Annotated in this window: 48 protein-coding genes and 1 riboswitch (1 of these 49 cut by a window edge); of the genes, 30 read left to right on the forward strand and 18 right to left on the reverse strand. The window is 74.9% G+C overall.

Annotation, left to right across the window (positions count from 1 at the left end; all coding sequences use genetic code 11):
* Positions 1-127: 127 nt before the first annotated feature.
* From ACFV6D_RS04940 to ACFV6D_RS04950, 3 genes are all read right to left on the reverse strand, one after another.
* A complete protein-coding gene (locus ACFV6D_RS04940) occupies positions 128-1,201 on the reverse strand; it encodes a serine hydrolase domain-containing protein (RefSeq protein WP_380558520.1) in 1,074 nt (357 codons plus the stop codon).
* 425 nt (positions 1,202-1,626) lie between these two features.
* Positions 1,627-2,571: a hypothetical protein gene (locus ACFV6D_RS04945; RefSeq protein WP_380558431.1), complete on the reverse strand. Its 945-nt coding sequence runs from the start codon at positions 2,569-2,571 to the stop codon at positions 1,627-1,629.
* Positions 2,568-3,101, reverse strand: coding sequence for a SigE family RNA polymerase sigma factor (locus ACFV6D_RS04950; protein WP_063349820.1), 534 nt, complete (start codon positions 3,099-3,101; stop codon positions 2,568-2,570). The genes ACFV6D_RS04945 and ACFV6D_RS04950 overlap by 4 nt, the downstream gene beginning before the upstream one ends.
* A gap of 105 nt (positions 3,102-3,206) precedes the next feature.
* Here ACFV6D_RS04950 and ACFV6D_RS04955 point away from each other — a divergent pair, with 105 nt between their 5' ends.
* Entirely contained in the window at positions 3,207-3,968 is a 762-nt protein-coding gene (locus ACFV6D_RS04955; protein WP_380423765.1) for an alpha/beta fold hydrolase, read from the forward strand.
* Between the two features lie 20 nt (positions 3,969-3,988).
* On the opposite strand, the gene ACFV6D_RS04960 is transcribed toward ACFV6D_RS04955, so the two are convergent.
* Both ACFV6D_RS04960 and ACFV6D_RS04965 read right to left on the reverse strand, forming a co-directional pair.
* Entirely contained in the window at positions 3,989-4,609 is a 621-nt protein-coding gene (locus ACFV6D_RS04960; protein WP_380423764.1) for a MarR family winged helix-turn-helix transcriptional regulator, read from the reverse strand.
* Entirely contained in the window at positions 4,606-6,414 is a 1,809-nt protein-coding gene (locus ACFV6D_RS04965) for an MFS transporter (protein ID WP_380423763.1), read from the reverse strand. Before ACFV6D_RS04965 ends, ACFV6D_RS04960 begins: the two co-directional genes overlap by 4 nt.
* A 616-nt stretch (positions 6,415-7,030) precedes the next feature.
* Between ACFV6D_RS04965 and ACFV6D_RS04970 the strand changes: the two genes are divergently transcribed.
* From ACFV6D_RS04970 to ACFV6D_RS05015, 10 genes are all read left to right on the forward strand, one after another.
* Positions 7,031-8,002, forward strand: a complete 972-nt coding sequence (locus ACFV6D_RS04970) for an urea transporter (protein WP_380423762.1) — start codon at positions 7,031-7,033, stop codon at positions 8,000-8,002.
* 90 nt (positions 8,003-8,092) lie between these two features.
* Complete coding sequence (locus tag ACFV6D_RS04975) at positions 8,093-8,398, forward strand: urease subunit gamma (protein ID WP_063349823.1); 306 nt, start codon at positions 8,093-8,095, stop codon at positions 8,396-8,398.
* 3 nt (positions 8,399-8,401) lie between these two features.
* Positions 8,402-9,316, forward strand: a complete 915-nt coding sequence (locus ACFV6D_RS04980; RefSeq protein ID WP_380423761.1) for a sirohydrochlorin chelatase — start codon at positions 8,402-8,404, stop codon at positions 9,314-9,316.
* A gap of 24 nt (positions 9,317-9,340) precedes the next feature.
* Complete coding sequence (locus ACFV6D_RS04985) at positions 9,341-9,739, forward strand: urease subunit beta (RefSeq protein WP_063349825.1); 399 nt, start codon at positions 9,341-9,343, stop codon at positions 9,737-9,739.
* Entirely contained in the window at positions 9,739-11,463 is a 1,725-nt protein-coding gene (gene ureC, locus ACFV6D_RS04990) for an urease subunit alpha (protein WP_063349826.1), read from the forward strand. Before ACFV6D_RS04985 ends, ureC begins: the two co-directional genes overlap by 1 nt.
* Positions 11,460-12,230 carry an urease accessory protein UreF gene (locus tag ACFV6D_RS04995; protein ID WP_380423760.1) on the forward strand — a complete coding sequence of 257 codons (771 nt, stop codon included), beginning with the start codon at positions 11,460-11,462 and terminating at the stop codon, positions 12,228-12,230. Before ureC ends, ACFV6D_RS04995 begins: the two co-directional genes overlap by 4 nt.
* 97 nt (positions 12,231-12,327) lie before the next feature.
* Positions 12,328-12,948, forward strand: a complete 621-nt coding sequence (ureG, locus tag ACFV6D_RS05000; RefSeq protein WP_063349828.1) for an urease accessory protein UreG — start codon at positions 12,328-12,330, stop codon at positions 12,946-12,948.
* The gene (locus ACFV6D_RS05005; RefSeq protein ID WP_380423759.1) at positions 12,945-13,928 is read left to right on the forward strand and encodes an urease accessory protein UreD; all 984 of its coding nucleotides are present in this window, start codon (positions 12,945-12,947) and stop codon (positions 13,926-13,928) included. Before ureG ends, ACFV6D_RS05005 begins: the two co-directional genes overlap by 4 nt.
* Before the next feature lie 147 nt (positions 13,929-14,075).
* Positions 14,076-14,810, forward strand: a complete 735-nt coding sequence (locus ACFV6D_RS05010) for a hypothetical protein (protein ID WP_380558434.1) — start codon at positions 14,076-14,078, stop codon at positions 14,808-14,810.
* A gap of 165 nt (positions 14,811-14,975) precedes the next feature.
* The gene (locus ACFV6D_RS05015) at positions 14,976-15,881 is read left to right on the forward strand and encodes a class I SAM-dependent methyltransferase (RefSeq protein ID WP_380423757.1); all 906 of its coding nucleotides are present in this window, start codon (positions 14,976-14,978) and stop codon (positions 15,879-15,881) included.
* A 21-nt stretch (positions 15,882-15,902) separates the two neighbouring features.
* Here ACFV6D_RS05015 and ACFV6D_RS05020 read toward each other — a convergent pair whose 3' ends face one another.
* The 5 genes from ACFV6D_RS05020 to ACFV6D_RS05040 all read right to left on the reverse strand — a co-directional run bounded on the left by ACFV6D_RS05020 (position 15,903) and on the right by ACFV6D_RS05040 (position 21,385).
* Entirely contained in the window at positions 15,903-17,042 is a 1,140-nt protein-coding gene (locus ACFV6D_RS05020) for an alcohol dehydrogenase catalytic domain-containing protein (RefSeq protein WP_380423756.1), read from the reverse strand.
* A gap of 20 nt (positions 17,043-17,062) precedes the next feature.
* The gene (locus ACFV6D_RS05025) at positions 17,063-18,466 is read right to left on the reverse strand and encodes an aldehyde dehydrogenase family protein (protein WP_380558437.1); all 1,404 of its coding nucleotides are present in this window, start codon (positions 18,464-18,466) and stop codon (positions 17,063-17,065) included.
* A gap of 8 nt (positions 18,467-18,474) precedes the next feature.
* Positions 18,475-19,230 (reverse strand): (5-formylfuran-3-yl)methyl phosphate synthase, encoded by a 756-nt coding sequence (locus tag ACFV6D_RS05030; protein ID WP_063349831.1) that lies wholly within the window; start codon positions 19,228-19,230, stop codon positions 18,475-18,477.
* 252 nt (positions 19,231-19,482) lie between these two features.
* Positions 19,483-19,956, reverse strand: coding sequence for a protein-tyrosine phosphatase family protein (locus tag ACFV6D_RS05035; RefSeq protein WP_380335948.1), 474 nt, complete (start codon positions 19,954-19,956; stop codon positions 19,483-19,485).
* 13 nt (positions 19,957-19,969) lie between these two features.
* Positions 19,970-21,385: a LuxR C-terminal-related transcriptional regulator gene (locus ACFV6D_RS05040; protein WP_380558440.1), complete on the reverse strand. Its 1,416-nt coding sequence runs from the start codon at positions 21,383-21,385 to the stop codon at positions 19,970-19,972.
* 166 nt (positions 21,386-21,551) lie between these two features.
* On the opposite strand from ACFV6D_RS05040, the gene ACFV6D_RS05045 reads away from it, so the two are divergent.
* Together ACFV6D_RS05045 and ACFV6D_RS05050 are read left to right on the forward strand one after the other, a co-directional pair.
* On the forward strand, positions 21,552-22,481 hold the full coding sequence (locus ACFV6D_RS05045; RefSeq protein WP_380558443.1) for an NADP-dependent oxidoreductase: 930 nt from the start codon (positions 21,552-21,554) through the stop codon (positions 22,479-22,481).
* A 115-nt stretch (positions 22,482-22,596) separates the two neighbouring features.
* A complete protein-coding gene (locus ACFV6D_RS05050) occupies positions 22,597-23,385 on the forward strand; it encodes an SDR family oxidoreductase (RefSeq protein ID WP_363366819.1) in 789 nt (262 codons plus the stop codon).
* Positions 23,386-23,388: 3 nt separating this feature from the next.
* Here ACFV6D_RS05050 and ACFV6D_RS05055 read toward each other — a convergent pair whose 3' ends face one another.
* Positions 23,389-24,351, reverse strand: coding sequence for an NAD(P)-binding domain-containing protein (locus tag ACFV6D_RS05055; RefSeq protein WP_380558446.1), 963 nt, complete (start codon positions 24,349-24,351; stop codon positions 23,389-23,391).
* A gap of 124 nt (positions 24,352-24,475) precedes the next feature.
* On the opposite strand from ACFV6D_RS05055, the gene ACFV6D_RS05060 reads away from it, so the two are divergent.
* A complete protein-coding gene (locus tag ACFV6D_RS05060) occupies positions 24,476-24,895 on the forward strand; it encodes a MerR family transcriptional regulator (RefSeq protein WP_380489744.1) in 420 nt (139 codons plus the stop codon).
* A 96-nt stretch (positions 24,896-24,991) separates the two neighbouring features.
* A complete protein-coding gene (locus ACFV6D_RS05065; protein WP_380558449.1) occupies positions 24,992-25,825 on the forward strand; it encodes a GNAT family N-acetyltransferase in 834 nt (277 codons plus the stop codon).
* Here ACFV6D_RS05065 and ACFV6D_RS05070 read toward each other — a convergent pair.
* From ACFV6D_RS05070 to ACFV6D_RS05080, 3 genes are all read right to left on the reverse strand, one after another.
* The gene (locus tag ACFV6D_RS05070; RefSeq protein WP_079136350.1) at positions 25,822-27,006 is read right to left on the reverse strand and encodes a PP2C family protein-serine/threonine phosphatase; all 1,185 of its coding nucleotides are present in this window, start codon (positions 27,004-27,006) and stop codon (positions 25,822-25,824) included. The two genes, ACFV6D_RS05065 and ACFV6D_RS05070, sit on opposite strands and share 4 nt — an antisense overlap.
* Positions 27,007-27,115: 109 nt before the next feature.
* The gene (locus ACFV6D_RS05075; protein ID WP_063349838.1) at positions 27,116-27,538 is read right to left on the reverse strand and encodes a MarR family winged helix-turn-helix transcriptional regulator; all 423 of its coding nucleotides are present in this window, start codon (positions 27,536-27,538) and stop codon (positions 27,116-27,118) included.
* 31 nt (positions 27,539-27,569) lie between these two features.
* Complete coding sequence (locus tag ACFV6D_RS05080) at positions 27,570-28,802, reverse strand: M48 family metalloprotease (protein ID WP_063349839.1); 1,233 nt, start codon at positions 28,800-28,802, stop codon at positions 27,570-27,572.
* Positions 28,803-29,065: 263 nt separating this feature from the next.
* Between ACFV6D_RS05080 and ACFV6D_RS05085 the strand changes: the two genes are divergently transcribed.
* The 7 genes from ACFV6D_RS05085 (at position 29,066) to ACFV6D_RS05115 (ending at position 36,089) form a co-directional block, all read left to right on the forward strand.
* Positions 29,066-30,244 (forward strand): CapA family protein, encoded by a 1,179-nt coding sequence (locus ACFV6D_RS05085; protein WP_063349840.1) that lies wholly within the window; start codon positions 29,066-29,068, stop codon positions 30,242-30,244.
* A 286-nt stretch (positions 30,245-30,530) separates the two neighbouring features.
* Positions 30,531-31,316: a 2,3-dihydro-2,3-dihydroxybenzoate dehydrogenase gene (locus ACFV6D_RS05090; protein ID WP_063349841.1), complete on the forward strand. Its 786-nt coding sequence runs from the start codon at positions 30,531-30,533 to the stop codon at positions 31,314-31,316.
* A 263-nt stretch (positions 31,317-31,579) separates the two neighbouring features.
* Positions 31,580-32,731 (forward strand): isochorismate synthase DhbC, encoded by a 1,152-nt coding sequence (gene dhbC / locus ACFV6D_RS05095; protein WP_063351503.1) that lies wholly within the window; start codon positions 31,580-31,582, stop codon positions 32,729-32,731.
* A 20-nt stretch (positions 32,732-32,751) separates the two neighbouring features.
* On the forward strand, positions 32,752-34,443 hold the full coding sequence (locus tag ACFV6D_RS05100; RefSeq protein ID WP_380558523.1) for a (2,3-dihydroxybenzoyl)adenylate synthase: 1,692 nt from the start codon (positions 32,752-32,754) through the stop codon (positions 34,441-34,443).
* A 13-nt stretch (positions 34,444-34,456) separates the two neighbouring features.
* Positions 34,457-35,098 carry an isochorismatase family protein gene (locus ACFV6D_RS05105; RefSeq protein WP_363366835.1) on the forward strand — a complete coding sequence of 214 codons (642 nt, stop codon included), beginning with the start codon at positions 34,457-34,459 and terminating at the stop codon, positions 35,096-35,098.
* A gap of 5 nt (positions 35,099-35,103) precedes the next feature.
* Positions 35,104-35,328, forward strand: coding sequence for a phosphopantetheine-binding protein (locus ACFV6D_RS05110; RefSeq protein ID WP_063349844.1), 225 nt, complete (start codon positions 35,104-35,106; stop codon positions 35,326-35,328).
* Positions 35,328-36,089, forward strand: coding sequence for an AMP-binding protein (locus tag ACFV6D_RS05115; RefSeq protein WP_380558452.1), 762 nt, complete (start codon positions 35,328-35,330; stop codon positions 36,087-36,089). The genes ACFV6D_RS05110 and ACFV6D_RS05115 overlap by 1 nt, the downstream gene beginning before the upstream one ends.
* Positions 36,090-36,263: 174 nt before the next feature.
* Here the strand turns inward: ACFV6D_RS05115 and ACFV6D_RS05120 are convergent, their stop codons facing one another.
* A complete protein-coding gene (locus ACFV6D_RS05120) occupies positions 36,264-37,388 on the reverse strand; it encodes an amidohydrolase (RefSeq protein ID WP_380368954.1) in 1,125 nt (374 codons plus the stop codon).
* A 124-nt stretch (positions 37,389-37,512) separates the two neighbouring features.
* Here ACFV6D_RS05120 and ACFV6D_RS05125 point away from each other — a divergent pair, with 124 nt between their 5' ends.
* From ACFV6D_RS05125 to ACFV6D_RS05140, 4 genes are read left to right on the forward strand one after another with little or no spacing between them, the layout of a single operon-like run.
* Positions 37,513-44,880: an amino acid adenylation domain-containing protein gene (locus ACFV6D_RS05125; RefSeq protein ID WP_380558455.1), complete on the forward strand. Its 7,368-nt coding sequence runs from the start codon at positions 37,513-37,515 to the stop codon at positions 44,878-44,880.
* Complete coding sequence (locus ACFV6D_RS05130) at positions 44,873-45,058, forward strand: MbtH family protein (protein ID WP_063349847.1); 186 nt, start codon at positions 44,873-44,875, stop codon at positions 45,056-45,058. The genes ACFV6D_RS05125 and ACFV6D_RS05130 overlap by 8 nt, the downstream gene beginning before the upstream one ends.
* A complete protein-coding gene (locus ACFV6D_RS05135) occupies positions 45,055-46,443 on the forward strand; it encodes a DHA2 family efflux MFS transporter permease subunit (RefSeq protein ID WP_063349848.1) in 1,389 nt (462 codons plus the stop codon). The genes ACFV6D_RS05130 and ACFV6D_RS05135 overlap by 4 nt, the downstream gene beginning before the upstream one ends.
* A 47-nt stretch (positions 46,444-46,490) precedes the next feature.
* On the forward strand, positions 46,491-47,042 hold the full coding sequence (locus tag ACFV6D_RS05140; protein WP_380335984.1) for a Uma2 family endonuclease: 552 nt from the start codon (positions 46,491-46,493) through the stop codon (positions 47,040-47,042).
* 24 nt (positions 47,043-47,066) lie between these two features.
* Here ACFV6D_RS05140 and ACFV6D_RS05145 read toward each other — a convergent pair whose 3' ends face one another.
* From ACFV6D_RS05145 to fhuB, 3 genes are all read right to left on the reverse strand, one after another.
* Entirely contained in the window at positions 47,067-47,921 is an 855-nt protein-coding gene (locus tag ACFV6D_RS05145; RefSeq protein ID WP_380558458.1) for an MBL fold metallo-hydrolase, read from the reverse strand.
* Positions 47,922-47,933: 12 nt separating this feature from the next.
* A riboswitch (guanidine-III (ykkC-III) riboswitch) is annotated at positions 47,934-48,001 on the reverse strand.
* Positions 48,002-48,074: 73 nt separating this feature from the next.
* Positions 48,075-49,190 (reverse strand): enterochelin esterase, encoded by a 1,116-nt coding sequence (fes, locus tag ACFV6D_RS05150; RefSeq protein ID WP_380489718.1) that lies wholly within the window; start codon positions 49,188-49,190, stop codon positions 48,075-48,077.
* Positions 49,191-49,211: 21 nt separating this feature from the next.
* Positions 49,212-51,377 (reverse strand): Fe(3+)-hydroxamate ABC transporter permease FhuB, encoded by a 2,166-nt coding sequence (gene fhuB / locus ACFV6D_RS05155; RefSeq protein WP_380558461.1) that lies wholly within the window; start codon positions 51,375-51,377, stop codon positions 49,212-49,214.
* A gap of 105 nt (positions 51,378-51,482) precedes the next feature.
* On the opposite strand from fhuB, the gene ACFV6D_RS05160 reads away from it, so the two are divergent.
* The 4 genes from ACFV6D_RS05160 to ACFV6D_RS05175 all read left to right on the forward strand — a co-directional run.
* Entirely contained in the window at positions 51,483-52,508 is a 1,026-nt protein-coding gene (locus tag ACFV6D_RS05160; protein WP_063351505.1) for an iron-siderophore ABC transporter substrate-binding protein, read from the forward strand.
* A 121-nt stretch (positions 52,509-52,629) separates the two neighbouring features.
* Positions 52,630-53,415 carry an ABC transporter ATP-binding protein gene (locus ACFV6D_RS05165; RefSeq protein ID WP_380489714.1) on the forward strand — a complete coding sequence of 262 codons (786 nt, stop codon included), beginning with the start codon at positions 52,630-52,632 and terminating at the stop codon, positions 53,413-53,415.
* A 192-nt stretch (positions 53,416-53,607) separates the two neighbouring features.
* Entirely contained in the window at positions 53,608-54,465 is an 858-nt protein-coding gene (locus ACFV6D_RS05170; RefSeq protein ID WP_380558463.1) for a DUF4132 domain-containing protein, read from the forward strand.
* A protein-coding gene (locus ACFV6D_RS05175; protein WP_380558466.1) for a hypothetical protein crosses the window boundary here: on the forward strand, positions 54,462-56,905 show its 5' end (the start). 2,710 nt of this gene lie beyond the right edge of the window; only the first 2,444 of its 5,154 coding nucleotides appear in the window; the start codon lies at positions 54,462-54,464; its stop codon lies off the right edge, out of view. The genes ACFV6D_RS05170 and ACFV6D_RS05175 overlap by 4 nt, the downstream gene beginning before the upstream one ends.

Genomic DNA, 56,905 nt, shown 5'->3' on the forward strand with positions numbered 1-56,905 from the left:
CAGATATATACTGTTTTTGTGTGGTGGGGCGCGTGTTTTTTTTATACGACACCCCCCCCTGGGGGTTGTGCAACCGCGGTGTGTTACTGCCCCCCCCCCGACACCCCACTCCCTCACCGGACTTCGGTCAGCGGCACAGGGCCGTGTCCACGACGTTCTCGACGTGCTCCGAGCCGGCGGCGTCCGGCGGGACGGTGGTCACCGCGATGTTGACGGCGCGGCCGTCGTCCGTCGCCCCGCCCCGGGTCTCGTAGCCGGGGATGTCGCCGCCGTGGCCCCAGTAGACGCCGCCGCAGGACAGCGGCCGGCTGATGAGCCCCAGGCCGTAGGCGGCGCCGCTGTCGCCGATGGGGACGGTGGTGCGCATCTGGGCGAGCTGGGCCGGTTGCAGGAGGCGGCCGCCGAGGAGGGCGGTGAAGAACTGGTTGACGTCGGAGTTGGTGGAGATCATCTGGCCCGCCGCCCCGCCCGCGGAGGGGTCCAGCTCGGTGAAGTCGATCAGGTGCCCGTCGGCCGCGTCCTTGCGGTAGCCCTGGGGGTGGGCCTCGCGGATGGTCCGGTCGCCCTGGGCGGGGTAGTAGGTGTGTCGCAGGCCGAGGGGCTTGATGATGCGCTGGTCGATCTGCTCGGCGATGGGGCGGCCGGTGACCTTCTGGACGACCAGGCCGGCGAGCACGTAGTTGGTGCTGCTGTACTTGAAGCTCGCCCCCGGGGCGAAGTCGGCCTTGTGCTGGAAGGCGATGTCCAGCAGGTCGCGCGGCTCGAAGTACCGGTGCTGGAGGGAGGGTTCGTCGAGGTATCCCTCGTAGTCCGGGAGTCCGCTGGTGTGCTGGAGGAGCTGACGGACCGTGGTGTGGCGCCCGTCGATGCCGTCGCCGCGGACCAGGCCGGGGAGGTAGGTCTCGACGGGCTCGTCGAGGCCGATCTTCCCCTCGCCGACCAGCTGCAGCACGACCACCGCCGTGAACGTCTTGGTGTTGCTGCCGATCCGCACCTGGCCGTCGACCGGCACCTTCGCGCGGGTGGTGACGTCGCCGACCCCCGCGGTGTAGGTGCGGGTGCGGCCGTCACGGCCCTGGACGCTGGCCAGCGCGGCGGGCAGGCCGTCGTCGCGGACCAGCGCGTTCAGCCCCTGCTGGACGCTGTCCGGGCGGGGGGCGGCGGCGGCCGTGGACGGCGCCAGGGCGGTGCCCGCGGTCATGACGCCGACGGCCACCGCGGCCGCCGCCGCCACGACGACCCCGCGCCGACCGGCCTGCGGGCGCCGGGAGGAAGGCCCGGAGGAAAGCCGGGACGAACGCCAGGAGGAAGGTCGGGAGGAAAGCGGCTGCCACATCTGCTCACGCACGAGTCAACTCCGGTGCAATCAAGGGGAGGCCGGGAAGTCCTCCCCGGCTGTGATCGCCAGTCTGCTCGGGCGGCCCGCCGATGACCTCCCTCGACCGGGGGAGCACTTTCTCCCACGTTTCCGCGATGCGCACCGACCGCCCCGCACGCCGATCCCCCCGCGCACCGACCGTCCCGTACGCCGACGAGGGGCCGGCCCGCCGGGGGAGCGGGCCGGCCCCTCGGGCCTGGTCGGGCGGTCGTGGCCGCCCGGTCGTGTTCAGCCGGTCGCGCCGACCGTTACTCGGTCAGCATCTTCTCGCCGGCGTCCGGCAGCTTGGCGCCGTTCTTGTCGAAGAACTGCCACGACGTCACCTTCTTGCCCGGCTGCTCGGGGACCACCAGCCGCTGGTACGGGGAGTCCCCGACGGCCTTCAGCCACGGCTCCATGACCGTGCCGTCCGACCAGGTCACCAGGACCTTGCCGACGTCCGGGCCGAGGGCCATCACGGCGAGCTTGATCGGGAGCGGACCGGGCGTGCCGGACTTGTCCCGGGCGCCCATCAGGCCGCCGCTGAACGTGTCGGCCATCCGCGGGTCGAGGTGGCCCGGCGCCGGGTAGCTGCCCGCGTTGTCGTGCGGCTGGCGCACCCCGTCCAGGGTGACGTAGTCGTTCACGACGTCCTCGTTGGGCTGCCAGTACTGCTGGACGTACGCCTCCGTCGGCTTGTCGAGCGAGGGGTCGACGGCGTGGCGCTCCTCCCAGACGGCCACCGCCTGCTCGTACGCCCGCTCCTTCGGGGCGACCGGCCAGAGCGCCGTCCAGAGCTTCCACGTCTTGCCGTCGGGGGTGTTGCCCTGGGCGAGCGTCACCCGGACCGGGGTGAACGGGTCCCGCTCGGCCGTCGCCGTGCCGGACGGCTGGGCGGCCGGGCCGCCCCCGGTGCCGCCGCCGGGACCGCCGTTGGCCGGGACGAGCGCCTGGGCGCCGCTGCTCGCGGGGGAGCTGTGCAGACCCGCCATCGTCCCGCCGCCCAGCACCACCACCGAGGCCAGCGCGAGCGCGCCGACCACCGACCGGCGACGGCGCCGGATCCGGCGGCCGCCCGCCATGATGTCCGCCATCGGCGCCGGGCTGATCGTGGCCCCGGCCGCCACGTCCGCCAGGCCGAGTCCGACCCACACGTCGCTGTCGTCGCCCGCCGCGCCCATGCCGACCGTCCCGCCGTTGCCGCCCGCGCTCATACCGCACCTCCGATGCTCGTCATGCCCTTGATTTCCTTCAGCGCTGCGGCCCCCCGCAGTCTCGCGATCCCCTTGGCCGCGTGGCTGCGCACGGCGCCCGTCGAGCAGCCCATCGCCTCGGCGGCCTGACTGTCGCTCAGGTCCTCCCAGTAGCGCAGCACCACGGCCTCGCGCTGGCGGGCCGGCAGGGCGGCCAGCGCCGTCATCAGCGCGCCGCGCTGGTCGGAGCGGGCGTAGCAGTCCTCCGCTCCGGCCTCGTCCGGCACGGCGTACACCAGCAGCTCCGGCGCGCGGCGGCGCCAGCGGCGGGCGTGTTCGTTCACCAGGATCCGCCGCACGTAGCTGTGCGGATCGCCGGCCCGTCGCACCTTCGCCCAGGCCGCGCAGGCCTTCTCCGCCGCGGACTGCACCAGGTCCTCGGCCGCGTACTGCTCCCCGGCCAACAGGTACGCCGTTCGCAGCAGCCGTGGCCAGGCCCCGACGATGAACGCCTGGAACTCCTCGTCCCGGTCGGTCTTCGTGCCTCCCATGAGCACCTCCTCACCCACCTAGAGCCCGGAAGCGGCCCAAAGCGCTTACTCCCTCCGATCACCAAACCGGTTGGCGTCCCCCAGAGGCGTCGATACGATCCGCGGATGATCCTCTCCCATGACGTATCTCATGACCTGCCGGGCGACCGCCCCACCGTGGTGCTGCTGCACTCGTCCGTGTGCGATCGGAGGATGTGGGACCCGCAGTGGCAGGGGCTGGTCGACGCGGGCTACCGGGTGATCCGGGGCGACTTCCGGGCCTTCGGCGACACACCGCCGGCCGACGCCCCGTACAGCGACGCGCAGGACGTGCTGGCGCTCCTCGACCACCTGGGCGTCGAGAGCACCGCGCTGATCGGCGCCTCGTACGGGGGGAAGGTCGCCATGGACGTGGCGGCGCTGCGCCCCGGGGCCGTCACCGCGCTGGCCCTGCTCTGCTCCGGGGCGGCCGAGCACGTCGCCGGCGACGCCCTGATGGCCTTCGCCGCGCGGGAGCGGGAACTCCTCGCGACCGGGGACGTCGAGGGCGCCGTCGAGCTCAACGTCGAGACCTGGCTCGGCCCGGAGGCGGGCGACGAAGCCCGCGAACTCGTCCGCCGGATGCAGCGGCGCGCCTTCGAGGTGCAGGCGGACGCCGAGATCGGCCCCACCGACGACGAAGCGGACCTCTCCCGGATCACGGCGCCCTGCCTGGTCGTGACCGGCGGCCACGACGTGGACGACTTCCGGCAGATCGCCGACTCCTTGGCGACCCGGATCCCCGGCGCCCGCCGGCTCGAACTGTCCTGGGCCGGCCACTTCCCCGGCCTCGAACGGCCCGAGGAGACCTTCGAGTTGCTCACCGGATTCCTCCGCGAGACGGCGTAGGCGCTCCGAGAAGCGCTGCCTCAGCCGACGGAGTCGCGCCGGTCGGGGCAGGGCGGGTCGGGGCAGGGCGGGTCGGGGCAGGGCGGGTCAGGGCAGGGCGGGTCAGGGTAGGACGGATCGGGGCAGGCTTGGCCGGGGAAGGCCGCGTCGGGATCGTCCAGCAGCAACTCCAACAGCGGTACGGCCGACTCCAGTTGGCGGCACTGCTGCGGGGTGAGCCGCGCGCTGCGGCGGGCCAGCAGGGCGGAGCGCTCCCGGCGGATCCGGGTGATCGCCGCCAGGCCGGCCGGGGTGAGTTCGAGCAGCTGGGAGCGGCCGTCCAGCGGGTCGGGGGTCTTGGCGATCAGGCCGTCGGCGGTCAGCGGGGCGATCGTGCGGAGCACGGACGGCACGGCCACCCCCTCCCGCGCGGCGAGTTCGCCGAGCCGCAGCGGGCCGTGCACCTCCACCCGGGCCAGGGCGGAGAGTTGGGCGACGGTGAGGTCCTGGCCGCCGGAGGCGCGGGCCATCTGCCGGTTGAGTCGGCCGATCGCCAGGCGCAGCCGGACGACGGCCTCGGCGGAGAGACCGGCCCCGGCCCCGGCCTCGGCCTCGGCGTCGGTCGCGGTGTCGGCGCCGGTCGCGGCATCGTGCCCGGTCATGGCCTGCGGGCCTTTCCGCGCGGTGCGGGCCGGCCTACACCGGGCCGTTCAGCGGGCCCGCCCGCGCCCGGCCGGGCGCGGCGGGTGTGGCGCGGCCCGGTCCGCTCGCGGACCAGCGAGGCCGCCGCGGCGACCAGCGACATGGCGATCGCCAGCCAGAACACCACGACCAGGCCGTCGTGGAAGGGGCCCGAGATCAGTTGCGGGAAGAACTCCCGGCCGGTCAGCGTCCGGGCGTTGGCCGCCGGCAGCATGCCGAGCACGTGCGGGCCCAGCAGCTGCTGGATCGGGTTGTACCCGAGGAACGCGGCGAAGAGCGTGCCGACCGGTGGCAGCGAGGCGATGGTGTGCGCGTCGGCGGCGGGCACGCCCTGCGCGGTCAGTCCGGCGGTGAGGGTGTGTGGCAGCGAGCCGGCCAGGCCGGCCACCATCAGCGAGAAGAAGACGCCGATCGAGAGCACCATGCCGGCGTTCTGGAAGGTGGCCCGCATGCCGGAGGCGGCGCCGCGGGCCTCGGCCGGCACGCTCGACATGATCAGCGAGGTGTTGGGGGCCGCGAACAGGCCGCCGCCCAAGCCGTTGAGGAACACCAGGACGGCGAACCACGGGTAGCCGAAGTCGGTGGGCAGGAGCAGCAGTCCGGCGAAGGACAGGGCCATCACCACCAGTCCACCGGAGGCGAACAGCCGGGCCCCGGCCCGGTCGGAGAGGTAGCCCGAGACCGGCCCGGCGGCCAGGAAGCCGACGGTCAGCGGGACGAGGTAGATGCCCGCCCACAGGGGGGTGTCGGCGTAGTCGTAGCCGTGCAGCGGCAGCCAGATGCCCTGCAGCCAGATGATCAGCATGAACTGGAGGCCGCCGCGGGCGATCGAGCCCAGCAGGGTGGCCGCGTTGCCGCCGGCGAAGACCGGGTCGCGGAACAGCGCCAGCGGGAACATCGGCTCGGCGACCCTGGACTCGACCAGGCAGAAGGCGATCAGCAGCGCCACGCCGCCGAACAGCCCGCCCATCACCCAGGGGCTGGTCCAGCCCATGGTGTGGCCGCCGTAGGGCTGGATGCCGTAGGTGATCGCGGCGAGCAGGGCGGTCAGGCCGACGGCGAAGGTGACGTTGCCCCACCAGTCGATCCGGGCGGGCCGCCGTACGCCGGTCTCGCGCAGCGACCGGTAGGCCCAGACCGTGCCGAGGATGCCGATCGGCATGTTGACCCAGAAGATCGACCGCCAGTTCCACTCGGCCAGCAGCCCGCCCAGCACCAGGCCGATGAAGGAGCCGGCGATGCCCGCGACGATGTTCACCCCCAGCGCCATGCCGCGCCGGTGGGCCGGGAACGCGTCGGTGATGATCGCGGCCGAGTTGGCCATCAGCATCGAGCCGCCGATCGCCTGCACCACCCGCCAGCCGATCAGCCACAGCGCGCCCGGCCCGCCGTGCAGCGGGTCGAGGGAGAGGGCCACCGAGGTGAGGGTGAAGATCAGGAAGCCGGCGTTGTAGATCCGGACCCGGCCGTGGATGTCGCCCAGTCTGCCGAGGGTGACCACCAGGACGGCGGTGACCAGCATGTAGCCCATCAGCATCCACAACAGGTAGCTGACGTTGCCGGGTTGGAGCGGGTCGAGGCCGATGCCGTTGAAGATCGCGGGGAGGGAGATCAGGACGATCGAGGCGTTGACGGTGGCGATCAGGGTGCCGAGCGTGGTGTTGGAGAGGGCGACCCACTTGTACCGGGGATGGTCCGCCGCCACGGCTCCGCGGACCGCGCGGACGGGCCGGCGCCTGCCGTTGTTCGGGATCTTCGTCGCCACCGCTGCCCCCAGGTGAGTGGCAGACCGGGGCCGCCAGTCGGAGAGTACTTCGATAGCTTTCGCTAACTAACGATAGTCCGACCACCCCACTGCCGGTAGCCCGCAGGCGTCCCGGAGGCCGCCACCGGCCGCTGGCCGCCGGCCATCGGTCCGCTCCCGCGCTGCCGGGAGCCCGGCGGCCGGTTCGTGCTCGCGGGCCCGCGTTCGCCGACCCGGCTGCTTTCCGACGCGTCGCATGCACATTTCCGCCACATTCCCGCAGTGCTGCGCCGCCTTTCGCGGCGCCGGATGTCCGAATTGCCTGACCGGGGCGGCTTCGTGTCGAATTCCTTGACATGACCACCTTCTCGTTTTCGTCTGTCGCAAGTAAAACTTCGCAAAGAATGGCTCTCCACAGGGGGGTCGCTGACCTGCGCAATCAACATATTGTTGCAGCTCAGAGGCCTGATGATCACCCTTCGCCATACGGGTGTAACCGGTCGTGTCCGCGCCGACCGGCATTCCGCAGGAGTACGGTTCCGGAGGAATCGCCGGGCGTGCTCGCGAGTAAAGCCGAGCAGCCTTGCGGGACTATTCGCCATGCCGTGAAAAGCCGTACCGGGAATTGGTGCGAAGTATGGGTCAGAAAAAGGGTGAGCCGGGGGCCTCGGGGGCCGCCCGCCCGATATCCCTCAAGTTAGCCGTCGAAGTCCTGCGCGGCGTCGCGCAGGTGGACTTCATGCCGTCCGCCGTCTGCGGCCTGTTCTTCGTGGCCGCACTTTTCGCGGCCGGCTGGCGCTACGGCGTCTACGGCCTGCTCGGCAGCGCCGTCGGAACCGCCGTCGCGTACGGCCTGCGGCTGGCGCGCGACGCCGTCGAGGCCGGGCTGCACGGCTACAACGGCTGCCTGGTGGCGCTGGGGTGCGCGGTGTTCCTCGGCCCCGACCACCCCGCCACCGTCGCGGCGGCCGTCCTCGGCGCCGTCGTCGCCGTGGTGGTCACCGCGGGCCTCGGCGCGGTGCTCGACAGCTGGAAACTGCCCGCGCTCACCGCGCCGTTCTGCCTGGTCGCCACCGCGACGACGGCCGCGGCGCCCGGCTTCCGCCACCTGTGGCACGGCACCGGCGCCCCGACCGCCCTGGCCGGGCCGGCCGCCGGCCCGACCGGGCTGACCTGGGACCAGCTGTGGCACGGGTTCTTCGCCAACATCGGCCAGATCTTCTTCATGCCCCAGTGGTACGTCGGCCTGCTGTTCCTGGCCGGCATCTTCGCGGCCAGCCGCCCGGCCGGCCTGCTGGCCTGCGCGGGCAGCGCGACCGGGCTGCTCACCGCCTGGGCGCTCGGCGCGCCCGCCGACGCCGTCGGCCAGGGGCTGCTCGGGTACAGCGGGGTGCTCGTCGCGATGGCGCTGTGCGGCGTGTTCGTCGCCCCCGGCGGGTGGAGCGCGGCCTACGCCGTCCTCGGCGCGGCCGCCGCGACCGTCCTGACCCCGGCGCTGGCCGCCGCCACCGCGCCGTTCGGCGGCCACGCCTTCACCTGGCCGTTCGTCCTGACCACCATGCTGTTCCTGGCGGCGGTGCCGGCCATTCCCCGGCTGCGCAGAGTCTGACCGGGTTTCGGTAGCCCGAATTCCCGCCCGTGACAGGCGTGTTCATTCGGAGTTCCTGCGGAGTTCCCTCGGAAAGGAAGAGTGATTCCCGTGAATCTCGCCCCGCGTGAGATGGACAAGCTGTACATCTACGTCGTGGCCGATCTGGCCCGCAAACGCCGCGACCGCGGTGTGAAACTGAACTACAGCGAGGCCTGCGCGCTGATCAGCGAGGCGATCATGGAGGGCGCCCGGGACGGGCGCACCGTCGCCGAGTGCATGGAGATCGGCAAGCAGGTCGTCAGCGGCGAGGACGTCATGCCCGGCGTCCGCGAGATGCTGCCGCTGCTCCAGGTCGAGGCCGCGTTCCTGGACGGCACCAAGCTGGTCTCCTGCCACGACCCGGTGGGTGCCTGAGCCATGACGGTACGTCAGGCGGAAGCGGCGACCGGTCCGGCGCCCGCGCCGACCTCGGCCCCGACGCCCGCCGCCACGGTGGTGCTGGCCGGCGGGCACGAGAGCGACGGCGGCCGGGACCTGGCCGCCCTGGTGGAGCGCGAGCCCGCCGTCCACGCCGCGGCCGCCGCCGGCCGGGCGCTCGGCGAGGCCGTCCGCTCGGCGCTGGCCGCCACCGACGGCCCGGTGTGCGTCGTCCCGATGACGCTGGGCCGCGACCCGAAGCTGGTGGCCGACACCGCCCGGGCGCTGCGCTGGCTGGCCGCAGGGGAGGGGCGCGGACGACTCGCCCTGACCGGGGCGTTCGGCGGCAAGGACCACCTCGTCGGCTGGCTGCGGGCCGCGGCCTCCGCCGCCCCCGGGCCCGACGGCGCCGTGCTGGTCACCGCCCCGGCGGCCGGCCCCTTCGAGGACGCGGACCTGTTCCGGATCGCCCGGCTGGTCCGCCAGTACGGCCACCACCGCTGGGTCGAGGTGGCCTTCGCGGGCGGCGACCCCGACCTCGCCGAGGGCGCCGAACGCTGCCGGCTGCTCGGCGCCCGCGAAGTGACGGCCGTCCCGGCCTCGTTCGGACCGGCGCTGCGCACCGAACTGCCCGGGGTGCGGGACGGCGGACCGCTGCTGCGGCCGTCCGCGATCGCCGGCGTCGTCGCGGCCCGCACCGCGGCGGCCCTGCACCTGCTCGGCCACGGCGAGGACGGCATCCTGGCCGGCCTCGACGCCGAGCACGGGCACGGCTACGCCCACAGCCACGGCCCCGGCGGGGACCACTCGCACTCGGACTCGCATGGGCACGGGCACGGGCACACCCATGGCCACGGGCACGGCCACAGCCACGGTGCCACCGACGGACACACCCACGGCCACACACATCACTGAACCGACAGAGAGGAAGGGCCCGCCATGTCTGGTGGCGCCACGTACCTGTACGGCGACGACCCGGTGGAGATCAACGCCGGTCGCGCCCAGGTCACCATCACGGTCAGCAACACCGGCGACCGGGCGATCCAGGTCGGCTCGCACTACCACTTCTTCGAGGCCAACCGCGCCCTCGACTTCGACCGCAACGCCGCCTACGGCAAGCACCTGGACATCCCGGCCGGCACCGCCGTCCGCTTCGAGCCGGGCGACACCAAGGACGTCACGCTCGCCGAGTTCGGCGGCCACGGCCGCCTGATCGGCTTCAGCAACCTCGTCGACGGCGGCATCAGGTCGGCCGACACCCGCGCCCGGGCGATCGACCGGGCGATCGCCCTCGGGTTCAAGGGCACCAACCTCGACCACAAGGAAGGCGACCGCTGATGGCCACGCTGTCCCGCAAGCAGTACACCGATCTCTTCGGGCCCACCGTCGGCGACCGCTTCCACCTCGCCGACACCAACCTCGTCGTCGAGATCGAGAAGGACTTCAACCAGGGCCACTACGGCGACGAGGCCGTCTACGGCGGCGGCAAGGGCATCCGCGACGGCATGGCCCAGGACCCGGCCGCCACCTCCGCCCAGGGCGCGCTGGACCTGGTGATCACCAACGTCGTCGTGATGGACGCCGTCCTCGGCGTGGTCAAGGGCGACATCGGCGTCAAGGACGGCTTCATCACCGCCGTCGGCAAGGCCGGCAACCCGCACACCCAGAGCGGCGTGCACCCCCGGCTGGTCATCGGCCCCGGCACCGAGGTGATCTCCGGCGAGCACCTGATCGCCACCGCCGGCGGCATCGACACCCACATCCACTTCATCGCCCCGCAGCAGGTGCAGGAGGCGCTGAGCAACGGCATCACCACCCTCATCGGTGGCGGCACCGGCCCCTCCGACGGCACCAACGGCACCACCTGCACTCCCGGCCCGTGGAACATCCACCGGATGTACCAGGCGGTCGAGGACCTCCCGGTCAACGTCGGCCTCCTCGGCAAGGGCAACGGCTCGCTGCCCGGCGCCCTGCGCGAGCAGGTCGAGGCCGGCGTCTGCGGCCTCAAGGTGCACGAGGACTGGGGCAGCACCCCCGCCGCCATCGACAGCGCGCTCGGCGTCGCCGACGAGTACGACGTCCAGGTGGCCATCCACACGGACACCCTCAACGAGGGCGGCTTCTTCGAGGACACCCTCTCCGCCATCGACGGCCGCACCATCCACACCTTCCACACCGAGGGCGCGGGCGGCGGCCACGCCCCCGACATCATGCGGATCGCCGGAGAGCCCAACGTCCTGCCGTCCTCCACCAACCCCACGCTGCCCTACACCGTCAACTCGGTCGACGAACTGCTGGACATGGTGATGGTCTGCCACCACCTCAGCCACGACATCCCCGAGGACGTCTCCTTCGCCGACTCCCGGGTCCGCGCCGAGACGATCGCCGCCGAGACCGTCCTGCACGACGAGGGCGTCATCTCGATCTTCTCCTCGGACTCGCAGGCGATGGGCCGGATCGGGGAGTCCTTCACCCGCGCCTTCCAGACCGCCCACCACTGCAAGGACCAGCGCGGCAAGCTCGACGGCGACACCGAGCGCAACGACAACTTCCGCGTCCTGCGCTACCTCGCCAAGCTCACCATCAACCCGGCCATCGCCTCCGGCACCGCCGACCACATCGGCTCGCTGGAGAGCGGCAAGCTCGCCGACATCGTGCTCTGGCCGATCAACTCCTTCGGCGCCAAGCCCAAGATGGTCATCAAGGGCGGCGTCATCAACTGGGCGCTGATGGGCGACCCGAACGCCTCGCTGCCCACCCCGCAGCCGGTCTACTACCGCCCGATGTACGGCGCGCTCGGCCGGGCCAAGCAGGCCACCCGGGTCTCCTTCATGTCGCAGGCCGCCATCGACCTCGGCGTCCCGGCCCAACTCGGGCTGGACAGCCGGGTCCTGCCCGTGCGGCGCTGCCGCTCGGTCGGCAAGCAGCACATGGTCCGCAACGACGCGCTGCCGAAGATCGCCGTCGACCCGGAGACCTACAAGGTCACCCTGGACGGCGAGCCGGCCACCATCGAGCCCGCCCGCGAACTCCCGCTCAACCACCTGTTCTACCTCGCGTGAGCGGCGCTTCGGGGCTCGGCTCTTCGGGGTCCGGTTCGTCGGGGTCCGGTTCGTCGGGGCCCGGCTCTCCCGGGCTCGGGGGAGGCCTCGACGCCCTGCTGGTCAGCCTCCAGCTGACCGACTCGGCCTTCCCCAGCGGCTTCTACACCCTCTCGCACGGCCTGGAGGGCTACGCCCAGGCCAAGGCCGTCACCGCGGACACCATGCCCGACCTGCTCACCGACCTGCTGCGCCACTCGGTCGGCCCCGGCGACGCCACCGCGCTCGCCCTCGCCCACGGCGCCGCCCGGGCCGGCGACTGGGGCCTGCTGGTCGAGGTGGACCAGCGGCTGCACGCCACCAAGCTCAACCGCGAGCTGCGCCTGGCCTCCACCCGGACCGGGCGCCAACTCCTCGACATCGCCCGGGAGTCGATCGGCGGCGAACCGCTGGACCGGTACGCCGAACTGGTCGCCGCCAAGCAGGCCCCCGGTTCCCAGCCGGTGGCCGCCGGAGTCGCCTACGCCTCCGCCGCCGTGCCCGTCGACCAGGCCGTCGCCAGCGACCTGTTCGCCTTCTGCACCAGCTTCGTCGGCGCCGCCCTGCGGCTGCGGCTGACCGACCACCGCAAGGCGCAGGTGGTGCTGCGGGCCACGGCGCCGGTGATCGAGGAGACCGTACGGGCCGCCCTCGCCCGGGAGTTGGACGACCTGGGCGGGTGCGTGCCGGTCGCCGACGCGATGTCCGGACGGCACGAACGGGCCGAGGCCCGGCTGTTCGCCAGCTGAACCGCGTCCGGGAGGTGCGGGCGGGCACGGGAGTGCCGCGGCTCCCGCTCCTCCCGGACGCAGAACCAACGTCACACCGCATCAGAAGGAGACAGCAATGACCGAGAACGTGCTCCGCGTGGGCATCGGCGGGCCGGTCGGCTCCGGCAAGACGGCGCTCATCGAGGCCCTCGTCCCGGTGCTGATCGCCAACGGCCACCGCCCGGCGGTCATCACCAACGACATCTACACCCAGGAGGACGCGCAGCACGTGCGTCGCACCCTGGCCGGCGTCCTCGACCCCGAGCGGGTCGTCGGCGTCGAGACCGGCGCCTGCCCGCACACCGCCGTCCGGGACGACCCGACGATGAACCTCGCGGCCGGCGCCGAGATGCTGGAGCGCTTCCCCGACGTCGACACCCTGCTGTTCGAGTCCGGCGGCGACAACCTCACGCTGACCTTCAGCCCCGTCCTGGTCGACCTCTTCCTCTTCGTCCTGGACACCGCCGAGGGCGAGAAGATGCCCCGCAAGCGCGGCCCGGGCATCACCGAGTCCGACCTGCTGGTCATCAACAAGATCGACATCGCCCAGTACGTCCGCGCGGACCTCGGCATCATGGAGTCCGACGCCCACCGCGTCCGCGAGGGCGGGCCGGTCGTGCTCACCAACTGCCTCACCGGGCACGGGCTGGACGAGATCGCCACCTTCCTGGAGACCTTCCGCAAGGTCCCGGCATGACCGTCACCGCGGCCGCGGGGGAAGCGGTTGCGGGGGAGGCCGCCGAGGCCGCCGTGCCCCGGCTCGATCCGCGGCACTACGAGCCGGCCCGCGTCCCGTACGCCGTCCGCCGGTACGCCGGGACGCCCAACACCCTGGGTGTCGGGCGCCCCGGCAAGGTCGGCCTGCTGGAGCTGGCCTTCGAACGGATCGGCGAACGCACCGAACTCACCGGCCACTACCAGAAGTCGCCGCTGCAGATCATGCGCCCGCTCTACTTCGACCCGGCCCGCCCGGACCTCGCCGTCACCTTCCTGATGTCCACCGGCGGCGGCATCCTCCAGGCCGACCGGCTCCGCACCGACCTGCGCTGCGGCGCCGACACCGCGACCCACCTCACCACCCAGGCGGCCACCAAGGTCTACCGGATGGAGTTCGACTACGCGACGCAGCTGGTCAACCTGGACGCCGGCCCCCGCGCCTACGTCGAGTACCTGCCCGAGCCCGTCATCCCCTTCGTCGACTCCCGGCTCTACCAGCGCACCGTCCTCACCGTCGACCCCACCGCCACCGTGCTGGCCGGCGAGACCGTCCTCGCCGGCCGCCTCGCCCGGGGCGAGCGCAACGCCTACCAGGTGTTCGCCTCCGACCTCGAAGTGCGGCGCCCCGACGGTCAGTTGATCGCCCTCGACACCGTCCGGCTGGAGCCCCCGGAGGCCGGTGTGACCGGCCCGGCGGTCCTGGCCGGCCACGACGTCATGGCGAGCCTCTACGTCGTCACTCCGCTCGCCCCCGCCGCGCAGGTCGCCGACACCCTGCACGAGGCCCTGGCCGGCAGCGGCCTGCTCCACGGCGTCAGCGTCCTCCCGCACGACAGCGGCGCCTGGCTCCGCCTGCTCGGCTCCGACACCCGCGCCTGCGCCGCCGCCCAGCGCACCGCCTGGGACGCCGTCCGCCGGCTCCTCATCGGCGCCCCGGCCCCGGCCCTGCGCAAGACCTGACCCCGCTCCGTATCTCCCCGCACGTCCCCGCACCTCCCCGAAGCGTCCCGGCGCCTCGGGGAGGGGGCGCGAGGGGGCGCGAGGGGCCGAGGGCGGCCCCGGATGCAGCCGGACCGGCCTGGTCGCAGCATGGAACCGGAGGTTCTCATGCACCGACCCACGTTCGGACCTTCCCCGCCCGACCCCGCATCCGACCCCGCATCCGACCCGGCATCCGGCCCGGCATCCGGCCCGGCAGCCGCCCCGGCATCCGACCCCGACCCCGCCCCCGCCCCCGGTCCCGGTCCGGGGCCGGGACGCCAGGGCCGGGGCGGTCTGCGGTCCGGTTCGGTCTTCCTCTCGTTCGTCCCGTGGATCGTCTTCGACGTCATCGCCGGGCCGAGCACCTGGAAACTGGCGGCCCTGACGGCGCTGGTCGCCGCGCTCGTCGTCGCCCTGCCGGACGCGTGCCACCATGCGCCCAAGGTGCTCACCATCGTCGGCGTGGTCTTCTTCGCCGTGCTCTGCGTACTGGGCCTGGTGCTCGACCGGCACAGCCTGGTCTGGCTGGAGACCTACGCGCAGGTGCTGTCCAGCGGCGTGCTCGCGGCGGTGGCCCTGGGATCGCTGGCGTTCACCCCGTTCACCGAGCAGTACGCCCGGGAGTCCACGCCGCCGGAGGTCTGGGGCACGCCGCGGTTCCGGCGCACCAACCGGTTGCTGACCGCGCTCTGGGGCACGGTCTTCCTGATCACGGCGCTCCTGGGGCTGGCGGCCCTGCACGTCGGCTCGGCGAAGGACTGGCTGACCTGGGTCATCCCGGTGATCCTGCTGGTGCTGGCGTTCCGGATCACCCGCTGGTACCCCGAGCACGTGCGCGAACAGGCCCGGCGCGGTCGGTGAGCAGCAGCACACCCGGGGGGCGTCCGGGCGCCGCGACGGCGGGATTCACCCGGTCGGGTGGATCCGGTGGGACCGCTCCCGGGCGGGCGAGGGCCGGCTGGATAGTGAGGAGGCAGTCGCATTCCTCGCTGTTCGCGTTCTCAACTCGCTTCAAGGGGATGACACATGGTCGGTACGGCGCACCGGAGCACCGGTGTGGAGGGGGTGGAGGGCGGCGTCGGTCTGACGGCCCTCCTGGTCGCCGCGGCACGCGCGATCGAGACCCACCGGCACGACACTTTGGCGCAGGACGTCTACGCGGAACACTTCGTGCTCGCCGCGCCGGCGTCCGCGGGCTGGCCGGTCCGGATGCACCAGGTGCCGGACGGGGACGCGAACCCGCTGTGGGGGCGGTTCGCGCGCTACTTCGGTCTGCGGACGAGGGTCCTCGACGACTTCCTGCTCCGGTCGGTGCACTCGGGCGCCCGTCAAGTGGTCCTGCTCGGCGCCGGGTTGGACACGCGGGCGTTCCGGCTCGACTGGCCTCCCGGCTGCACGGTCTTCGAGGTCGACCGGGAGGGCGTACTGGCCTTCAAGCACGGGGTGCTCGGCGGGCTGTCGGCCTCCCCGAAGGCGGCGCGCGTCCCGGTCGCCGCCGACCTGTGCACCGACTGGGCCGCAGCGCTGACCGAGGCCGGCTTCGACGCGGCCGTGCCGAGCGTCTGGCTGGCGGAGGGGCTGCTCTTCTACCTGCCCAACGGCGTGGAGACGCAACTCATCGACACGGTCGGCCGGTTGAGCGCGGGCGGCAGCGCCATGGCGTACGAGGTCAAGCTGGAGAAGAGCCTGTTGGACTACCGCGAGAGCCCGCTCTACACCTCGACGAAGCACCAGATCGGCATCGACCTGCTCGATCTGTTCGACGCAGAGCCGCGGCCCGACTCCGCGGGCGCCCTGGCCGGCAAGGGCTGGATCACCTCGGTCCACACCCCCTTCGACTTCACCCACCAGCACGGACGCGGCCCCCTGCCCGAGCCGAACGACGCGCTGGAGGGCAACCGCTGGGTGTTCGCGCACAAGCCCCGGGTGTAGGTGTGGGGAGGGCGGCCTCGCTCAGCGGGCGCTCCGCTCCGGGACCAGGACGGGTTTGACCACCCGGCCCGCGTCGCAGTCGCGTTCGGCCTCGTTGACGGCGGCGAGCGGGTACCGGCGGATCAGCTGGTCGAAGGGGAACTTCCCGGCCTGCCACAGCCGGGTCAGCCGGGGGATCAGCAGGGCCGGCACCGCGTCCCCCTCGCAGATGTGGGAGATCCGCCGGCCCCGGTCCAGTGTCCCCGGATCGAGCGGCAGCGCGGTGCGGAGCCGGGCGACCAGCCCGAGGTGGCCGGTCGGGCGCAGGGCCCGGAGCGCCTCGTTGATCAGCGGGGCGGAGGCCGTGGTGTCCAGCGCGTACCGCGCGCCGCCGTCGGTCAGCCGCTGGATCCGCTCGGCCAGTCCGGGCCGGGGGACAGGGTCGGGCCCGGAGGCGTGGTCGGCTGGTCCGGCGCGCAGCGGGATCGCGCCGAACCGCTCGGCGAGGTCGAGCCGTTCGGGGTACCGGTCGACGGCCACGGTCACCGCCCCGGCGGCCGTGGCCGCCATCACCGCGGCCAGGCCCACCGCCCCCGCGCCGAGGACCACGACGGTGTCGCCGGGGCCGGCGCCGAAGGAGTTGAACACGGCCCCGGCACCGGTCAGGAAGCCGCAGCCGAGGGGCCCGAGCAGGTCGAGGGGCAGCGAGCGGTCGACCCGGACGGCGTTGCGCGCCGGAACCATCGCGTACTCGGCGAACGAGGACTGGCCGAACCACCGGGGGGCCAGTTCGCCCCCGGCCGCGTCGGTGAACCGCGCCGCGTCCTCCTTGCGCCCGCCGAAGAGGTTGAGCGCGGCGAAGGAGTCGCAGTAGGCGGGGGCCGCACCCAGGCAGTTCCGGCAGTGTCCGCAGGAGTCGAAGCTCAGCACGACGTGGTCGCCGACGCTCAGCCCGGTGTGCGGGCCGCCGGTCTCCACCACGACCCCGGCCCCCTCGTGCCCGAGCACCGCCGGCAGCGGCGAGCGGCCCGCCGAACGCCGGACCGCGAGGTCGGTGCGGCACATCCCGCAGCCCGCGATCCGCACCAGGACCTCGCCGTCGGCCGGCCCCCCGTTCAGGACCACCTCCTCGACGGCGAACCCGCCCTCGTACGAGCGCAGTACCGCGGCGTCGAACCTCATCGTCACGCTCCTCCGGATCGTCAAGCCTCTTCCGGCCGGTGCACGACGAACGGCCTGAGGTTCCCGTAGAGCCCCCACGGCCCGCCCGCGACGCCGACACCGCTCTCCTTGATGCCCGCGAAGGGCTGGGCGAGGGACAGTTCGGCGTGGTGGTTGATCCACGCCGTCCCGCACTCCAGCCGGTCGGCCACCGCCTCGGCCCGGTCGAGGTCCGTCCCCCACACCGAGCCGCCCAGCCCGAATCCGGTGTCGTTGGCCGCTTCGACGGCCTCGTCGACGCTCCGGTACGCCAGCACCGGCAGGACCGGGCCGAACTGCTCCTCCGTCACCACCGGACTGTCGGCGGGGACGTCGGCCAGGATCGTCGGGGCGAAGAAGTAGCCCGGCCGGTCCAGTCGGTGGCCACCGGCCGCGGCCCGGGCGCCGCCTGCCAGGGCCCGGGCCGTGTAGCGCTCGACCCTGGCCAGTTGGGGGGCGTTGTTGACCGGCCCCAGCCGGGTGCCCGGGTCGAGTCCGGCGCCGACGACGACGCTCTTCGCCCGCTCCGCGAGGGCCTCGACCACCTGGGAGTGGAGCCGGGCCGGGGCGTAGACGCGCTTGACCGCCATGCAGACCTGCCCGCAGTTGCGGAACGCCGCCCAGAACAGCCGGTCCGCGATCCGGTCCACGTCCACGTCGTCCAGCAGGACGGCGGCGTCGTTGCCGCCCAGCTCCAGGGTGACCCGGGCGAGCGAGGCGGCCGCGCCCGCCGCGACGGCCCGACCGGTGGGGACCGAGCCGGTGAAGGTCACGTGGCGGATCCCCGGGTGGGAGGCGAGCCGGGCGCCGAGGGGTTCGCGGCCGGTGACGATCGTCAGGACGCCCTCGGGGAGGGCGGCGGCGAGGACGGAGCCCAGCAGCCGGGTGGCGAGGGGGGTGAACGGGGAGGGCTTGAGCACCATCGTGTTGCCTGCGGCGAGTGCGGGCGCGAACTTCGCCGCCGCGAGCTGGAGCGGGAAGTTCCACGGGACGATCGCGGCGACCGGCCCCAGCGGCCGCCAGCGGATCTCGCTGCGCACCGGGCGGCCGTCCGCGATCGGCTGGGGCGCGGGGGCCAGGTCGGCGAAGTAGCGCAGGCGGGCCGCCGTCCGGGCGACCTCGGCGGCCGACTCGGCCAGGGGTTTGCCCTGTTCCCGGGTGAGCAGCGGGGCGAGGTCGGCTCCGGCCGCCTCCACGGCGTCGGCTGCCGCGCGCAACGCGGCGGTGCGGGCGGCGGGGTCGGCCCGCCAGCCGCGCCAGGCCTCGTGGGCCCGGCCGACGACGGCGTCCAGCGTGTCCGGCTGCTGGTCGGGGGCCTCGGCGAAGGGCTCGCCCGTCGCCGGGTCGACGACGGCGAAGCGCCCGCTGTCGGGCCCGGGCGGGCGGCCGGGCCGGCTCGTCGGCATGCCGGCGGTCAACTCGCGGCGGCGACGACGGCCGCGTGCTCCCGGGCGTGCCGGTCCATCTCCGCCCGGAAGTCGGCCACCAGCTGCGGCCGGATCCTTCCGGCGGTGCGGTCGCCGCCCTCGCAGACGGCCCCGCGCACCCCCACGATGTCGGTGCCGATGCGGGTCAGCGTGCCGAGGTCCGCCGCCTTGACGCTGCCCGCGAGCGCGGCGAGCAGGTCGGCTTCGTGGGCCAGCCGGACGAACTCCGCGCAGACCTCGGGCGGAACGTGGTCGAACAGCCTGGTCCCGTCCTTGATCGCGGTGTCGAGCATGGCCGCGTCGGAGCCGGAGCGGCGGGCGATGTCGGGCAGCGCGAGCGGGTTGACGCAGCCGATCCGGTGGGCGTCGGCGTAGCCCGAGGCGACGACGAACGCGTCCGGCCGGTAGTCCTTCACGGCCCGGACGACTCCTCGCATGACGTCGACGGCCTGTTCGGGCGTCGTGCACCCGTAGAGGCCGACCTTGATGTACGTGGCGCCGGAGACGGCCGCACCGAGCGCGGCCTGGGCCACGGTGCCGGGCTTGTACGGGACGTCCCCCACGGTGGCGGACAACGGCTTGTCCGCCGGGACGGCGTCGCGGATCTCCCTGATGACCCACGGGAAGTTCGCGCCGAGCGAGCCCTCGTCCGGCTTCTTGACGTCGACGATGTCGAGGTGCTCCGCCGCCTTCGCACAGTCGAGGGCCTCCTCGACACTGTCCGGGGAGATGAGCAGCAACAACGTGGGCTCCTTCCACCGCAGGTCCACCGGCCGGGGCCGGTGTGCGGGGTCGTCTGGATCACGTGCGATCCGCTCATCATTCCTTCGGCCCGCGACCCCCGGTAGGGCGCGCGGAGCCCGAACGGGTCACTCCCGTGGCGCGGCCACCCCTCGGCGCGCCGGACACTCCAGTTCGAACCCGTCGCACGCGAGTGCGGCCGGGTCGCCGGGTCGGGATTCCCGCTCCCGGCCGCCGGGACGGCCGTTCAGGCCTCAGGCCCACCGCTCCACGAAGCGGCGCTGCCAGGGCGTCTCCACCGCGTGCTGGTCGTAGTGCTCCCGGACGTACGCGACGGCCTCGGCGGCCGGGACGCCGTCCAGGATCGCGACGCAGGCGAGGGCGGTGCCGGTGCGGCCGTGGCCGCCGACGCAGGCGAGTTCGACGCGTTCGGTCGCCGACCGCCGCCAGACCTCGCGGAAGGCGTCGGCCGCGTCCGCCCGGTCGGCGGGGAGCCGGAAGTCGGGCCAGCGCACCCAACGGCCCTGCCACGGGAGCGGCTTGGGCGGGCGGCCCAGCAGGTAGAGCCCGAAGGAGGGGTGCGGGCCGGGCGGCAGCGGGCGGCTGAGGCCGCGCCCGCGCAGCAGCCGGCCGGAGGGCAGGCGCAGCACGCCGGGGGCGGCCGGGTCCCAGGGCGTGGTCGGCCCGGTCGGCCCGGTCGGCGCGGGGGTTTCGGGGGTCTCGGTCATCTCGTGGTTCTCCTCAGGACGCGACGTGCAGGGCCGGGGTGCCCGGCATCCCGGCCCGGTGGGCCAGGGCCGCCGCCTCGCCGCGCGAGGAGACGCCGAGCTTGGCCAGGATGTTGGCGACGTGGAACTTCACCGTCGACTCGCTGATGTGCAGCGCCACGGCGATGTCCCGGTTGCGCCGGCCCTGGGCCAGCTGGTCGAGCACCTCCAACTCGCGCGGCTGGAGGCCGTCCAACGGGTCGGTGACGCGCGGGTGTTCGGGCAGGCCGAGCGGCAGGTCGACGCTCACCGTGGTGCCCCAGCCGGGGACGGCCTCGATGGCGCAGCGCCCGCCGAGGGCGGCGATCCGGTCGGCGGTGCGGTGGACGGCCAGCGCGTCGGCGGCCAGCAGGCCGGGGCCGTCGTCCCGCACCACCGCCCGCAGCGTGTCACCGGCGAACCGCCAGCTCACGTGCAGCCTGGTCACGGCGTCCTGCTCCAGCATCACGAGGACGGCCGCCCGGACGGCGTCCCGGGCGGCGTGCGCGGTGTCCGCCGGAACGGACCGGCCGGCCTCCGCCGGCGGCGCCACGTCCAGCCGCACCCGGGTGTGCCGCAGCAGCGGGCGCAGCTGCTGGTCGAGCCGGGCGAACGCGGCGTCGGCGGGCTCCTCGCTGAGCGCCCGGTCCAGGTCGGCGCCCCGGCGCAGGTCGAGCAGCGCCGTCACGGCCAGTTCGGTGGCGGCGCGGCGCGCGGTGGCGTCGTCCAGTGCGGCGGAGCGCAGCGGCGCGAGGATCGCGGTGAGCGCGGCGCCGTGGGAGCCGGTGAACTCGGCGATCGCCCGGGCCCGGGCGTTGGCGGAGGCCCGGGAGGCCGCCGCGTGGGTGGGGCCGGCGTCGGTGGCGCGGTGGTGCGAGTGGGTGGTGACCAAGTCCCACAGCTGCTGGAGGACGGCGAGCGCCCCGGCCGCCACCGGCTCGGCGCCGCCGTCCCGGACCAGCACCAGCACCGCGGTGGTGGCGTCCGACGCCGACGCCGTGACCACCACGACGGACCTCGCCCGCCCGGCCAGCTGCGCCTCGCCCTGCCAGGCCCGGCCGTCGGCCGTCGCCGAGGTGGTCGTCTCGGCCAGCTTGGCGAGCTCCAGGCCGCTGACGGCGGCGGTCAGCTCGGGCGGGCCGAAGGCGAGCGTGGGGGAGTAGGTGCAGATGCCGCTGAGCTGGGCGATCGCGACGTGCGGGACGAGGGTGGCGACCACCTCGGAGAGCCGGTCCATCAGGTGCGGCCGGGGCGTGCGCAGCACCTCGACGGCGCGCGCCAGCGCCTCTTCGGGGCGGCCCCAGTGCTGCCGCCACCTCTCGTCCACGCTGTTCCCGTCCACGCCGTCCCCGTCCACGCCGTCCACGTCCTCGCCCGTCTCGTTGCGCACGCCCTTGTCAACGCCTGTCAACGCCGATGCCGTCGCCCATGCCGGCCAGCCTAGCCCGGGGGCCGGGGTGGTGGCCTGGCCGTTCGGACAGGTGGAACCATCCGAAAGGCGGGCCTGGCGACCGCCCCGGACGATCCAGGATGGAGTCGACGGAAGAAACAACTCACCGAACCCGCAAGGACATTCCATGACCAAGGCGATCGCCTTCTCCGAGTACGGCGGCGTGGACGTGCTGCGCCCGACCGACGTCGAGCTGCCCGCCCCGGGCCCCGGCCAGGTGCGGGTCGCGGTCCGCACGGTGGGCGTCAACCCGCTGGACCACAAGGTGCGCAGCGGCTCGATGGTGGCGGCCTTCCCGGTCTCCTTCCCGCACGTCGGTGGTTACGAGCTGGCCGGTGTGGTGGAGGCCGTCGGCCCGGACGTGACCGCGTGGGCGCCCGGCGACGAGGTGTTCGGCGCCGTCATGGGCGGCGCGTACGCCGAGCAGGCGCTCGTCGACGCCGACCTGCTGGCCCGCAAGCCCGCCTCGCTGAGCTGGGAGGAGGCCGCGGCGATCCCGGTGGCGGCCGAGACCGCCGAGCGGGTGCTCGGCGTCCTGGGCGTGCGGGCCGGCGAGACGCTGCTGGTGCACGGCGCGGCCGGCGGGGTCGGCACCCTGCTGCTGCAACTGGCCCGGGCGCGCGGGATCACCGTGGTCGGTACCGCAGGCGAGGCCAACCACGCCTACCTGCGCGAGCTGGGCGCGATCCCGGTGGCCTACGGCGACGGCCTGGCGGAGCGGGTGCGGGCCGCCGCCCCGGGCGGGGTGGACCGGGCGCTGGACGCGGCGGGCAAGGGCGGGGTGCTGCCGCTCTCCATCGAGCTGACCGGCTCCGCGGACCGGGTGGTGACGATCGTCGACTTCGCGGGCTCCGCCGAGTACGGCGTCCGCTTCAGCGGTGGGGCGGAGGGCGTCGAGTCCTACCACCAGCGCGCCTATGCCGGCGTGCTGGCGCTGCACGAGGCGGGCACCCTGCGGCTGCCGCTGCACCAGGTGCTGCCGCTGGCGGAGGCGGCCGAGGCGCACCGGCTCAGCGAGCACGGGCACCTGCGCGGCAAGATCGTGCTCACGGTCTGAGGCCATGGGCGCCGGGGGTGCCGGAGGTCGTCGAGGTTCGGCGACCGGCCCGGTGCATTGATCAACTGGTCGATGCACCGGGCTTCCTGACGTGGAATCGGTAGAGTCCGGTGGCATGGTGACTGAGAACACATCAGGGGTGTCGGCGGGCCGCCTGGCCGGGCGGTCCTGCGTGGTGACGGGCGCGGCCAACGGCATCGGCCGGGCCGTCGCCGAACGCTTCGTGCGCGAGGGCGCGTCGGTGGTCGGCACCGACATCGACGCCGAGGGCCTGCGCCGGCTGGCCGACCGGTTCCCGCACGCCGTCAGCACGGTGGTCGGCGACGTGGCCAGCGACGAGGACGCCCGCCGGATGGTCGACGCCGCCGTCGAACGGTACGGACGCCTCGACGTCCTGGTGGCCAACGCCGGGGTGATCCCGCTCATGGAGGTCACCGAGGCCACCGCCGAGGAGTGGGACCAGGTCATGGCCGTCGACGGCCGCGGCATGTTCCTCACCTGCAAGTACGGCATCCAGGCGATGGCCGCCCAGGAACGGCCCGGTGGGGCGATCGTCTGCGTCTCCTCCATCTCCGGCGAGGCCGGCCAGCGCGGCCAGGCGGTCTACGGGCCCGCCAAGTTCGTCGCCTCCGGCCTCACCCGGCACCTCGCCGTCGAATGGGCCGACCGCGGCATCCGGATCAACGCCGTCGCCCCCGGCACCATCGCCACCGACCGCGTCGCCCGCCTGTACGACGAGCCCGGCGGGACGGAGTACCTCGCCGCGATCGAGAAGCGCCACCCCATGGGCCGCCTCGGGGCCCCGGCGGAGGTCGCGGCGGCCGTCCTGTTCCTCGCCTCCGACGACGCCTCCTTCATCACCGGCGCGGTGCTGCCCGTCGACGGCGGCTACCTCGCGCAGTAGCCGTCAGCCCTCGGCGTTCCCGACGCCACCGGCGGTCGCGGCGGCCCCGGCGGCCCCGACGGTCTTGATGGTCCCGACGGTCTCGACCAGGGCGGACACCCCGTCCGGGCCGTGACCGGCCGCGACCGCCCGCCGGGTGACGGCCAGTGCCGCGTCCAGCACGGTGGTGTCCAGGCCGCGCGCCCGGGCGGTGTGGGTGACGTGCGCCAGACCGGCCTCCGCCGAGGCCACGCTGCTGCGGTCGCCCGGGTGGCTGCCCTGGTCCGCCCGTTGCGCGAACTCGTCGATCAGGGCCGGCAGCAGCCGGGGCAGGCCCTGTGCGTACGAGGCGAGTTCGGCGCCGCCGATGCCCTCGGCGCGGGCCAGCGCCAGCGCGTGCAGGTAGCCGTGCACGGTGGTCCAGAACAGGTCCAGCAGCGCAGCGTCGAACGCCGCGGCCCGGCCCGGATCCCCGCTGTCGAGCAGCCGGACGCCCCCGCCGAGGGTGCGCAGGGCCGCCTCGTGCGCGGCGAAGGCCCCGGCGTCGCCGCTCAGCAGCACGGCACCCTCGGGCCGCCCGATGGTCGGGGTGGGGGTGAGGATCGCGGCGTTGAGCAGCCGGAAGCCGCCGGCCCCGGCCCGGGCGGCGTTCGCGCGGGCGTCGTCCGGCGTGACGGAGGTGGCGTTCACCAGCGTGCGGCCGCGCAGCGCGGCCCCGGCGGAGTCCAGGACGGCCCGGGCGGCGGCCTGGTCCCGGACGCAGAGCAGGGCGAGCGGTCCGGCGGCGACGGCCTCGGCCGCCGTCGCGGCGGACCGCGCCCCGAGCGCGCGGAGTTCGGCGTCCCGCCCGGGCGTGCGGTTCCACACCGTCACCGGATGCCCGGCGGCCAGCAGGGCCCGGGCCAGCGCCCGGCCCATCGGGCCCAGGCCGAGGACGGCAACTGCGGTGGGGGAGAAAGGGGTTGCGGAAGATCGTTCGGTCGGCATGGCGGCTACGCTAGACCTTCACGTCGACGTCAGAGTCAACGGCGGAGTCGACGTCAGAGCTGGCATCGGAGCCGACGTCGGCGTCAACGGCGGAGTCAGACGAACGAACGAAGGACGGCACGGCATGCGGATCGGAGAACTCGCCCGGCGCACCGGCGTCAGCCCCCGCGCCCTGCGCTACTACGAGGAACAGGGCCTGCTCGCCCCCGCCCGCCGCCCCAGCGGCTACCGCGAGTACGGCGAACCCGACATCGACACCGTCCACGGCATCCGCACCCTCCTCGCCGCCGGCCTCGGCAGCGCCGCCATCGCCCGGATCCTCCCCGGCCTCCCCCGCCCCGGCGCGCGCCGCCCCGGCCCCACCTGCCCCGAACTCCTCACCGGCCTCGCCCGCGAGCGCGCCCGCATCACCCGCCAGATCGACGAACTCGCCGCCGCGCGAGGGCTGTTGGACGCGATCATGGGGGCCGACGCGCCGAGCGACCTCATCCGCGCACCCCGCCCGGACCAGGATTCCGCCCGCCGCCCTCCCCGCCGGGCCTGAGCCCTGTCGTCCCGTGGCGTGCGCCCGCCGGGCCCGGGCCGCGCCGCCGGGAGAAACCCGATCGCGCGGCACGCCGCCCTGTGCTGGAGTGGGCGGATGGATCATGAGGACACACTCGCCCTGTTCGACCGCCGACTGAGGCGCGAAGCGAAGCCCGACGGCCCCGGCGCCCGGATCGAGCGGGACGGCGACGTCATCCGGCAGGTCGGCGCCGCCCACGACTGGAACGGCGTCCTGTGGTCGGACCTCGACGAGGCCACGGCGGACCGGGCGATCGCGGCACAGGTGCGGTACTTCACCGCACTGGGCCGCGAGTTCGAATGGAAGACCTACGCCCACGACCGGCCCGGCGACCTCGGGGAACGGCTGCGGGCGGCCGGTTTCACGGCCGAGCCGCAGGAGGCGGTGATGGTGGCCCGGATCGAGGACCTCGCCACCGACACCGCCCTGCCCGAGGGCGTCCACCTGCGTCCGGTGACCGACCGGGCCGGGGTGGACCTCGTGGCGGACGTCCACGAGCAGGCCTTCGGCACCAGCAGCGCCCGCCTGCGGCAGTGGATGCTCGACCAGCTGGCCCGGAGCCCGGAGACCGTCAGCCTGGTCGTGGCGATGGCCGGCGAGCGCCCGGTGTGCGCGGCGCGGATGGAACTGAACCCGGGCACCGAGTTCGCGGGCCTGTGGGGCGGCGGCACCGTCGCCGACTGGCGGGGGCGGGGCATCTACCGGGCCATGGTCGCCCACCGGGCCCGCATCGCCGCCGACCTCGGGTACCGCTACCTCCAGGTCGACGCGAGCGACCAGAGCCGCCCCATCCTGCAACGGCTCGGATTCGCGATCCTGACCACGTCGACCCCGTACGTCCACCAGCCGCCCGCCTCCTCGGACGCCGGCCAGGAGAGCCAGGGGAGCCAGGAGAGCCGGGGGAGCTAGGGGAGCCGCTCGACGATGACCATCGCCGCGTCGTCGTCCAGCCGGCCGCCGACGTGGGCGAGCAGATCGCGGCGCAGGTGCTGGAGCAGGGCGGTCGGGCGTTCGTCCTGCCAGGCGGTGACGCGGTCGGTGAGCGGGTAGAAGCGCCGGTCGGCGTCGCGGGCCTCGATCACGCCGTCGGTGTAGATCAGTAGCCGGTCGCCGGGCTGGAACGGGAAGGTCTCCACCTCGTAGCGGACCGGGGCGAGCTCGCCCAGGCCCAGCGGCGGCGCCGGGCGGCGGGCGGCCAGCGTGGTGATGCCGTCGGGGCGCAGCAGCAGCGGGGGCGGGTGGCCGCAGTCGATCAGTCGGATCGCCGTGCCGTCGTCGGGGATGTCGAGCAGGACGGCGGTGATGAAGGACTCGCCGCTGTCCTCCGGCGGGGCCGCCTCGTCCGGGTCCTCGCCGCTCAGGCGGCGCCGGCGGGCCTGTTCGCCGAGCTGGGCGAGGTCCCAGCAGACGCTGCCGTCCAGGTAGGCGGCGAGCCCGGGCAGGTCGGCGTGCAGGTGGGCGGCGGCGCGGAAGGCGCCGAGCAGCAGGGCCGCGTCGCCGAGCGAGGACAGGCCCTTGCCGCGGACGTCGCCGACCAGCAGCCGGGTGCCGGTGGCGGTGCGGGCGGCCGCGTACAGGTCGCCGCCGACCTGCGCCTCGGCCTCGGCGGCCAGGTAGACGGAGGCCAGGTGCAGCGGCCCGATCCGGTCCGGCAGCGGGCGCAGCAGGACCCGCTGGGCGGCCTCGGACACCGAGCGGACCTGGGCCAGCTCGCGCTCGTACCGTTCGCGCAGCGCCCGCAGTCCGATGATCAGGGCGGAGACGACGAGCTGCGCGCCCAACTGGGTCTCGATGTTGGCGCTGGTGAGGCCGTCCCGGAGGATGCCGATGACGGTGAGCGCGGCGAGGGCCAGCAGGGCGACTCCGGCGGTGGCCCGGGCGCCGGCGTAGGAGGCGGTGAGTGCGGGGGCGACGATCAGTAGCGGGCCGAGGTGGATCTGTGCGGGGGAGAGGATGTCGACGACGGTGATCACGACGATCAGCGCGAGCGACAGCGCCGTCAGCGCGCGACGGTCGGGCCGCCGGGGGTGGCGGCGGTCGCGCGGGCGGTCGCGGGGCTGCGGGTCACGGAGACGCTGCCGGAGTGGCACCTTTCCTCTGTACACCGTCGGGGCGGTGCGGCGCACCCCGGGCGCTCCTCGGGTGCACCCCGGAGGCCCTCGGGCGCACTCCGTGCAGGGGTCTCAGTACAGGGGGGTCTCAGCCCTCTTCGCCGTAGCGGGCCAGGTAGGCGGCGAAGCGGGCGACGTCCTCGTCGGACCAGTCGGTGAAGCGGGCGGTGAAGGCCAGCCGGCGCTGCTCGTTGGCGTCCTGCAGCAGGGCGAGCCCGGCCTCGGTGGCGCGCAGGATCTGGCCGCGCTGGTCGTCCGGGTCGGCCTCGCGCCGCAGCAGGCCGAGCTTCTCCAGGGCGGTGACCTGGCGGCTGACGGTGGACTTGTCGAGCATGAAGTGGGCGGCCACGTCGGCGGCCCGGCAGCCGCCGCGCTCGGTGATCAGGTCGAGGATGCTGTAGGTGACCAGGGAGAGGTCGGGGTGCAGCTGGGAGGCCTTGTGCCGGGCGCGCCGGGCGAAGGCGGTCAGCTCGCGCTGGATGGCGTCGATGGACGACTGGCGGCCGGGCACGGGCGTTCCTACCTCCTCGATATTTGTTGCACTATACAACGGAATCCCCCGGGTCCGCGCGCCGCTCCGGGCCTCCCTGCCCCTGAGTGGCCTGCCAGGCGCGGGCGGCGGCAATCCGGCGGGTCGCACTCGGGTGAGTGGCGAACAGTAGCTCAAGCGCCCTCGGCGGGTCGACATCGGAGACGTTCGCCAACGCCAGTCTGCGTTGCATCGCGACGAACTGCTCGGCGTCCGACGTCAGTTCGAGTGCGTGTCGGTCCGCCCTGGCCTCGATCCGGCGGCTCACCGCGCACTGGGCCGGCCCCGACAGCGCCCCCAGCAGCGCCGCGCACGCCGCCAGCAGCGGCAGCGCCCGCGGATCGGCCGCATCCGCCGCCCCCGCCGCCGACAGCAGCGGCTGCCAGGCGCCCAGCACCCCCAGCACGGCCACGGCCGCGGCCGCGCCCACTGCGCCCAGCAAGGTGCCGAACGGCACGTCCCGGTGCTTCACGTGGCCCAGCTCGTGCGCCACCACCAGTTCCACCTCGCGCGGCGTGGCCGTCGACAGCAGCGTGTCGTACGCGACGATCCGGCGGGTCGCGCCCAGCCCCGACACATACGCGTTGAGCGCGGTGGTCCGCCGCGAGGCGTCCGCCACCAGGACGTCCCGCACCCGTACGCCGTCCCGCTCGGCCAGCGCCAGCAGGGCGCTGCGCAGCGGGCCCGGCGGCATCGGAGTGAAGCGGTTGAACACCGGCTCGATCAGTAGCGGGTGCAGGAAGGACAGCGCCGCCGTCAGCACCGCCGCCGCGCCCGCCGCCGGCAGCCACCAGTGCCGCGGCGACCAGGCGGTCAGCGCGAACAGCCCGAGCGCGAGCGGAAGGACCAGCACGAGGGCCAGCCCCAGGCCGCGCAGCGCGTCCACCGCCCAGCCGGCCCAGCCCTGCGTCACCAGCCCGTACCGGGCCCGGACCGCCCGCAGCCGGGCGCCGAACGGCAGCTGCAACGCCTGGCCGAGCACCATCAGGGCCGCCGCGCCCGCCAGCACCCCGGCCGTCCGGGAGCCGCCGAACCAGCCGCCGACGGCCGAGACCAGGCCGGCGCCGGCCGGGGTCAGGCCGAGCAACAGGGTGAGCGCCAGGCCCGCCAACCGCCCGCCCAGCGCCCAGGGCAGCTGGGCGCGGCGCAGCGCGCGGCCACGGGCGCGCTCGGCGGGGGTGAAGTCGACTGGTGGGCGGCCGGCGGGGGCGGGGCCGGCGGAGGCGGTGGTCTCGGTGTCGTCCATGGGGTGGGTGCGGCTCCGGGCTCTGGCGGACGGGGGCGGGTGGGGCGGTTCAGCATCTCCTACCGCGCCGGGGCGGCGCTCAGTCCTCGGCGCCCGGTGCTCCAGCCGTTGGTGTTCGGCCCGCCGGCGCTGCGCTCGGAATCCGGTGTCGTGCTCGGAATGAAGCCGGTGTTGTGCTCGGAATGTTGCGGAACCGAGGCGGATGGGTGCGGAAGCCGTGCCGTAGGCTGACCGCTTCTGGATCGACCCGGGGGGAACCACTCATGCGCCGTGCCGCGGCCGCCGTCGCGCTGTTCGTCGGCCTGACCGCCATAGCCGCCTGCGGGCCCGACGACCCCGCCCCGGCGCCGGCCGCCGCGCCCGGTTCGACTGCGGCCGCCTCCGGCGGGGCGGCGGGCACGCCCACCAGCCCGGGCGCGACGCCCTCCGGAACCGCCGCCGGGAAGAACGCCGCGCCCCGGCCCGACGGCAGCATCACCGTCGCGTTCGCCGGAGACGTCCACTTCGAGGGCCGCACCGAGGCCCGGCTCGCCGTCCAGCCGCCCGAGCAGGCCCTCGGCCCGCTCTCCCGGACGCTCGCCGACGCCGACCTGTCCGTCCTCAACCTGGAGACGGCGATCACCGGGCGCGGCGCCCCCGAGCCGAAGACCTACACCTTCCGCACCTCGCCCAAGGCGCTCTCGGCGCTCAAGGACTCCGGCGTCGACGTCGTCTCCATGGCCAACAACCACGCCGTCGACTTCGGCGCCGACGGCCTCACCGACACCCTCGCCGCCAAGGACTCCTCGCCGATCCCGGTCGTCGGCGTCGGCCGCAACGCCAAGGAGGCGTACGCCCCGTACGTCACCACCGTGCGCGGCGTGAAGGTCGCCGTCGTCGCCGCCAGCCAGGTCGAGGACCTCACCAACCAGAAGTGGCGGGCCGGCGCCAACAAGCCGGGCATCGCCTCCGCGCTGGACGTCCCCGCGCTGGTCAAGGCGGTCGAGGCGGCCAAGCAGCAGGCACCCGTCGTCCTCGTCTACCTGCACTGGGGCGACGAGGGCAAGGCCTGCCCCACCGGCCCGCAGACCGCCATCGCCAAGAAGCTCGCCACCGCCGGCGCCACCGCCGTGGTCGGCACCCACGCCCACACCATGGTCGGCTCGGGCATGCTCGGCAACACGTACATCGGCTACGGCTTCGGCAACTTCCTCTGGTACGGCACCTCCAACTACGCCTTCTCCAACGAGACCGGCGTCACCACCCTCACCCTCACCCGCGACGGCAAGGTCACCGGCGAGGCCTTCGCCCCGGCGACCATCGACGACAAGGGCGTCCCCGTCCCGGTCGCCGGCGCCACCGCCGAGGCGGCCCGCAAGCGCCGCGACGCCCTCCGGGGCTGCACCGGCCTCGCCCCGGCCCCGTCGGCTCCGTCGGCTCCGGCGACCGGCGCGACGGGCTGAGTCGTTTCCGGGGGCCCGTGGCCCTCTCGTGAGCGACCGGGAGCCGCCATCAGCTCCCGGTCGCCGTCCGGCAGTTCGCCGCCCTCCAGCCGCCGCGGCACCGCGGCCGTGGGAGGTTCGGTCCACGGTCTCGGCGAGACGAAACGTCTCGTACTGGCGCGTCCGAAAGCGGTGGCGATCGGGCCGGAGTCGAGGGGGCGGCGGTGAGTTGACGACTGCACAGGACATCGGCGCAGCCGAACATATGTGTTAGGTTAGGCTTACCTAATATTGCTGGTCGGAGGGGATGTCCGTGCAAAAGTCCGAATTCGCCGGTGCCGTCGCGATGGTCACCGGGGCCGGGCAGGGCATCGGTGCGGCCGTGGCCCGGGCGCTCGTCGCCGAGGGGGCCGTCGTCGCCGCGGTGGACCGCAACCCCGGCCCGCTCGCCGCCCTCGCGGCGGAGTCGCCCGCCGTGCACCCGTACGTCCTGGACGTCGCCGACGGCCGGGCGGTGGACGACACGGTCGACCTGATCGAGCGCCAACTCGGGCCGATCGCCGCACTGGTGAACGTCGCCGGGATCCTGCGCACCGCACCCGTCGTCGAACTCACCGACCAGGACTGGGCGGAGACCTTCGCGGTCAACACCACCGGCGTCTTCCACACCGGCCGCGCGGTCGGCCGCCGGATGGCCGACCGCGGCCGCGGCGCCGTGGTCACCGTCGGCTCCAACGCCGCCGGGGTGCCGCGCGCCGGCATGGCCGCGTACGCGGCGTCCAAGGCGGCGGCCACCATGTTCACCCGCTGCCTCGGGCTGGAACTCGCCCGCTCCGGCGTGCGGTGCAACATCGTCTCGCCCGGCTCGACCGACACCGGGATGCAGCGCGCGCTCTGGGGCGAGGACGCCGAGGCCGCCGAACAGCGGGTCATCGACGGCGACTTGGGCGCCTGGCGGGTCGGCATCCCGCTCGGGCGGATCGCCGCACCCGCCGACATCGCCGAGGCGGTGGTCTTCCTGGCCTCCGACCGGGCCCGGCACATCACCATGCACGACCTCTACGTCGACGGCGGCGCGACCCTGCGCGCCTGACCGCCGCCCCCACGCCTTCCTCGCCGCTCCCCTCCGCGCCCCGGGCAACCCCCGGGCGCCGGCCATGCCCTGACCTCCCTCCCCGACCTTCCTCCCTGACGCGCAGACCGTCCAGACCGTCCCAGACTGGAGACTTCACGGTGACCACGGTGCACCACGCCCCCGCCGGGGGTGTCGCCGAGCACGCCGCTCCCGCCCCCACCGCCGCCCCGGCCCCCGCCGGGCCCGCCGACGCTTCCGCCCCGGGCCCCGACCACGCCGTCATCGGCGCGGCCAGCGGCCTGCTCGGCCAGTACCGGGCCGCGGCCGACGAGGCGTTCTTCGCCTCGCCGACCCGCACCCTGCTCACCGCCGGGGTGCACGCCCGCGTCCCGCAGGACGATCGCCCGCTGCCCGTCCGGGTCGCCGCGACGCTGGCCGAGGCCCGTCGCGCCGGGGTCGAACGGCCGCTGGTGGTCGGCGCGGTGGCGTTCGACCACGACAGCCGGGTCGAACTCGCCGTCCCCGAGAGAGTCCGCAGAGCCGGGGCGCTGCGCGACGACCCGCTGATCGCGCTGCCCGCGCCGCCGGCCGAGCCGGTCGACTGGCAGGTGCGCCCGATCCCCGAGCCGGCCGCGTACGGCGCGGGCGTCGCGGCGGCCGTCGAGCGTCTGCGCGGCGGCGAGTTGAGCAAGGTCGTGCTGGCCCGCACGCTGGAGCTGAGCGCCGACCGCCCGCTGGACCTGCCCGCGATCCTCCAGCGGCTGGGCCGCCGCGACCCGGGCGGCTACACCTTCGCCGTCCCCGCCGGCGGCGGGCGGACGCTGATCGGCGCCAGCCCCGAACTCCTGGTCTCCCGGCGCGGAACGGCCGTCCTGGCCAACCCGCTGGCCGGCTCGGTGCCGCGCAGCGCCGACCTCGGCGAGGACGTCCGGCGCGCCGCCGCGCTGCTGGAATCGCCCAAGGACCTGCACGAGCACGCCGTCGTGGTGGACGCGATCCGCGCCGCGCTGGCGCCGTACTGCCGCACCCTGGACGTGCCGGCGCGGCCGACCCTGGTGCGCACCGCCGCGATGTGGCACCTGGCCACCACCATCACCGGCGAACTGGCCGATCCGGCGGTCTCCGCCCTGGAGTTGGCCACCGCCATGCACCCGACCCCGGCGGTCTGCGGCACGCCGACGGCCGTCGCCCGGCGGGTGATCGGCGAGGTCGAGCCCTTCGACCGAGGCCTGTACACCGGCATGGTCGGCTGGGGTGACGCGGACGGCGACGGCGAGTGGGTCGTCACCATCCGCTGCGCGGAGGCGGACGAGCGGACCCTGCGGGTGTACGCGGGCGCGGGCGTCGTCGACCGGTCCCGGCCCGAGGACGAACTCGCCGAGACCAGCGCCAAGTTCCGCACCTTCCTGGACGCCGCGGGGGTGTCGCAGTGACGGCGCCGGAGAGTTTTATGATGCAGGATCAATTCGCCGTTGTGGACCAGGTCTCCCTTCAGGAGTCCGCCTTCACCCCGTACCCCGCCGAGTTCGCCGAGCGCTACCGGGCCGCCGGGTACTGGCGCGGCGAGACCTTCGGGCGGATGCTGCGCGAGCGCGCCGCCGCGCACGGCGAGCGGATCGCGATCGTCGACCCGGCGGGGGAGGGGCGGCGCTGGACGTACGCCGAACTCGACCGCCGCGCCGACCGGATGGCCGCCGGGCTGCTCGCCCGGGGGATCGGGCGCGGCGACCGCGTGGTGGTCCAACTGCCCAACGTGGCCGAGTTCTTCGAGGTGGTCTTCGCGCTGTTCCGGATCGGCGCGCTGCCGGTCTTCGCGCTGCCCGCCCACCGTGCCACCGAGATCGGCTACTTCTGCTCCTTCACCGGGGCGGCCGGCTACGTCGTCGCGGCCGTCGACAACGGCTTCGACTACCGCGAACTGGCCTCCCGGGTCAAGGCGGAGAGCCCGGCGCTGCGGCTGGTCCTGGTGGCCGGGGACGACCCGGGCGAGCACCTCCGGCTGGCGGACGTGCCCTGCGACGGGCCCGGTCCGGCCGAGGAGCCGGAGCCCGGGAGCGTCGCCTTCCTCCAGCTCTCCGGCGGCAGCACCGGTGTGCCCAAGCTGATCCCGCGCACCCACGACGACTACATCTACTCGCTGCGCGGCTCGGTCGAGCTGTGCGCGCTCGACGAGGACAGCGTCTACCTGTGCGCGCTGCCCGCCGCCCACAACTTCCCGCTCAGCTCGCCCGGTTCGCTCGGCACGCTGTACGCGGGCGGCCGGGTGGTGCTGTGCCCGCGGCCCAATCCGGAGACGGCCTTCCCGCTGATCGAGCGCGAGGGCGTGACCATCACCGGGCTGGTGCCGCCGCTGGCCCTGCTCTGGCTGGACGCCGCCGAGCGCGACGCGGGCGGCCCCGGCGCGGGGGGCCTGGACAGCCTGGAGGTGCTGCTGGTCGGCGGTGCCAAGTTCAGCGCCGAGGCCGCCCGGAGGGTGGGCCCGGTGCTCGGCTGCACGCTCCAGCAGGTGTTCGGGATGGCCGAGGGGCTGGTCAACTACACCCGCCTGGACGACCCGGAGGAGCTGATCACCACCACCCAGGGCCGGCCGATCTCCCCGGACGACGAGGTCCGGGTGGTCGACGACCAGGACCAGGACCTGCCCGACGGCGTCACCGGCCACCTGCTCACCCGCGGCCCGTACACCATCCGCGGCTACTGGAACGCGCCCGAGCACAACGCCAACTCCTTCACGGCCGACGGCTTCTACCGCACCGGCGATCTCGTCCGCCGCGCCCCCACCGGCCACCTGGTGGTCGAGGGCCGGGCCAAGGACCAGATCAACCGGGGCGGCGAGAAGGTCGCCGCCGAGGAGATCGAGAACCACCTGCTCGCCCACCCCGCCGTGCACGACGCGGCGGTGGTGTCGATGCCCGACCCCTACCTCGGCGAACGCACCTGCGCCTACGTCGTCCTGCGCGCCGAGAACCGCGAACAGCCGCCGAAGAGCATCGAGTTGAAGCGCTTCGTACGCCAGCGCGGACTGGCCGAGTACAAGGTGCCGGACCGGGTCGAGTTCGTCGACGCCTTCCCCGCCACCGGGATCGGCAAGGTCAGCAAGAAGGACCTGCGCGCCGCCATCGCGGCCGCACTCCCTACTCACTGAAGGAAAGACCACCGTGGGCCTGCCCCGCATTCCCTCCTATCCCCTGCCCGCCGCCACCGAACTGCCCGCCAACCGGGTCGAGTGGACGGTCGATCCGGACCGCGCCGTGCTGCTGGTGCACGACCTGCAGAACCACTTCCTGGACGCCTTCGACGCCGCCGCCGCGCCGGTGCCCGAACTCCTTGGGAACGTCGGCCGGTTGGCCGAGGCGGCGCGCGCCCACGGCATGCCGGTGCTCTACTCGGCTCAGCCCGGCGGGCAGAGCCCGGCCGAACGCGGCCTCCAGCAGGACTTCTGGGGCCCGGGCATCCCGGACGACCCGCGCGCGACGGCGATCGCCGACGCCGTCGCCCCCGCACCGGGCGACACGCTGCTCACCAAGTGGAAGTACAGCGCCTTCGTGCGCACCGATCTGGACCGGCTGCTGCGCGAGCAGGGCCGGGACCAGCTGGTGATCACCGGCGTGTACGCGCACATCGGGGTGCAGGCCACCGCCTGCGACGCCTGGATGCGCGACCTGCCGGCCTTCGTGGTGGCCGACGCGGTCGCCGACTTCGGCCCGGACGAGCACCGCGCGGCGCTGTCCTGGGTGGCCGGCCGCTGCGGGCAGGTCACCACCACCGACGCCGTCCTCGCGATGCTGGAAGGGAAGTGACGGGCATGGCCTTCACCGTGGAGCGGATCCGGGCCGAGGTCGCCGACCTGCTCGGAGAGGACCCGGCGGACGTCCCGCTGGACGAGAACCTGGCCGACTGGGGCCTGGACTCGGTCCGGCTGATGGCGCTCGCCGAGCGCTGGCGGGCCGAGGGCGCCGAGGTGGCGTTCGTGCAACTGGCCGAGCGCCCGGCCGTCGAGGCCTGGGCCGCACTGCTCGGCGCGGCCTGATGGAGGCCGTGCTGCTGGAGGCCGGGCCGCAGGCGCCCCCGCGCACGGACCGGGCGGCGAAGTACCCGCCGACCACCGTCGTGGGGCCGGTCGAGGCGCAGGCGGCCCGGACCCCGGACGCCCCCGCCGTGCTGCTCGCGGGCGGCGCGGTCGTCACGTACCGGGACCTGAACGCCGCGGCCAACCGGCTGGCGCGCGCCCTGGCCGCGCGCGGCGCCCGGCCGGGGGCGGTGGTCGGCCTGGCGCCGGCCCGCCACCCGGCGCAGCTGCTGACCGCGCTGCTCGCGGTGGCCAAGTCCGGCGCGGCGTACCTGCCGCTGGACCCGGCGGACGCGCCCGGACGCCGGGAGCGGCTGCTCGCGGAGACCGCGCCGGTCTGCGTGCTGGGGGAGGGGGTGCCGGAGGCGCTGGCCGGGCTGGACGTGGACGGCGAGCTGGCCACCGACCCGCCCCGGGCGCTCACGCCGCAGCACCTGCTGTGCGTCGGGTACGGCCCGGGCGGGCGCCCGGACGCCGTCCGGCTCACCCACGCCGAGGCCGACCGCCGGGTGCGCGAGCTCCAGGCGGCCCACCCGCTCGGCCCGGGCGACCGGGTGCTGCAACTGGGCCTGCCGCTCTGGGAGTTCCTCTGGCCGCTGCGGACCGGCGCCGCCGTGGTGCTGGCCGACCCGCAGCGGCCGGGCGAGGTCGGGGAGCTGGTGAGGGAGCTGGGCGTCACGGCGGTGCGGGCGACGCCGGCGGCGCTGCTGGGCGGCAGCTGAAGGGGGCGGGGCGCGGGCGGGGGCGCTGGCGGGGCGAGGGCGAGCGCGGCGAACAGATGACAACATTCAGCGAACAACTTTCAGATAACAGATGATGAAATCTGTTATCTGAAAGTTGTCATCTGTTGCCTGTCAGCCGTCGATCGGCAGCCGTCGGTCGTCAGCCGCCGGCTGTCAGGCGTTCGCCGCCAGGTCCGCCGCCGTCCAGGCCATGGCGACCGCGCCGTCCAGCACCGCCCGGTCGGCCTCCGCCCCCACCGCGGCCTCGGCGAACGCGGCCTCGTGCGGGGCGCAGGCGCCGCCGGTGATGTCCAGCACCGGGTGGATGGCGGGCACGGCGTGGGAGACGTTCCCCATGTCGGTGCACGCGAACGGCCCGCTCTCGACCGGCTCCGGCCGGCCGAGCGCCGCCGCGTTGGCCCGCCAGAGGGCGAGCAGGGCGGGGTCGGAGCGCATGTCCAGGTAGTCCGGTTCGGGCCGGTCGAGCGTCACCTCGCAGCCAGTGGCGAGCGCCCCGGCCCGGAAGCAGTCCTCGACCCGGGCGCGCAGCTGCGCGAGGTCCTCGGCCGCCGAGGCGCGGATCTCGTACTCCGCGCTCGCGCTGTCGGGGATCAGGTTGGGCGCGGTGCCGGCGGCCGTGGTGATGCCGTGCACCCGCCACTGCGGCGGCAGGTGCTGGCGCAGCAGCCCGAGGGCGACCTGGGCGACGGTGAGCGCGTCGGCGGCGTTGCGCCCCTGGTGCGGGTTGAGGCTCGGGTGGGCGGCGCGGCCGGTGTAGCGGACGGAGAGGGTGCCGAGCGCGAAGGAGCGGAAGTCGGCGACCTCGACCGGGCAGGGGTGCACCATCATCGCCGCGTCCACGCCGTCGAAGGCGCCCGCCTCCAGCAGCAGCGCCTTTCCGGCTCCGCGCTCTTCGGCGGGCGCGCCGATCACCCGTACGGTGAGCCCGAGTTGGTCGGCGTACGGGGCGAGGCCGAGCGCCGCGCCGAGGCCGGCGGCGGCGATCAGGTTGTGCCCGCAGGCGTGCCCGAGGCCGGGCAGCGCGTCGTACTCGCAGACGAGTGCGACGGTGACCGGCCCGCTGCCGAGGCTCGCGGTGAACGCGGTGTCCAGTCCGTGCGCGGGCGCGGTGACGGCGTAGCCGTGGGCGCGCAGGAGTTCGGCGCACCAGGCGGCCGCGCGGTGCTCCTCGAACGCGGTCTCGGGGTGGGCGTGGATGCGGTGGCTGAGCGCGAGCAGTTCCGCGCGGTGCGCGTGGACGCGTTCGCGGACGGCCTGTTTGGTCGCGGTCAGGGGCATGGGCGGCGCCTCCGGGATGTCAGGGCCCCCGTGCTGGGAGGCCGTTGACCAGATCATATGAAGTTAGATTAGGCTAACCTAACTAGGCGTTTCGTTCGCCGGACCCCGAGGAGCACCCCGAACCATGCCTGCCGTCGAAACCCAGGCCGTCGATGTCCCGCTGCTCGCCGCCCAGGCCGCCATCTGGTACGCGCAGTCACTCGACCCCGACAGCCCGGTCTACAACACCGGCGACGCCGTCGAGATCACCGGCCCGCTCGACGAGGGCCGGTTCGAGGACGCGCTGAGGCAGGCGGTCGACGAGGCCGAGGCGCTGAGCGCCGTCGTCGTCACCGGCGCGGACGGCACGCCCCGCCAGCAGCCGCGCCCCGGCCGCCGCTGGCCGCTGCACCACCTCGACCTGCGCGCCGCGCACGACCCGGCCGCCGAGGCCGAGGCCTGGATGCGCGCCGACCTCGCCCGCCCGGCCGACCTCGCCGAGGGCCCGCTGTTCACCCACGCGCTGATCCGCCTCGCCGACGACCGGTACCAGTGGTACCGGCGGATCCACCACCTCGCCGTCGACGCCTACGCGTTGAACCTCCTCGGCGAGCGCCTCGCCGAGCTGTACACCGCGCACGCCACCGGCGCCGAGCCCGCCGCACGCCCGTTCGCCACCCTTGCCGAGGTCGCCGCCGAGGAGGCCGCCTACCGGGACGGCGAGGAGTACCCGGCCGACCGCGCCTACTGGGCCGACCGCCTGGCCGGCGCCGACACCCCGGCGACCCTGCCGGGCAGCCCGGCGCCCGCGCTGTCCGCAACCCCGGCCCAGGCCCCCCTGCGCCTCACCGCCGAACTGCCCGCCGGCACCCGCGACCGACTGGAGCGCGCCGCCGCCACCGCCCGCGCCACCTGGGCCGAACTGCTCCTCGCCGCCACCGCCGGCTACCTGCACCGCCTGGCCGGCACCGAGGACGTCGTGCTCGGCCTGCCGCTCGCCAACCGCCGCGGACCGGCCGCCCTGCGCACCCCCGTCGCCGCCGCCAACGTCCTCCCACTGCGCCTGGCCGTCCGCCCCGCCGACAGCGCCGAGGCGCTGCTGCGCCGGGTGGTCCGCGAACTGCGCGCCGTCCGCCGCCACCAGCGCTACCCGCTGGAGGACCTGCGCCGCGACCTCGGGCTGACCGGCGAGCGGCGCGCCCTGTTCGGCCCGATGGTCAACATCAAGGCCTTCGAGGGCGATCTCGACCTGGCCGGCCTGCCCGGCGTCGTCCGCAACCTCGCCGCCGGGCCGGTCGACGACCTCGCCGTCGGCGTCTCGCCCGCCCCCGGCGGCGCGCTGCGCCTCGTCCTGGACGCCGACCCCGCCCGCCACGACACCGCCTCGCTCGCCGCCCACCGCGACGGGCTGCTGCGCTACCTCGACGCCCTCACCGACCTGCTGCTCGCCGCCCCGCAGACGCCCATCGCCCGGATCGACCTGCTCGACCCGGACGGCCTGCGCCGCGCCACCGCCGGCCGCGCGGAGCCGCCGCTCGACCGGACGCTGCCCGAGCTGTTCGCCGCGCAGGCCGCCCGCACCCCGGCCGCCGTCGCCGTCCGCAGCGGCAAAACCGCCCTCACCTTCGCCGAGTTGGACGCCGCCGCCAACCGCCTCGGCCACCGCCTGAACGCCCTCGGCGTGCGCGCCGGTGCGCCGGTCGCGCTCGCCCTGCCGCGCGGCGTGGACACCCTGGTCGCGATGCTCGGCGTGCTCAAGGCCGGCGGCGCCTGCGTCTCCCTCGACCTCGCCCACCCCCGGCAGCGCCTGGCCGCCGTCCTGGACGACGCCCGCCCGGTCTGCGCGGTCGGCACCGCCGACGCCCTCGCCCAACTGGACCTGCCGGCCGGCCTGCCCACCGTGCTGCCCGGGGACGCGGACGCCGAGCCCGCCACCGCGCCCCCGGCCCCCCGGCCCCACCACGCCGCCTACGTGCTGCACACCTCCGGCTCCACCGGCCGCCCCAAGGGCGTCGTCGTCACCCACGCCTCGCTGGCCAACCTGTACGCGGGCCACGGCGAGGACCACATCGCCCCGGCCGTGCGCCGCACCGGCCGCGAACGCCTGCGCGTCGCCCACAGCGCCTCGTTCGCCTTCGACGCCTCCTGGGACCCGGTGCTGTGGATGGTCCACGGCCACGAGCTGCACGTGCTCGACGACGCCACCTACCGCGACCCGGCCGCCCTGGCCGGCCACCTGCACCGGGAGCGCGTCGACTACCTCGACGTCACCCCCTCCTACCTCGAAGTCCTGCTCTCCGAAGGCATCCTGGACGAGGAGTGGCACCGCCCGGCGGTCATCGCGGTCGGCGGCGAAGCCACCCCGCCCGCCCTCTGGCAGCGCCTCACCGCCGCAGCCGGCCTGCACCCGATCGACCTCTACGGCCCGACCGAGACCACCGTCGACGCCTACGCCTGGACGCCCGGCCCCGACGGCGCCCCGGTCGGCCGGGTGGTGCGCGGCTCCCGCGCCTACGTCCTCGACGGCTCGCTGCGCCCCGCGCCCGACGGCGTCGCCGGCGAACTGTACGTCGCCGGGGCCTGCCTGGCCCGCGGCTACCTCGGACGCCCCGACCTCACCGCCGAACGCTTCCTCGCCGACCCGTTCGGCCCGCCCGGCGACCGGATGTACCGCACCGGCGACCTCGCCCGCCGCCGACCGGACGGCACCCTGGAATTCCTCGGCCGCGCCGACGACCAGGTGAAGATCCGCGGCTTCCGGATCGAGCCCGGCGAGATCGCCGCCGTCCTCGCCGAACTGCCGGGCGTCGCCCAGGCCGTGGTGATCGCCCGCTCCGGTCCGCAGGGCAAGCGGCTGCTCGGCTACGTCGTCCCCGAGGCGGCTCCCGAGGCGGCTTCCGAGGCGGTTTCCGAGTCCGAGGCCGCCCCCGAGGCCGTCCCCGAGACCGTTGCCGAGGCCATGCCGGAGGACGCCGCCGAACCCGCCCCCACCCCCCGCGTCGCCCTCGACCCGGCCGCGCTGCGGGCCGCGCTCGCCGCCCGGCTGCCCGGCCACATGGTCCCGGCCGCCGTCCTGGTCCTCGACGAACTGCCGCGCACCGCCCACGACAAGCTCGACCACCGCGCCCTGCCCGAACCCGCCGCCGCCGAGCCCGGCACGGCCCCGGCCACGCCGCAGGAGGAACTGGTCTGCGGGCTGTTCGCCGACGTCCTCGACCTGCCGCAGGCGCCCGGGCGGGACGCCTCCTTCTTCGACCTCGGCGGCCACTCGCTGCTGGCCGGCCGCCTCGCCGCCCGGCTGCGCGAGACCTTCGCCGCCGCCGTCGGGTTCGCCGACGTCTTCCGCCACCCGACCCCGGCCGCGCTCGCCGCCCTGCTCGACGCGCACCCCGGCGGCGAGCCCGAGGCCCGCCCCGCGCTGGTGCCCGTGCCGCGCACCGACCGGATGCCGCTGTCACCCGCCCAGCGCGGCCTGTGGTTCCTGCACCGGCTCCAGGGCCCCAGCCCCACCTACAACATCCCGCTCGCCCTCACCCTCACCGGCCCGCTCGACCGGACCTCCCTCACCCTCGCCCTCGGCGACCTCGCCGCCCGGCACGAGGTGCTGCGCACGGTCTACGGCGAGGAGCCGGACGGCACGCCGTACCAGCGGGTGCTGCCCGCCGCGCCCGTCGAACTGCACGACGGCACCGAGCTCGCCGAAGCCGTCCGGCACGCCTTCGACCTCACCGGCCGGCCGCCGCTGCGCGCCACCCTGTTCACCCACGGCCCGGCCGAACACACCCTGCTCCTGCTGCTCCACCACATCGCGAGCGACGGCGCGTCCACCACCCCGCTGGTCCGCGACCTGTCCGCCGCCTACACCGCCCGGCTGGCCGGCCGCGCACCGGAACTCCCGGCGCCCACCGTGCAGTTCGCCGACCACACGGCCTGGCAGCGGCAGCTGCTCGGCACCTCCGAGGCGCCCAGCCCGCTCGCCGCGCGGCAGTCGGAGTACTGGCGCAGCGCCCTGGCCGGCCTGCCCGACCAGCTGGAACTGCCCACCGACCGCCCGCGCCCCGCCGTCGCCGGCCACCACGGCGCCACCGTGCCCTTCACCCTCGACGCCGAGGCGCACGCGGCCCTCGCCGTGCTCGCCCGGACCGCCGGCGGTACCGTCTTCATGGCCGTCCAGGCCGGACTCGCCGCCCTGCTCACCCGGCACGGCTGCGGCACCGACATCCCCGTCGGCACCCCGGTCGCCGGCCGCGACGACCCCGAAACCGCCGACCTGGTCGGCTACTTCGTCAACTCCGTGGTCCTGCGCACCGACACCTCGGGCGATCCGACCTTCCGCGAGCTGCTCGGCAAGGTCCGCAGCACCGTCCTCGCCGCCCACGAGCACGCCGACCTGCCCTTCGACCGCCTGGTCGAGGAGCTCAACCCGCCGCGCTCCCTCGCCCGCCACCCGCTGTTCCAGGTGATGCTCGCCTGGCAGAGCCGGCCCGACGAGCCCCACCCGCTGGGCGGCGGCCTCACCGCCCGGATCGCCGCCGTCCCCAGCGGCACCGCCAAGTTCGACCTCACCCTCAACGCGGGCGAGCTCCCCGACGGCGGCATCGGCGGCTTCCTGGAGTACCGCACCGACCTCTTCGACGCCGCCACCGTCGAAGGGCTCGCCACCCGCCTCGCCCGGCTGCTCACCGCCGCCGCCACCGCGCCCGACACCGCGATCGGCCGGCTCCCGCTGATCGGCGAGGAGGAGCGGCTGCGCGCCCTCGTCGAGTGGAACGGCACCCCGCACACCCCGGCCCCGCACACCCCGGCCCCGCACACCTCGGACACCTCGGCCCCGCACACCTCGGACACCTCGGCCCCGCACACCCCGGCCCCGGACGCCACCCTGGCCGAGCTGTTCGAGGCCGCGGCCGCCGCCAACCCGCAGTCCGTCGCCGTCAGTTGCGGTGACGAGCAGCTCGACTACACCGAACTCGCCGCCCGCGCCGACCGCCTGGCCCGACTGCTGGCCGCCAACGGCATCGGCCCCGGCACCATCGTCGCCCTCGCCCTGCCGCGCTCGCTCGAACTCGTCGTCGCCCTCCTCGCGGTGGCCAAGTCCGGCGCCGCCTACCTGCCGCTCGACCCCGACTACCCGGCCGACCGCCTCGCCTACATGTTGGCCGACGCCGCCCCCGCCGCCCTGCTCACCGACCGCGCCACCGCACCCCGGCTGCCCGCCCACCAGGTGCCCCAACTGCTCGTCGACGGACCGGAGTCGGCCGCCCACCCGGCCACCCCGCTGGCCCAGCACGAGCGCACCCGCCCGCTGCGCGCCGAGGACACCGCCTACGTCATCTACACCTCCGGCTCCACCGGCCGGCCCAAGGGCGTGCCCGTCACCCACCACAACGTGGTCCGGCTGTTCCGCTCCACCGACCACTGGTTCGGCTTCGGCGCGGACGACGTCTGGACCCTCTTCCACTCCTACGCCTTCGACTTCTCCGTCTGGGAGTTGTGGGGAGCCCTGCTGCACGGCGGCCGCCTGGTCGTCGTCCCGCACCTGGTCAGCCGCGACCCGGCGGCCTTCCTCGACCTGCTCGCCCGCGAGCGCGTCACCGTGCTCAACCAGACCCCGTCCGCCTTCTACCAGCTCAGTGCCGCCGACCGGGACCGCCCCGGAACCGAACTCGCCCTGCGCTACGTGGTGTTCGGCGGCGAGGCGCTCGAACTGGCCCGGCTCGACGACTGGTACGACCGCCACCCGGAGGACGCGCCCACCCTGGTCAACATGTACGGCATCACCGAGACCACCGTGCACGTCTCCTACATCGCCCTCGACCGGGCCACCGCCGCCGCCGGAAGCAGCAGCACCATCGGCGTCAACATCCCCGACCTGCGGGTCTACGTCCTGGACCAGCACCTCCAGCCCGTCCCGCCCGGCGTCACCGGCGAGATGTACGTCGCCGGGGCCGGCCTGGCCCGCGGCTACCTCGGCCGCCCCGACCTCACCGCCGGGCGCTTCGTCGCCGACCCGTACGCCGAACTGTTCGGCGAACGCGGCACCCGGATGTACCGATCCGGCGACCTCGCCCGCCGCCGCGCCGACGGCGTCCTGGAGTACTTCGGCCGCGCCGACCAGCAGGTGAAGCTGCGCGGCTTCCGGATCGAACTCGGCGAGATCGAGGCCGTGCTGGCCGCCCACCTGGGCGTCGCCGACGCCGCCGTGGTCGTCCGCGAGGACGCCCCGGGCGACAAGCGACTGGTCGGCTACGCGGTCACCACGGCGAGCCCCGAGGAGTCGCACGCCGTCGCCGTCGCCGCCGTCACCCCCGAGGACCTGCGCGCCCACGCCGCCGCCGAACTGCCCGCCCACATGGTGCCCTCCGCCGTCGTCCTGCTGGACCGGCTGCCGCTCACCGCCAACGGCAAGCTCGACCGCCGCGCCCTGCCCGCCCCCGACGCACCCGCCACCGGCGCCGGACGCCCGCCGCGCACCCCGCGCGAACAGCAGCTGTGCGAACTCTTCGCCGAGGTGCTGGGCGTCGCGGCGGTCGGCGTCGACGACGACTTCTTCGCCCTCGGCGGCCACTCGCTGCTGGTCGTCCGCCTCGCCGGGCGGATCCGCGAACTGCTCGGCCTGGACGTCGGCATCGGCACCCTGTTCCAGTCGCCCACCGTCGCCGCCCTCGACGCGGCCCTGGCGGCCGGCTCGCAGAGCGCCGACGCGCTGGACGTCCTGCTCCCGCTGCGCCCCGCCGCGCCCGGACGCCGTACCCCGCTGTTCGCCGTCCACCCCGCCGGCGGCCTCAGCTGGTGCTACACCGGCCTGATCCGCCACCTGCCCGCCGACCAGCCGATCTACGGCCTCCAGGCCCAGGGCGTCGGCGCCGCCACGGCGGCCCGGCCCCTGCCGCAGACCCTGGACGAACTGGCCGCGCACTACGTCGACCGGCTGCGCGAGGTCCAGCCCGAGGGACCGTACCGGCTGCTCGGCTGGTCCACCGGCGGGATCATCGCGCACGCCGTCGCCGTCCGGCTCCAGGACCTCGGCCACGCCGTCGAACTGCTCGCGATCCTGGACGCCTACCCCGCCGAGGGCTTCCGCGACCTGCCCGTCCCCGACCAGGCCGAGGCGCTGGAGGCGCTGCTCACCATGGGTGGCTACGGCCCCGAGGACCTCGCCGGGCGGCCGCTCGAACTCGCCGCCGTCACCGAGCTGCTGCGCCGCGAGGGCAGCCCGCTCGCCGGGCTCGACGACGCCACCGTGGCCGCCCTCAACCGGATCTACCTCAACACCAACCACCTCGTCCGGGGCCACGACCACCGCCCCTTCGACGGCGACGTGCTGTTCTTCCGCGCCACCGTCGACACCATCGACGAGACCCTGGTGCCCGAACTCTGGACCCCGTACGTGTCCGGCCGCATCGACAACACCGACGTCGCCTGCTCGCACAAGGACATGACCCTGCCCGCCCCGATCGCGCACATCGCCCGCGTGATCACCGACCACCTGGAGAAGTCCTCCGATGAGTGACGCCCCCGCCAACCCCTTCGACGGTGACGGCGAGTTCCTCGCCCTCGTCAACGACCAGGGCCAGCACTCGCTCTGGCCGGCCTTCGCCGCCGTCCCGGCCGGCTGGAACGTCTCCCACGGCCCGTGCGAGCGCGCCGACGCCGTGCAGTGGATCACCGCCCACTGGACCGACCTGTGACCCCTCCGGCCGTCGAGGCCGCCCCGGCGCGCCCCCTGCTCGCGGGGCGCGCCGCGGTGGTCGTGGTCTACACCGCCGCGATGTGCATGAACGGCCTGGACTCGACCATCGTCAACCCCGCGCTGTTCACCATCGCCGAGGACTTCGGGCGGCCCGTCTCGGCCGCCAACGCCGTCGAGACGGCCTTCCTGGTCGGCCTCGCCGTCGGCCTGCCGGTGGCGGGCTGGCTCGGCGACCGGTTCGGCGTGAAGCGGGTCTTCCTCGGCTCCCTGGCCGCGTTCACCCTCGCCTCCGCCCTGTGCGCCGCCGCGCCCGGCCTCGGCTCGCTCGCCGCCGCGCGGGCCGTCCAGGGCGTGGCCGGCGGGCTGCTCACCCCCGTCGGGATGACCCTGCTGTTCCGGGCCTTCGCCCCGCACGAGCGGGCCGGCCTGGGCCGGATCCTGATCGTCCCGACCGCCCTGATGCCCGCCCTCGGCCCGCCGCTCGGCGGCCTCCTGACCGAACACCTCTCCTGGCACTGGCTGTTCCTGGTCAACGTGCCGATCGGGGTCGCGGCCGTCGTGACCGGGCTCATCGGCCTGCGCGCGGCGGACGAGCCCCCGGCCGGCCGCTTCGACACCACCGGCTTCCTGCTCGCCACCCCCGGCCTCGGGCTGCTCACCTACGCGCTCGGCTTCGGCCCGGCGCACGGCTGGTCCTCGCCCCCGGTGGCGCTCGGCGGCGTGGCCGGGCTCCTCCTGCTCGGCATCGCCGTGCGCCACCAACTCCGCGCCGCCGAACCACTGGTGGACCTGCGGCAGCTCGCCGACCGCACCTTCGGCACTGCCACCTGGCTGGCGCTGCTCACCTCGGCCGGCCTGATGGGCGCCCTGTTCGTCCTCCCGCTGCTCTACCAGGCGGCTCTCGGGGCATCGGCCCTCGACGCCGGACTGAGCGTCTTCCCCGAGGCGATCGGCCTGATGGCCGCCTCGCAGGTGGTCGACCGCCTGCTGCCCCGGTTCGGCCCCCGCCGCCTCGCGCTGCCCGCGCTGCTGCTCGCCGCGCTCGTCCTGGCCGCCCTCGGCTTCGCCGAGAACCCCTGGGCCGTACGGGCGTTGATGTTCGCGGTCGGGCTCGTCCTGGGCACCGCCGTGCTCACCGTCCAGATCGCCGGCTTCGCCGACGTCCCCGGGCCCGCGATGGGCCGCGCCATGGGCCTGTTCACCATCGTCCGCACCCTCGGCGGCGCCCTCGGCATCGCCGCCACCGCCGCCCTCATCGGCGCCCTGGACACCGACGGCGGCTCACCCGGCCCCTACCGCCTCGCCCTCCTGCTCACCGCCGCCCTGGTCGCCGCCGGCACTCTCCTCACCACCCGCCTCCCCCGGGAGGCGCCGGCACCCTGAATCGGCTCCGGCTGCCGTACGGTGGCCGGAGCACTGGAGGAGAGTCCATGAACCCCGAGCGCTACCGTCTTCTCGAAGAGGCCCGGCGCAGTCTCCCGGACGGCTACAAGGTGGAGTTGTCCGGCGACATCATCGTCATGCAGGCGTCACCGTCGTCGGTCCACCAGCTGAACCTCGCGCTGGTCCAACGCCAGTTCGAGGCGCACTGCCCTCCCGGCTACTTCCCCACCGGGAACAGTGACCTCTCCTCACCCGAGGTCGGCTCCGTGCGCAATCCCGACCTCACCTACCTGCCCGAGGACGTCATCGACCTGGCCGGCCACGACATCCCCGCCGAGCTGGCCCTGATCGCGGTCGAGATCGTCTCCCCGTCCAATCCCGAGAACGACTGGACGGGGAAGGTCCGCGACTACCCGCGCATGGGCTTCCCGCTCTACCTGATCGTGGACCCGCGGCAGCGGACGGCCACGCTGTTCTCCGAGCCGAACCACGACCGGTACCACACGAGGACCGAGCGGGAGTTCGGCGGGACGATCAGCGTTCCCGATCCGTTCGGCTTCGAACTGGACCTCGCGCGGCTCGTCCCGTACAAGGACTGATCACCGGGCGCCTGGCCGATGGGCTCAGGCGCTCGGCCAGAGGATCAGGTCGGGCAGGGCGTGGCGGCGCGGCCGGTCGCCGAGGTCGGCGAGTGCGGTGCGGACGGCCCGGAGGTGTCCGACGGTCAGTTCCAGGGGCGGCTCGTCGGGCTGGTGGGTCGTGCGGATGGGGTAGTCGACGCCGGGGGTGCGGGTCATCTCGATGTGGCAGCCGAGCAGGTGCGTCACGGGGCGGCGTTCGGCGAAGTCGATCAGCCGGTCGACGGTGCGGGTGAAGGCCGGCCAGTCGTCGATGTAGAGGCGGCCCGGGTAGACGGTGTCGCCGGTGAGCAGCAGGCCCGTCCACGGGTCGTAGTAGGTGACGGCCGCCGGGTGGTGGCCCGGGGTGGCCAGGCATTCGAGCACCCGGCCGCCGCCGAGGTCCACCCGCGCGACGGCGTCCGGGTCCTGGTCGAAGCCGAAGTACGGCCAGGCCGTGGCCGGGTCGGCGCCGACCAGGGTCGTCGCGGGCCGGTCGGCGAACTGCCCGTCGCCCGCGACGTGGTCGCCGTGCGGGTGGGTGTGCAGGACGAGCAGCCCGTAGCCGTCGCGGGGGTTGTCGGCGAGCCACCGGTCGATGAGCCCGTCGACCACGGTGCGCAGCGGGAAGTACGCGGCGGAGGCGGTGGCCCCGGTGTCGATCAGGACGGCCCGCTCGCCCCCGAACAGCAGGAACAGGAACGGCGCCTCGTAGTTGACCGCCTTGTTCTGCCGCAGGATGACGGTGTGCTCGTCGTACGCGTGGACCTGGATGTCCGGGTCCGTGTTGTGCTTCGCGGACGGGGATCCGTGGATCCACCGCACGTCGAGCGGACGGGCGATCGGGGCACCGGCGGCCATGACGTCTCCCTGGGTGCGTCGTCTTGGCGGGCCGGGTACGGCGCACATCTCGTCCGGGGCGGTCGCCGGCGCGCCGCCACCGGGACGCTAGCACGCCCCCGTCGCCGCGCGCCGGTCCGCCGGTCCGCCGGTCCGCCGATTTGCCGGGAACCGTCAGGCACGCCCCAGCAGGTGCGCCAGCCCGTCCGCCAGCCCGCCGCGCCAACAGGCGTAGTCGTGGCCGCCGTTGAACTCGCGGTACGCGAGGTCGTAGCCGCGGGCGGTGAGGACGTCGCGCAGGTGGCGGTTCTGCGGGAGCAGCATCCACTCCTGGAGGCCGACCTCGACGTAGAACCGGGCCTCCCGCCTTTGCTCGCGGGCGAATTGGCGAGTCAGCCACTCACTGCCCTCGTCGAACTCCGTCTCGTCCGGCCACCAGAAGGAACCGGACTGGCAGAGCGCGCCGCCGAAGCGGTCGGGGCGTCGGAACGCGGCGAAGGCGGCGGTGAGGCCGCCCGCGCTCTGGCCGGCGATGACGGTGCCGGCCGGGTCGGTGGTGGTGCCGAACTCCGCTGCCGCCCAGGGGAGGAGGCGGTCGGCGAGGAGGTCGACGAAGGCCGGGTTGCAGCTGAGGTCGTCGGGGCGACAGGGGCCCATGGTGTGGACGAGCAGGGCGACGGTGGGCGGGATGGCGCCGTCCGCCGCCAGGTTGTCGAGGGTGTCGCCGACCGACAGCACCTCGCCCCACATCTCGCCGTCCAGCAGCACGGCCACCGCGAACGGCCCGCCACCGGCGGACGCTCCGCCACCGGCGGGGAGGTGGACGTCCACCCGCCGCCCGGCCACCTCGTGGGCCACCGTCCGCCCGCGCGGCACGCCGTCGCGCCGCCGGGCGTACGGCTGGGCGGGGGCGTCGGGCAGGCTGAGCACGGACGACGGGTGGCGCCCGTCGCGGGCGGGCAGCCGGGGGGCGGCGTCGTGCGGGTCGGGGCGGGCGTGGTCGAGGACGCGCAGCCAGTCCGCCCGGGTGGTGCCGGGGGCGTCCCCCCGGAACGGGTACAGCTGGTAGGACGCCCGGTGGTCGGCTCGCAGCCGGTAGGTGATCGACCAACGGCCGTCGTCGCGGCGGGTCATCAGGTGCGGGGCGAGGTCGCCGGCGTGCCGGTCCTTGTCGGTGACGGTGTGCAGGAGCGCGAGCACGCCGTCGCACGACGCGTCCTCGTGCACGAAGGTGACCAGGCGGTAGGCGGGGTCGGCCGGATCGGGCGCGACCAGGGGAAGGGTTTCCATCTGCGGGACTCCTCGGGGAGGTTAGGCGGGGGTGCCCTTGCGGCCGAGCAGCACCCAGAGCAGGAAGGGGCCGCCGAGGACGGTGGTGACGATGCCGACGGGGATCTCCACCCCGCCGATCAGCACCCGCCCCACGGTGTCGGCGAGCACGACGAGGACGGCGCCGGTCAGTGCCGAGCCGAGGACCGGCACGCGCGCCGGCCCGGCCAGCCGCCCGGCGATCACGGGCGCGGCCAGCGCGACGAAGCCGACCGGCCCGCACACGCCGACGGCCAGCCCGGCCAGCGCGACGGCCAGCAGCAGGCAGCCGAGCCGGACCCGGCCCGGGTCGACGCCCAGCGAGGCGGCCACGCTGTCGTCGAAGCGCAGCACCGCCAGCCGCCGGGCCGCCGCCAGCGCGAGCGGCACGAGCACGGCCAGCCCGATCAGGACCGGGGTGGCGACGGCGTAGTCCCGCCCGTTGAGGCTGCCGGAGGTCCAGACGTAAAGGGAGCCGGCCGAGTTGAGCGAGCGGCGGGCGAGCGCGACCTGGATGACGGCCGAGGCGAGCGCGGACATCGCGAGGCCGACGACCAGCACCCGGTAGCCCTGCGCGCCGAGCCCGCCGGAGACCAGGGTGACGACCAGGACGGCGGCCAGCGCGCCGAGCGGGCCGGCCCACCAGGCGCCGAAGGTGCCGGAGACGGTGGCGGAGATCAGGACGGCGGCGGTGGCGCCGTCGTTGACGCCGAGCAGTTCGGGGGTGGCGAGGCGGTTGCGGGCGAGGGTCTGGGTGAGGCAGCCGGCCAGGCCGAGGGCGGCGCCGGCGGCGAGCCCGGCGACGATCCGGCCGAGCCGGAACTTCTGCACCAGCAGCACGTCCAGCCGGTCGCCGTAGCCGAACACGGCCTGGAGGGTGCGGCCGAGGCCGAGCTCGCTCTGCCCGGCGTGGGCGGACACGACGACGACGGCGAGCAGCGCCGCGGCCAGGGCGAGCGAGGCGAGCAGCGCCCGGCGGGGGAGCAGCAGCGACCAGGCGCCGCGCCGCAGCACCAGGTCGGGTTTGGGCGCGGGCGGCTCGGACCGCCGGACGGGGGCGGGCTCGGCCGGATCGGCCATGCCGAGCGCGGCGGTCCGGCGGGAGCGGACGATCGCGATCAGCGCGGGGGCGCCGACCAGGGAGACGATCACCGACACCGGCGCCTCGAACGGGCGGGCCACCACCCGGGCCAGCACATCGGCCCCGGTGAGCACTGCGGCGCCGAACAGCCCGGCGAGCACGGTGAGTTGCCCGACCCTGGGGCCGGCGACGGTCCGTGCCAGGAATCCGGCGAGCAGGCCGAGGAAGGAGATCGGGCCGGCCAGCGCGACGGCCGAGGCGGTCAGCAGGGTGACGGCGAAGGCGACCGCGGCCCGGGTGGCGCCGGGGCGGTGGCCGAGGCCGCGGGCGAGGTCGTCGCCGAGCGCGAGCGCGGTGAGCGGCCGGGTGGCGAGCAGGGCGAGCAGGAAGCCCACGCCGAGCACCGGGGCGAGCTGGCGCAGTGTCGTCCAGCCCTCCACCCCGGCCAGCGAGCCCAGCACCCACACCCGGTACCGGTCGTACGCCTCGGGCGAGTTGACGATCAGCACGCCGGTGAGCCCGCCGAAGGTGGCGCCGACCGCCGAGCCGCCGAGCACCAGCCGCATCGGCGACCCGCCCCGGGCGCCCGCGATGAGCAGCACCAGCGTGCTGGCGAGCACGGCGCCGCCGAAGGCGAAGGCCAGGTACCCGTACGAGGTCTGGATGCCGAGTACGGCGATGCCGAGCACGACCCCCAGGGAGGCGCCGGCGTTGACGCCGAGCAGTCCGGTCTCGGCGAGCGGGTTGCGGGTGACGGACTGCAGCTGCGCCCCGGCGACCCCGAGTGCGGCGCCGACCAGCAGGGCGGTGGCCGTGCGGGGCAGGCGCAGGTCGCCGACGACGAGGGCGAGCCGGCTGTCCGCGCGGGCGCCGTGGCGGTCCAGCAGGTAGTCCAGCACCCGCCCGGGGCCGACCTCCCCGGCGCCGACGGACAGCGAGAGCGCGGCGAGGGCGAGCAGGACCGCGACCGCGCCGAGGGCGATCGGCCAGGCGGCGCGGCGGCCGTCCCCGCGCGGTGGCGGCGGTGGCGGCGGGGCGTCCGGCTCGGTGCGGGACTCCCCGGGGGCGCCCACTTGCGACAATGTCATAAGGTAAGGCTAACCTAATGAGCGCATCGTCCTGTGGTCACCGCCACCGTGCCGGGTCACCCGGACGCCGCCCAACCCCCGTACCACCGCTGCCCGGAGGCACCCATGCCGTTCGCCCAGAGCCCGCTCCACCCCGTCCGCCGCCGCGCGGCCCGGGCGCTGGCCGTCACCGGGGCGGCCGCCCTCCTGCTCGCCGGGTGCGGCTCCTCCGGGTCCTCCTCCGGATCCTCGGGCTCCGCGGGCGGCTCCACCGCCGCCGGCAGCCCGGCGGCGGACGCGGCCGGCGGCAAGCGCACCGTCAAGGACGCGACCGGCAAGGCCGTCGAGATCCCCGCCGCGCCCCAGCGGATCGTCACCCTCACCCAGGAGGACCTCGACGCGGTGCTCGCCCTCGGCGTCAAGCCCGTCGGCATCACCAACGGCCAGGGGCTCAACGAGCCGCCCGCCTACCTCAAGGACAAGGTCCAGGGCGTCCCGGTGGTCGGCAACCTGCTGCAGCCCGTCATGGACAAGGTCATCGCCGCCAAGCCCGACCTCATCCTGGCCGGCGACATGCAGGACGAGCAGATGCTCAAGCAGCTGCGCGAGATCACCCCCGCCACCCTCGTCACCATGGCACCCACCGACGACTGGAAGCTCGCCTTCCGCGGCATCGGAAACGCCGTCAACAAGCTCGACCAGAGCAACAAGGTGATCGCCGACTACGAGGCCAAGGCCGCCAAGGCCGGAGGCGACCTCGGCAAGAACAAGGGCGCGGCCGTCTCCATCGTCCGCTGGAACCCCACCGGGCCCAGCTGGATGGAGAAGAAGCAGTTCGCCAGCGGCGTCGCCCTCGACATGGGCCTCACCCGCCCGGCCGCGCAGGACAAGGACGGCAACGCGCACAGCCCGGCGCTCAGCCTGGAGAAGCTCGCCGAGATCGACGGCGACTGGCTGTTCCTGTCCACCCTCACCGATGACGGCAAGACCGCGCTCAAGGACGTCCAGTCCAAGCCCGCCTACCAGGAGCTGGGCGCGGTGAAGAACAAGCACGCCGTCACCGTGGACGGGTCGGTCTGGTCCACCCGCGGCGGGCCGCTCGCGGCCGACGTGGTCATCGGCGACATCGGCAAGGCGCTCGCCGCCTCCTGACCGGCCCGCGTTCGGGCCCGTTCGGGCCCGTACCCGGCCGCGCTCGGGCCCGCGCCCGTGCCCGGCCGGCCGGCACCTCGCCCGGCCGGCCCGCAGCCCCCTCCAACCGAAGGAACCCTCGATGGAGTTGACGATCCAGGGCCTCACCGCCGGCTACGGCCCCGGCCGCCCGGTGCTCGCCGGCGTCGACCTCACCGTCCCGGCCGGCCGGGTGGTGGCCGTCGTCGGCCCGAACGGCTGCGGCAAGTCCACCCTGCTGCGGGCCGTCGCCCGGCTGCACCGGCCGGACGGCGGGCGGGTGCTGGTCGGCGGTGAGGACGTCTGGCGGCTGCGGCCGCGCCAGGCCGCGCACCGGGTCGCGCTGCTCCCGCAGAGCCCGCAGGCCCCCGAGGCGGTCACCGTCGCCGGACTCGTCCGCTACGGCCGCCACCCGCACCAGGGGCTCTTCCGCCAGTGGTCGTCCGACGACGAGCGGCTCACCGCGCGGGCGCTGCGCGCCACCGGCGTCGAGGAGCTCGCCGACCGCCGGCTGGACCGCCTCTCCGGCGGCCAGCGGCAGCGCTGCTGGCTCGCCATGGTGCTCGCCCAGGACGCGCCCGTCGTGCTGCTCGACGAACCCACCAGCGCGCTCGACCTCGGGCACGCCGTCGAGGTGCTGGAACTGGTCCGCGAGGTCGCCGCCGGCGGGCGGACGGTCGTCATGGTGCTGCACGACCTCGCGGCGGCGGCCCGTTACGCCGACCTGGTCGTCGCCCTGCGCGACGGCTCGGTGGTGGCCTGCGGCCCGCCCCGCGAGGTGGTCGACGCACCGCTGGTGCGCGCGCTGTACGACATCGACAGCGACGTGCTCGCCGCCCCCGGCGACGGCGCTCCGGTGATCGTCCCCCGGGCGGCGTCAGTACGTTGACGATGCGTCAGGTGTGACCTGGCGGGCGACGGGAGACGGGTGGCGGGGCAGGCGGCGTGCCGCCCTGTCCCGTTCACTCGTTCGACGGGTTTGCGCCCCGGAAGCCGCGGAACAGCCTCCCCGGCCGCCGCTTTGTCAGTGGGCCTCGCTACGTTCCTCGCATCGCTGACCGGCAGGTGGGAGGAGACGTCCGTGGCATGGGTGGAAACAGACGCGGGAGGGTACCGCGTCGCGCTCGACGGGGAGGGCAAGGTGGTCTGCCGCAACGCGGCGGGCCGCGAGCTGAAGTCCCTGCCGTCGAAGCTCGGTGACGATCCGGTGGTCGCCCAGCTCAGGCAGCTCACCGAGTGGCTGGCCGCGCACGAGCGGCGCTGCCAGGAGGACGTCGAGCGGTGGATGGTGCGCTCGCTGCCGGTGCCCGCCGCCGTGCTGACCGCGGTCTGGGCGGACGAGGCCTGGCAGGCCGTCCTGCGCGACCTGGTGGTCACCGGTTCGGACGGCGCCGTCGCCGGCTTCCTGCGCGGTGCGGACGCCGAGCGCGGGCTCGGCCTGGTGGACCTGGACGGCGACACCGTCCGGCTCACCGACGGCGAGATCCTGATACCCCACCCCGTGCTGCTCCCGGACCTCGACGACCTGCGCGAGTTCGCCGTCGAGCTCGGCGTCTCCCAGCGCGTGCCGCAGCTCTACCGGGAGGTCTGGCACCGGCCGGACGAACGGCCGACCGGCACCGAGGTCACCACCTACGCCGGCGGCCGCTACCGGGAGCTGCGCGAACTGCTCGGGCGCTGTGCCCGGCTCGGCCACCGGGTGCGCGGCGGCTCCGCCGTCCAGCCCGTGGTGGAGGCGGGGCGCACCGTCGAGGCCCGCGTCTGGGTGGGCGACTACTACGAGTACGACGCCTGCGAGACGGGCGCGCTCAGCTGGGCGGGCCCGGACGGCCGGGTGCTGCCGCTCGCCGAGGTCGGCCCGATCGCCTGGTCCGAGGGCATGCGGATGGCCGCCGCACTGTACGCAGGCCGCACCATCGAAGGGGAGGACGCCGCATGACCGCCACCGGACTCGACCAGAGGGCCGTTCAGGACGCCGACCGGAGGGCCGCCCAGGACGCCGGGCCGCACGAGCGGCTGCTCGACGCGGGGGCCGTGCTCCCGCCCGGCACCCTGCCCGGCGTCGGCCGCCCCGACAGCGCCGCCGACGTGCTCACCGCCCGCGCCTACACCCACCCCGCGCTCGACGGGCGCCGGATCGTCCGGCTGGTCCCCGGCGCGCTCGGACCGGCCGAGGACCTCGCCGTCGACTTCCTCGGGCTGGTCCCCGACGGCACGCCCGCCGAGGTCGGCCAGGTCCGCCAGGAGGCGCTCGGCTTCCCCGCCTGGGCGCTGGTCCACGACCCGGCCAACGGGCACCACGCGCTCGCCCTGGTCAAGGAGATGGAACGGCTCTCCCGCCAGGCCCGGTCCAAGCCCGGCACCGCCAAGGACGGGTTCGAGGCGCTCGCCGCCCGCCTCGGCCGCGCCGTGCCGCACTTCCTGCCCACCTTCTGCGAGGAGGTCGGCCGGATCTTCCTCGCCCACGGCAACCAGACCTACGCCGCCGGCTACTTCGGCAAGGCCCGCGAGGCCGAGCGCACCTACCGCCTGACGGTCGACGAGGAGCGGCTGCGCGCCGTCTTCCTGGAGTTCGCCCTGGCCGGCGCGCTCACCGTCAAGTCCCTGCGTCAGTACGTCAAGGAGCTCGCCGGGCGGCTCGACGCGCTGACCGCCTGGCAGCGCTTCCGCCAGCTCTGCACCGAGCGCTCCGCCGCCGGCATGGCCCCCTACGCCGGGGTCGCCGAGGACGCCCGCGCACTGATCAAGGCCGCCGGGTTGGACCGCGCCGAGCACGAACAGGCGCTGCTCGCCGAACTGCTGGCCGGCCCGGGTGCCAACCGGGCGCCCGGGGCGTTCTGGAAGTCCTGGCACGGCCCCCTGACCGAACTCGGCCGGCGCGACCCGGTGGTCCGGGCCCGCCTGCTGGAGCTGATGCCCGACCCGGCCGGCACCGACGCCGCCGTGAACGACACCGCCTGGCTCGTCCTGCTCGCCGAGACCGGGGCCGAGCAGCTGCTCACCGGCCCGCGCGCCGAGGGCGCCGAGCCCGCCGCCGCGTGGCTGCAGCGCTGGTGCCACCACCTCGGGCGCGGCTGGCGCTCCCGGCCCAGCTGCGCCGCCACCGTCGCCCTGGCCGGCCGGATGGCCGAGCGGCTGCGGGCCGACGGCGTCCCGGTGGACCTGTACACCGGCGTCCACAGCAGCCAGACCCAACTCGACCTGCTGGACCGGCTGCTCGCCGACGGCGTGCCCGTCGCCGACCCGTCGGCCACCCTCCGGTTCGACCTCAAGGACTGGGTCGACCAGTGCGGCCCCGACAGCGCCGGCCTCGCGGCCGTCGCCGCCGACCCGCGGTTCCGGCCCGTCCTGCGCGCCGCGACCCCGCCCGCCTGGGAGACCGCCGTCAAGCGGCAGGTGCCCGCCCTGCCGCTGCTGCGCCGCCTGTTCGAGGAGTGGGCCGAACTCCGGACCGACGAGCTGACCGCCGCCCGCGGGCTGGCCGGCGCCGCCGACCTGGTGCGCTCGCTGAGCCCGTACCGCACCGCCGTGCGGGCCGTTGCCCCGGCCGCCGCCGAGCGGATCGCCGCCCTCGACGTCACCGCCCTGCTCGCCGGGGCGCTCGGCGCCGGCATCCTCGACGAACTCGGCTGGCCGGCCCTGGAAGAGGCCCTGGCCAAGCTCGCCGACCCGGCCGACCCGGCCAAGCCCGTGGACTCTGCGGACCTTGCCGGCCCCGACTCCGGCGCCCCGGAGCCCGAGCCGCAGGACACCCCCGGCCTCAACGGCGGGCGCCTCACCGGCCTGATCGTCGAGGACGCCTGGCCGCACCTGATCCTCGCCCGCCACGACCAAGCCGTCGTGGTCGGCCCGCAGGGCGTCCTGCTGGAGCACACCCTGCGCCTGCCCCCGGCGAAGGAGCGTTGGAACCAGCCCCGGCTGCGCTTCGTCGACGGCGAACTCCTCGTCGCCTGGTACCAGGACGGAAAGCAGCACGCCTACTGGTCCAGCCGGCCCGGCGAGGTCGTCGAACTCACCGGTGAGACCATCACCGGCTACCACTACGGCGACCGGGATCCCGAGCCCCCCTCCCTCCCGCTGCCCGGCGGCGGCCGCACCACCGGCGAACGCCCGCTGCACCCCGGCGACACCCGGATGCCCGCCGAACACCGCGTCCTCGGCGACGGCACCGGCCACTGGACAGTGCGCTACGGCCAGGACGGCGCCGTCCTGCGCGAACTCGACCCGCACACCGGCGCCCTCGGCCGCGCCGCCGAACCACCGGTGATCGCCGCCACCGCGGCCGCCGGCCGACTGACCCTCACGCGCGCCCGACTGCTGCCGCTCCAGCCCGGCCTGGAGCAGACGCCGCTCGGCACCGACGGCACCGTGCTCGGCAG

Source organism: Kitasatospora sp. NPDC059812, assembly GCF_042732075.1.
Lineage (GTDB): Bacteria > Actinomycetota > Actinomycetes > Streptomycetales > Streptomycetaceae > Kitasatospora.

Excerpts from the sequence above, each read along its gene's own strand:
- ACFV6D_RS04940 (WP_380558520.1), bottom strand. The coding sequence starts at position 1,201 with ATGACCGCGGGCACCGCCCTGGCGCCGTCCACGGCCGCCGCCGCCCCC.
- ACFV6D_RS04945 (WP_380558431.1), bottom strand. The coding sequence starts at position 2,571 with ATGAGCGCGGGCGGCAACGGCGGGACGGTCGGCATGGGCGCGGCGGGC.
- ACFV6D_RS04950 (WP_063349820.1), bottom strand. The coding sequence starts at position 3,101 with ATGGGAGGCACGAAGACCGACCGGGACGAGGAGTTCCAGGCGTTCATC.
- ACFV6D_RS04955 (WP_380423765.1), top strand. The coding sequence starts at position 3,207 with ATGATCCTCTCCCATGACGTATCTCATGACCTGCCGGGCGACCGCCCC.
- ACFV6D_RS04960 (WP_380423764.1), bottom strand. The coding sequence starts at position 4,609 with ATGACCGGGCACGATGCCGCGACCGGCGCCGACACCGCGACCGACGCC.
- ACFV6D_RS04970 (WP_380423762.1), top strand. The coding sequence starts at position 7,031 with ATGGGTCAGAAAAAGGGTGAGCCGGGGGCCTCGGGGGCCGCCCGCCCG.
- ACFV6D_RS04980 (WP_380423761.1), top strand. The coding sequence starts at position 8,402 with ATGACGGTACGTCAGGCGGAAGCGGCGACCGGTCCGGCGCCCGCGCCG.
- ACFV6D_RS04985 (WP_063349825.1), top strand. The coding sequence starts at position 9,341 with ATGTCTGGTGGCGCCACGTACCTGTACGGCGACGACCCGGTGGAGATC.
- ureC (WP_063349826.1), top strand. The coding sequence starts at position 9,739 with ATGGCCACGCTGTCCCGCAAGCAGTACACCGATCTCTTCGGGCCCACC.
- ureG (WP_063349828.1), top strand. The coding sequence starts at position 12,328 with ATGACCGAGAACGTGCTCCGCGTGGGCATCGGCGGGCCGGTCGGCTCC.
- ACFV6D_RS05005 (WP_380423759.1), top strand. The coding sequence starts at position 12,945 with ATGACCGTCACCGCGGCCGCGGGGGAAGCGGTTGCGGGGGAGGCCGCC.
- ACFV6D_RS05010 (WP_380558434.1), top strand. The coding sequence starts at position 14,076 with ATGCACCGACCCACGTTCGGACCTTCCCCGCCCGACCCCGCATCCGAC.
- ACFV6D_RS05015 (WP_380423757.1), top strand. The coding sequence starts at position 14,976 with ATGGTCGGTACGGCGCACCGGAGCACCGGTGTGGAGGGGGTGGAGGGC.
- ACFV6D_RS05020 (WP_380423756.1), bottom strand. The coding sequence starts at position 17,042 with ATGAGGTTCGACGCCGCGGTACTGCGCTCGTACGAGGGCGGGTTCGCC.
- ACFV6D_RS05025 (WP_380558437.1), bottom strand. The coding sequence starts at position 18,466 with ATGCCGACGAGCCGGCCCGGCCGCCCGCCCGGGCCCGACAGCGGGCGC.
- ACFV6D_RS05035 (WP_380335948.1), bottom strand. The coding sequence starts at position 19,956 with ATGACCGAGACCCCCGAAACCCCCGCGCCGACCGGGCCGACCGGGCCG.
- ACFV6D_RS05045 (WP_380558443.1), top strand. The coding sequence starts at position 21,552 with ATGACCAAGGCGATCGCCTTCTCCGAGTACGGCGGCGTGGACGTGCTG.
- ACFV6D_RS05050 (WP_363366819.1), top strand. The coding sequence starts at position 22,597 with ATGGTGACTGAGAACACATCAGGGGTGTCGGCGGGCCGCCTGGCCGGG.
- ACFV6D_RS05055 (WP_380558446.1), bottom strand. The coding sequence starts at position 24,351 with ATGCCGACCGAACGATCTTCCGCAACCCCTTTCTCCCCCACCGCAGTT.
- ACFV6D_RS05060 (WP_380489744.1), top strand. The coding sequence starts at position 24,476 with ATGCGGATCGGAGAACTCGCCCGGCGCACCGGCGTCAGCCCCCGCGCC.
- ACFV6D_RS05065 (WP_380558449.1), top strand. The coding sequence starts at position 24,992 with ATGGATCATGAGGACACACTCGCCCTGTTCGACCGCCGACTGAGGCGC.
- ACFV6D_RS05080 (WP_063349839.1), bottom strand. The coding sequence starts at position 28,802 with ATGGACGACACCGAGACCACCGCCTCCGCCGGCCCCGCCCCCGCCGGC.
- ACFV6D_RS05085 (WP_063349840.1), top strand. The coding sequence starts at position 29,066 with ATGCGCCGTGCCGCGGCCGCCGTCGCGCTGTTCGTCGGCCTGACCGCC.
- ACFV6D_RS05090 (WP_063349841.1), top strand. The coding sequence starts at position 30,531 with ATGTCCGTGCAAAAGTCCGAATTCGCCGGTGCCGTCGCGATGGTCACC.
- ACFV6D_RS05100 (WP_380558523.1), top strand. The coding sequence starts at position 32,752 with ATGCAGGATCAATTCGCCGTTGTGGACCAGGTCTCCCTTCAGGAGTCC.
- ACFV6D_RS05110 (WP_063349844.1), top strand. The coding sequence starts at position 35,104 with ATGGCCTTCACCGTGGAGCGGATCCGGGCCGAGGTCGCCGACCTGCTC.
- ACFV6D_RS05115 (WP_380558452.1), top strand. The coding sequence starts at position 35,328 with ATGGAGGCCGTGCTGCTGGAGGCCGGGCCGCAGGCGCCCCCGCGCACG.
- ACFV6D_RS05120 (WP_380368954.1), bottom strand. The coding sequence starts at position 37,388 with ATGCCCCTGACCGCGACCAAACAGGCCGTCCGCGAACGCGTCCACGCG.
- ACFV6D_RS05125 (WP_380558455.1), top strand. The coding sequence starts at position 37,513 with ATGCCTGCCGTCGAAACCCAGGCCGTCGATGTCCCGCTGCTCGCCGCC.
- ACFV6D_RS05130 (WP_063349847.1), top strand. The coding sequence starts at position 44,873 with ATGAGTGACGCCCCCGCCAACCCCTTCGACGGTGACGGCGAGTTCCTC.
- ACFV6D_RS05140 (WP_380335984.1), top strand. The coding sequence starts at position 46,491 with ATGAACCCCGAGCGCTACCGTCTTCTCGAAGAGGCCCGGCGCAGTCTC.
- ACFV6D_RS05145 (WP_380558458.1), bottom strand. The coding sequence starts at position 47,921 with ATGGCCGCCGGTGCCCCGATCGCCCGTCCGCTCGACGTGCGGTGGATC.
- fes (WP_380489718.1), bottom strand. The coding sequence starts at position 49,190 with ATGGAAACCCTTCCCCTGGTCGCGCCCGATCCGGCCGACCCCGCCTAC.
- fhuB (WP_380558461.1), bottom strand. The coding sequence starts at position 51,377 with ATGACATTGTCGCAAGTGGGCGCCCCCGGGGAGTCCCGCACCGAGCCG.
- ACFV6D_RS05160 (WP_063351505.1), top strand. The coding sequence starts at position 51,483 with ATGCCGTTCGCCCAGAGCCCGCTCCACCCCGTCCGCCGCCGCGCGGCC.
- ACFV6D_RS05165 (WP_380489714.1), top strand. The coding sequence starts at position 52,630 with ATGGAGTTGACGATCCAGGGCCTCACCGCCGGCTACGGCCCCGGCCGC.